Genomic DNA, 40,732 nt, shown 5'->3' with positions numbered 1-40,732 from the left:
CCTGAACCCTGAACCCTGAATCCTGAAATTCTCTTCAAAATTCTATTTGCACTCTGCAATCAATCTGCGTAAAATGTGCGCTCTTTCGACCAAACAAACTTTGTTTTCCTTGCCTTAAACCGACTGGTCGAAACGGTAAAAGGCTAAATTAACCGTAAGGAATACCCATGCGTCATTACGAAATCGTATTCATGGTTCACCCAGATCAAAGTGAGCAAGTTCCTGGTATGATCGAGCGTTATACTGGTTCTATCACTGAAGCTGGTGGTCAAATTCACCGTTTAGAAGACTGGGGTCGTCGTCAACTGGCTTACCCTATCGAAAAGCTTCATAAAGCACACTATGTTCTAATGAACGTTGAAGCACCAACTGAAGTAATCAACGAGCTTGAAACTTCTTTCCGCTACAACGATGCAGTACTACGTAACCTAGTTATGCGTACTAAAAATGCTGTAACTGAAGCTTCTCCTCTTGCTAAAGAAGAGAAGAAAGAAGCTGCAGAAGCTTAATCGTTTTTGAGACTTGTATGACTGATAACCAGTTCGTTTTGTCTGGCACGGTTTGTAAAAAACCTAAATTCAGTCAAAGCCCAGCCGGAATACCACATTGTATTTTTGTGTTAGAACACAAATCTACACAAATGGAAGCAGGACTTAATCGTAGTAGTTATGTTCGCATTCAAGTGGTTGCCAGTGGCGAAGGCTTAAAACAACAAACTCAAGATATTGATATGGGCACGCAACTTACTGTACGCGGTTTTATTAACCGTCACGAAGGCCGAAATGGCGTGAGTCAGTTAGTGTTACATGCTCATCATATTGAAAGAATTACTATTGGAGATTTATCTCATGGCACGTTACTTCAGACGTCGTAAGTTCTGCCGCTTCAAAGCGGAAGGCGTACAACAAATCGATTATAAAGATCTAGCTACTCTTAAAAACTACATCACAGAAAGTGGCAAAATCGTACCTAGCCGTATCACAGGTACTAGCGCTAAATATCAGCGTCAACTAGCTGCAGCTATCAAGCGCGCACGCTACTTAGCCCTTCTTCCATACACTGACTTACATAAGTAAGCAGCGGTTTAACTAGTTTTTAAAAGGTGTAGAGACATGCAAGTTATTCTACTAGATAAAATCGGTAACCTTGGTGCGCTTGGCGACCAAGTTTCTGTAAAAGCAGGTTACGCACGTAACTTCCTTTTCCCTAAAGGCAAAGCAGTTCCAGCAACTAAAGCTAACATTGAATCTTTCGAAGCACGTCGTGCTGAGTTAGAAGCTAAAGTAGCTGAAGAACTAGCAGCATCACAAGCGCGTGCAGAGAAACTAGAAGCGTTAGCTGAAGTTACTCTTGTATCTAAAGCTGGTGACGAAGGTAAGCTATTCGGCTCTATCGGTACTCGCGATATCGCTGACGCTATCACTGCTGTAGGCCTAGAAGTTGCTAAATCAGAAGTTCGTCTACCTAACGGTACTATCCGTGAAACAGGTGAATTTGATGTAGCTATCCAGCTTCATTCAGAAGTAACAACTACTATTAAAGTAATTGTTATTGCTGAAGCTTAATCAAGTTTCTTGATTAGTAAAAACCGAGCTAAGGCTCGGTTTTTTTATGTCTGAAATACGTCCTTTTTACTCACTTCACTACCTCATTTTGCATGGGGTGTTTACTCAGATTTACAAAAACAAATTAACATATAACCGAAAAGTATTGATTTGTATAAACATTGCGCGATAATGACAGCGTTGTCAAAGTTTGTTTCTATTAGGGACTGGAAATTGCGAGTTATTAATATAATAAAAAGAAAAGGGTTTACTCTGATTGAAGTAATGATCACCGTGACCATTATCGGAATTTTATTAGCTGTAGCACTGCCGGCTTATGGTGATTATGTTAAGGATGGTCGTCGTGCCGAAGCGCAGCAATACCTTATGCAGCAAGCTGGTATATTGGAACGAAACTATACGCGCTTGGGTCGATACCCTAATGAACAAAATATTACATTTAAAGCATCAGATTATTATGCCTATAGTTATAAACCTGAAAATGATACCGAATTCTTATTAACCGCCGCACCAAAAGGTGCGCAAGTTGGTGATAAGTGCGGTTCACTCTCAATTAATCAGCAAGGTGTTACATCAGCTGCTTTAACATCATGTTGGCAATAATTATGAGACATCAGCAAGGTTTTACACTTATTGAGGTAATTACAGTGGCTGGAATTGTGGGTATTTTATCAGCTGTTGCTACACCTATTTTTATTCAATATATCAAACAAGATCGCTTAGTGAGCACGGTAAATGAGCTTATGAGTACCTTTAAAATGGCGCGAAGCGAAGCAATTAAGCGTGAAAAAATAGTCACTTTAACAGCTCAAGGCTCTAAGTGGTTAGCCAGTATTGATAATCAAACATTTGTTGTTTTTAATAATGATCAAACTGGAGTCGTGGTATCAGGTGTTACCACGCAAACCATCACTCCGTTGGGCGAGTTTCCTGTTACAAGTATTGATATTAGTGATCGCGATGGTGATACGACAGATCGCTGTTTCCGCGTATATGCTAGTGGACAAAGTAAGATTGAAAAAGGAAATTGTTAATGAGCAAAATACAAAAAAACACAAACCAAGCCGGATTTTCGCTTGTTGAGGTAATGGTAGCACTGGTTGTTTCTAGTTTTGCTTTATTAGGAATGGCTGCTGGACAATTGCAATCACTAAAATATGCCTCTAACTCATTTGACTATACCTTGTCACTTCTTCAAGCAAATAATGCTGTTGAGCAAACCTGGGCGAATTTATGTGATTTACAAAAGGGAAATGTAGCATTTGCTGATGTAACTCCTGAAGCTCAATTTAACAAATATACAATCGATTTTGAGAATAACTTCAACAGCGATTTTTTTCGCGTTGGCGTGACTTGGTCTGACAAGCGAATCAATGATAATAATTTAGCAAATCGCGTCGAAATTGAAGCTAGTTTTCCTGATATTTCTGGGAGCTGCTAGCAATGATCAAATATGTAAAAAATGGATTTACGCTTGTTGAGTTGATGGTAGCTTTAGCGGTAAGTAGCTTTTTGATGGCTGGTATTTCCTATGTATATATTGCTATTAGTGAATCAGTAAACACTTCGAAAGAGCTTGAAAATGCGCAAGAAGTGTTAAGGTATAGTTCGGAAGTATTCACCCGTAGTTTAAAGCAAACCAAAACGATACCCACAATACCTAATGCAAATACCATTGTAGTTGAGCAAGCAACTACAGGTGCGACCGCATGCAATAGTACTAAGCCAGCTGTGCCTTTTAGTGAGACATTTACTTTGGTTGACAGTCAATTACGCTGCCAGGTAAATGCTGCCGACGAGCAAGTCTTATTAACGGGCCTACAAGATATTAGTTATCGCATAAATGGTAATTTGGTAGAGATAACATTGATACCGGAGAACTTAAATGTGGATATGCTCGCAAATGGATTTCGAATAGATATTGCTCTAAGTGGCAAGATACTAGAAGAGGCATTGAATTAATGAATAAGCAAAAAGGTTTTACCTTACTTTCTGTAATGATTTTAACCACAATGACGAGCATTATCGTATTGAGTTCATTGCGTGATAACTTTATTCAAGAACGTTTAACTGGTAACTACCAAAAGAAAATGAATGCCCGCTTAGTGTCTGAGAAAGGTATTTTTGACACCCATAAGCGAGTTTTAGAAGAATTGGCTAGTAACCCTGTTACTACCCTTGAGCAATTGATTAATGACACTTTAGGGGAAAATAATTATATCACAGGGCACGCACAAACAGACGATATGTCCTATGCAACGAGACTTGGTGTAAATAGTGATGGGTTATTGGAATTAAGTAGTGACGGTAAACGCTATGAGGGAGCTAACAATACAGTTGCGTTATTTAGACTAAGGAAGGGCGGGGCGGCATCTACATTTGGCTCAGCGATTATCGGCTGTGAAGGTGTTGGGTTAGGCGCCAGTGGTCGAATTGATAGTTATAACTCAGATGAAGGTGACTATAATGCCAGTACAGCGTCCGCGAACTCAGGCGTAACAACAATTCATCATGATTCTGATATCAACTTAACAGGGGCAGCCGATATTTGGGGTAGCATTGCTGCAACCGGTAGTATTAATTTAGGTGGTAGTGCAAAAATTTATGGTGATGCTCACGCTAACCACAATGTTGTGATTGATGCAGGCCCTGGTTCACCTGATCTACCTGAGGGTTTTGATAGCGATATCACAATTGGAGGTGATGTGCTTGCCATTGGCAATGTAGAGCTTATTCAAAATCAGGTTGGTGGTGTTATCCGTACTATGGGCGACTTGTACTTGGGTAGTGGGTCTTCAACAAAAGTTCGTAACCAAGATAATAATGGCTTAGATGTGATGTACCGAGGTGAGTTAACTTATCGAGGTAGAGAATTGCCATTACAGTACTATCAAAATGATGTGCCCTACACTGATGCGTCATTCAACCTATCGCCAAATGTGCCACGCGTGCCTGAGGTTGACCCAAACAATTTACCCGAAGATCATGATTACCAAGATCCTGCGACAAACTGTGATCCTATTGGAATCAGCAAGGTTATCAATGAATTTAAAGATGCGACTTCAAGTGACTTATTACTGACACGTGGGCAAACAATTTATGAAGTCACTCCACGAGGCGGTCAGCTTGTATCAGGTTGGGAGTCGTGGATGGGAGAAGAGCCCGCTGCTTTATCTACTTATAGCGAAACGTTACCAAGTGGCGAATTAGTCGATATGATAAAAGTGAAAGATTTTACTGTGAATGGTGGTGGCTTTAAAGTATCAGGCGGTGATGTTTATATGCTAGTCGATGGTGATTTTACCATTGGCACCAGCGGAACCACTGTTTTTGAAATTGAAGCAGGCTCAAGTTTAACGATTTATGTGACTGGTAAAACAACTATAAAAAAACCTGTTATATCTGGACAGGGCATATCAGATGGTGGAGTGCCAGTTTTTTCAATTTACTCATCTTACACAGGCAGCGATGGTGTTGTTATAGATGCAACAGGTAGCTTATATGCTGCAATTTATGCTCCAACAACAGATGCAAATATTGAAGCAAGTGGAGGGTTAATGGGATCAATTCGAGCTAAAACAGTGAGTCTGTCAGGTGATACTGGTATTCACTATGATACGCGTTTAGGTGAGGTTGGTAATGTTACCACGTGCTGTGGCACAACATCATTAGAGTTTGTTGGTTGGCGCTATTTGTAAATTAATAATGTAAATATCTGTTTTGAAACGCCCTTTACTAGGGCGTTTTATTTTTTCTCAAAAAAATTTATTTTCATTTAAACCTTTCCAAACCCTTCTTACGTCTAATAAAGTAATCAACAAGATAACAACACAAAGGAAGTTGACGTGTTAATTGATGCAGAGCAGCGTTTTGTTAAAGAACAAGAAGCAAACTTTGATCTGCAGTTAATCGAAAAAGTAAATATGGGTGATAGGCAGGCATTTCATGACTTGTACAACCGTCACTACAAACGCGTTTTTGCTCTTACTTTACGTTTAACAGCAAATGAAAGCCTTGCAGAAGAAGCACTACAAGAAGTGTTTGTTCAGTTATGGCAAAAGCTATCGAGTTTTGATGGTAAGGCAAAGTTTACTACTTGGCTGCACAGTGTTGCTGCCAATATCACAATCAGCTATTTGCGAAAGCAAACTAATTGGTTGCAAAAAGTGGTGAGTTTTGAGCAGGCAGGTATGCCTGAGCAAGAAGTTGAAATGTGTAACGACCTTAACGGGTTAGATAAATACATAGTGCGCTTACCTGAAAAAGCACGTCTGGTTTTTGTGTTGTTTGCGGTTGAAGGGTATCGCCATGAAGAAATTGCTGAGCAATTAAATATGGCGGTGGGGTCATCAAAAGCTCAATACCATAGAGCACGCAGTTTATTAAAAGAGTGGATGAGTAATGAAACAGACTAATTTAGATCAAGTGTTAGATGACGCAGTTGCTCAATTGCCAACTGAAATCAGCCCTAAGAAAGACTTATGGCAAGGTGTTGAAAATGCCATTGCTAAGCAGCCAACACAGATTGAAAAAAAGTCACATGTTTGGCAGCAGGTAACCGCACTTGCAGCGTGTATGTGTTTGGGGTTACTAAGTTATCAAGTGTTCTTTAACCAGCAAAGTAATCAGTATGAAGCCGGTTTGCAGGCGATGACCCAGACCTTTAAGCAAGAAAAACAGGCGTTATTAGTTAAATACAGTGATCAGAAAGCCCTTGCAGACAACTGGCAAGCGCAATTGGCAGAATTAGAAAATGCTGAAAAAGCGATTAAGTTAGCATTAGAAAATGAACCAGAAAACGCCACATTACTTAGAATGTTATCGCAAGTTTACCAGCAGCAACTTGATTTAATTAATAAAGTTCACAAGCCTAGCTGGCAACAAATTTAAGAGGAATCGTTATGAAATTATTAGCCATTGCATGTACAAGCTTACTTTCATTTTCATTACTGGCGGGCGAACTTGTTGATAAAACAATTGATGTGCCTGAAAACAACAAAATTTTTATCGAAAATGATCAAGGCAAAATTACCTTGAAAGGCTGGGATAAACAGCAAATGCAAGTGTCTGGCACCATAGATGAACGTGCTGAGGGATATATCTTCCGCAATAAAAGTGGTGGTCGCACAGAGTTTGTTGTTGAAATGCCACACCGTTATGAGAATAGAAATAGCAAAGGGTCAAACCTGACTATTTATGTACCAAAAAATAATTTGGTTAACATTGAAAGTGTAAATGCCGACATGGATATCGAAGCGCTAAGTTCAGGTATTGTGCTTGATACAGTAAACGGGGATATTGATATTCAAGACGTTGAGGGCCGCATCAGTTTAGACACGGTAAATGGCGATATTAAATCAGCTAATTTAAATGGCCGCATTCATATCGAAACTGTCAATGGTGATGTTAATGACACAAACTCACAAGGTGAAATACGCTTTGAAGCTGTTAACGGTGATTTAAAAAGCGTAACCAAAAGCCAGGATGTGCGCATCGAAACGGTAAATGGTGATGTTGAAATTAATGCTGAGACCATCAAAAATCTCGATATTACAACCGTGGGTGGTGAAGTAGAAGTGAAGATGGAGCAACTCGCAAGCGGCGCCAACATTCAAGCAGAAAGCGTAAATGGCGACATTGTATTAAAGCTACCACAAGGTCTTTCTGCAGAAATTGAAGTGAATGCGCATGCGGGCGGTAAAATTCGCAATAGCCTATCAAACGATAAAGTGAAAAAAGCTAAGTATGGTCCTTCTAGCTCGCTGGAGTTCCAGCTAAAAGACGGCGATGTAGATATTGAAATTGATACTGTCAATGGTCGCATTGAGCTGAAATACAACTAAACATAGCTTATCGACAATAAAGCCCAGCTCAATGCTGGGTTTTTTTATTGGTTCTGGTTAGAATAGTCAGATTCTCTTCGAGTTAAAACGCATCATGGCAAAAGCAGATAAACAGTTAGATACCCTAAAAGTCCCTCCGCATTCTATTGAAGCAGAACAGTCTGTTTTAGGCGGTTTAATGCTTGATAATGAAGCATGGGACCGTGTGGCAGAACGTGTTGTTGCACAAGATTTTTATACCCGCACGCACAAGCTAATTTTCCAAGCAATGGAAAAACTGGTTGAGAGCGGTCAGCCTATCGATTTAATCACCATTTCTGAAACATTAGAAAAAACCAACGAACTTGATGCAATTGGTGGGTTTGCGTATTTAGGTGAAATTGCCAAAAACACTCCAAGTGCTGCCAACATCAATGCATATGCAGAAATTGTACGTGAGCGTGCAGTTGTACGTGAAATGATCCATGTTGCTAACGAAATCGCAGATGCAGGTTATAACCCAGAAGGGCGTGATAGTCATGATTTACTTGATTTGGCGGAGACCAAAGTATTTAAAATTGCTGAGCAACGCACCAAAAGCTCAGATGGTCCGCAAAATATTCATAACATTCTAGAAAAAACCATTGATAAGATTGAAGAGTTATACCAATCACCACAAGATGGTGTGACAGGTGTTAGTACCGGCTATTCCGACCTCGACAAAATGACAGCGGGTATGCAACCTTCAGACTTAATTATTGTTGCAGCTCGTCCGTCAATGGGTAAAACCACTTTTGCCATGAACCTTGCTGAACATGCGGCAATGACCCAAGACAAGCCAGTGCTTATATTCTCGTTAGAGATGCCTTCAGAGCAAATTATGATGAGGATGCTCGCATCACTCGGCCGTATAAACCAAACTAAAGTACGTACCGGTCAGCTTGACGATGATGACTGGGCGCGTCTTTCATCGACTATGGGCTTGCTCATAGAAAAAGGTAAAATGTATGTGGATGATTCATCAGGCCTAACACCAACTGAATTGCGTTCTCGTGCACGTCGCATTGCGCGTGATAATGGTGGTATCAGTATGATTATGGTGGATTACCTTCAACTTATGCGCGTTCCTAGTTTGCAGGACAATCGTACTTTGGAAATTGCAGAAATTTCTCGCTCACTTAAAGCGCTAGCAAAAGAACTAGAATGCCCTGTAATCGCGCTTTCTCAGCTTAACCGTACGCTTGAACAACGTGCTGATAAACGCCCAATTAACTCTGACTTACGTGAATCAGGCTCTATCGAGCAGGATGCCGATTTAATTATGTTTATTTATCGTGACGAAGTGTATAACGAAGACTCTACCGATAAAGGTGTGGCAGAAATCATCATAGGTAAACAACGTAATGGCCCAATTGGTAAAGTGCGCTTAACTTTCCAAGGTCAATTCTCGCGCTTTGATAATTACGCTGGACCTGCAATGGATGATGAATATTAATGCGGTTAGCGTGTGCCGAAATTAATCTCAGTGCGCTAAATCAAAATTTGGCGCGTGTAAGGCAATTAGCACCAAATTCTCGTGTAATGGCGGTTTTAAAAGCTAATGCGTATGGGCATGGTTTAGTAACGATTGCGCAGCATCTCGCAGATGCAGATGCAGATGCATTTGCAGTAGCACGTATTGATGAGGCGTTAGCATTACGTGCGGGCGGTGTAATAAAGCCTATAGTGTTACTCGAAGGCGTATTTCGCTCTGAAGATTTGGCCATTGCTGCGACCAGTAACTTCCATATCGTTGTTCATGATGAAGCACAGCTTTCTATGCTTGAAAAAACAGCGCTTACAAGTCCAATCACCGTGTGGTTAAAACTCGATACGGGAATGCATCGATTAGGCATCGACCCAAGTTTATGTCGTGACTTCTATACTCGTCTTGATGCTTGCAAAAATGTAGCGACAAATATTAAGTTAATGACGCACTTTGCTTGTGCCGATGATATTGAAAATTGTAAAACAAACGAGCAAATGGCGCAATTTTTCCAAAGTATCACTACCTCAGATAATGAGCTTTGCTTAGCTAACTCTGCAGGCATAGTGGGTTGGCCAAATAGCCACTGTGATTGGGTAAGACCAGGGCTTATGCTTTATGGTGTATCTCCAATGCTAGACGCAATCGGTAAAGATCATCAACTTAATGCCGTGATGCGTTTAACATCGAGCATTATTGCAATCCGCAATGTCAAAGCGGGTGAAACTGTGGGTTATGGTAGCGCATGGCGAGCAGCCAGTGATACCCGCATTGGTGTGATAGCAATGGGTTATGGTGATGGTTATCCAAGACATGCACCCAATGGCACGCCAGTAATCATTAATGGAAAGCGCTTTTCAATTGTTGGGCGTGTTTCTATGGATATGATCACGGTTGAGTTAGGTGACGACGATTCTGTTTTACTTGGCGATGAAGTAGAGCTTTGGGGGCCAAATTTGCCCGTTGAAGAAATTGCACAATTTGCGACTACGATTCCTTACGAACTTCTCTGTAATATTACTCCACGCGTAGAATATAAGTATATTCAAGAATAAACGCGCTCGACAAATAGAGGAGAGAGTTATAACAGCTCTCCTTGAAGCGTCGCCACTAAAGTGCGAGCACCACCATAATCTCTGTGTTCGCCAAGGTAAACTCCCTGCCAGGTTCCAACATTTAATCTACCATCGGTAATTGGAATGCTAATACTCGATCCTAGTGTACTTGCCTTGATATGCGCAGGCATATCATCATCACCTTCGTAATCATGCTGATAATAGCTTTGCCTTTCAGGTACAAACTTATTGAAGTGACTTTCCATATCGATTCGCACAGTGGGATCGGCGTTCTCATTAATTGTTAAACTAGCTGAAGTATGTTGAATGAATAAATGAAGAATACCAATGCGGTATTGGCTTATTTCGGGAAGTTGTTTAATTAACTCATTGTCAATCAAATGAAAACCTCGCGAGCGAGGTTTTAACTGAATACGTTTTTGTTGCCACATGATAATTATAGCTTATCGAAACATACCTCAATATGGGCAGCACCAAAATCAGAGGTAAACGGCATGATGAGCTTAGGGCCTTCACATTTGTGAGTAATAGTGTGTTCTTTGCCTGAAACCACAACAGGTGTCGCCATATCAAACTCATACCCTTTATCACCCAGTAGGTTTTTTGCGCCACCGGCAACCATATTTGTAATTTCACCGACCATATCGGTTACTTCTTCATTTATTTTTTCTGGGCGCTCACCAAGCATGCGCTCCATAACAGTCATTGCGAGCTCACCGTCAAAAGTAATTGAAAGAGACCCTTTGGTTTGCGGGCCAACCATGCCAATTAGGCCTGATACATCACCAACAGCTACTTCGGTTTTCTTAATTTTGGGTTTGCCTGGCGTTAAGTCAGTTTGCGCCATCGTAGATAACACATTGAGTAATGAAGAAATAAAAGGGTTGATGAATTCTACATTCATATTTTAGTCCGGTTCCGTATTCAGGCGTTTATCATCTTTAATTCAAGAATGAACTTGCGGTTTTTGCAAACTAATTCTCATATTTATTGGCACTTAGTACAAATTCCACGCGCTTCGATTGTTTGTGAAACGACTTTAAATCCTAATTCGTTTGCTTGATTATTTAACTCATGAGCGATTGCATGCGAGTGAAGCTCTTCCACATGACCGCACTTTTCGCAAATTAGCAGTTGCACAGGGTGAGTGTGTTCAAAATGATGGCACAGCATAAATGCATTGGTGCTTTCAATTTTGTGAATAAACCCCATCTCTGCTAAAAAATCGAGCGCTCTGTAGATTGTGGCTGGCTTTGCATTTGGCTCAGTTTGTTTTAACTGCTCCAACAAGTCATATGCGCCAACTCCAGCTTGAGTTTCAGCTAATAAGCGAAAAACTTTTTCGCGAATTGTGGTAAAGCGAACCCCTTTATCGTTACAAACGACTTTCGCTTTTTCTGTTAATGCTTCAACGGTCATAAAATTGTTCCTCGATATCAAAGTCATCTTACCACAATCAAATTAACTATTTGTAGTTAAGTCTTTATTTGCAAGTTTGTTTATGAATATAAATTGAGCAAAGACAAAAAATCGAGTAGAATCGCGACCCCATATTTACTGAGGTGTAGCGTGAATAGACGTTTTTCTGTAGCCCCAATGCTCGATTGGACTGATCGGCATTGTCGTACTTTTCATCGACAATTAACTAAACATTCAGTGTTATACACTGAAATGATAACGACTGGTGCCATTATTTTTGGTAAAGGTGATTATTTACACTTTGGCCAACATGAACAACCGGTAGCGTTACAGTTAGGTGGCTCAGATCCGAAAGCGTTAGCTGAATGTGCAAAACGTGCAGACCAATATGGTTATCAAGAAATTAACTTGAATGTAGGTTGCCCATCAGATCGCGTTCAAAATGGCCGCTTTGGTGCTTGCCTAATGGCTGAGCCTCAGTTAGTGGCTGAATGTATTGCAGCAATGAAAGCTGAAACAGACGTTCCTGTAACAGTAAAAACACGTATTGGTATTGATGAACAAGACTCTTACGAGTTTCTTACCGCTTTGATTGAATCAAACTATAACGTGGGGTGTCGTGATTTTATTATTCATGCGCGTAAAGCGTGGCTACAAGGATTAAGCCCGAAAGAAAATAGAGAAATCCCGCCGCTTGACTATGATCGCGTTTATCAACTTAAACGTGATTTTTCGGACTGCCATATTTCACTCAATGGCGGGGTGAAAACCATCGAAGAATGTTTAACACACTTACAGCATATTGATGGGGTGATGGTGGGTCGTGAGGCATATGCAAACCCTTATATGTTGGCAGAAGTAGATCGTGCGATTTATGGTGATGAGCAAAGTGTCATACTTTCTCGCCATCAGGTAGTGCGTAATATGTTTGATTATATCGAATCAGAAATGACACAGGGTGCTAACTTTTGGCATGTTGTAAGGCATATGCTAGGTATTTTCCAAGGTCAGCCAGGCGCTCGTTCATATCGTAGGCATTTATCTGAAAATGGTCACAAAAAAGATGCGCAAATTTCGCTATTAGAAGAAGCGCTGGCATTTGTTCCTGAATAACACTATCCCGAAATAGGGAAAAGCAAATTCCGCTTTCGGGAAAAGAGAAGGCTAAATAGTGGTGGATTTAACCATTATTTAGCCTTTTTTTATATTTGAACAAAAGGTTTTAAAGCTATTTCTATATAAATCAAGCTGTTAACTATTTGGCACGCTCTTTGTTATGTATTAGGCAAGATATGAATTTTCGAAGCAGACGTTATGTTAGCCAAAATAGTTACTACAGCGTTGTTACTTATTAATTTACTGCTGCAAAGCCTTATCGCGACGCAAGCGGAAAAACAAACGCATATTGAACAAATATGTGAGCAAGTACCAAGTGTAGCGAGTATTTTGCATTTAACGTGTGAACAAGGAGCTTAAAATGTTGGACCTATTTGATTTATTTAGCTTATTTTTATTACCTGTTATTAGCTTACTTATCACTGTAGGTGTATGGCATGGCTTAATGGGACAGCGCAGCTTGTTGCTATCAAAATAGTAACGAATGCGCTTTGATTTCTTCCTGCCTTTTGGCTTAGTGCCATACAAAAACTAAGTTTAACTAGTATACCTCTATTAAAAACTCCCATTCTTTGTTGTGACCTATTTTAACTATTTGTTTAAAACTCGTACTGGGATTTAAACTCGCTTCACACCTTTATTAAACTTGCCATTATTTCGTTCGCTGTCTCCTTTAATTAATTCAAAAAATGGTAAAGCTATCGCTTTTAACTCTTGGATTAAAATTTTAGTTAAAAACGCTAACTAGTTGGTTAAATTGACCAGTGTGAAATAAGTTGAAGAAATTTCCTTTAGTTAAGCATTTGATATTTAATGTTTAATTGTTTTTGGCACAATGATTGGAATAGAAAGTTGTCAGAGAAAAATATCAGTCATTAACAGGAGAGAGTTATGGGCATTTTTACTCGTTTAACAGATATTATCCAAGCAAACGTATCAGCGGCGTTAGATCGTGCTGAAGACCCTGAAAAATTAGTGCGTCTTATGGTGCAAGAAATGGAAGAAGCGCTTGTAGAGCTTCGTTCAACTTCAGCAAGCCTTATTGCGGAGAAGAAAACTTTGCAACGTAAATTAGCTAAACAACAAGCATCAGCAGATTACTGGCATGCACAAGCTGAAAAAGCGCTGCAAAAAGAGCGTGAAGATTTAGCAAAAGCGGCATTAATTGAAAAGCAAAAAGCGCATAAAGAGATTGATGCTATTGCGCCAGAAATTGCGCGCATTGACGAAGTGCTTGGCAAAGTCTCTGCAGATAGTCATTCACTGCATGAAAAGTTATCGCAGGCAAAAGCAAAATTAAAAGAGTATCAAATTCGCTCTCAATCAGCTGAAGTACGCGTGAAAGCTAAATCACAGCTACACAGTGAGCAGATTGACAGAGCACTAGAGCGCTTTGCTGAAATTGAACATAAAGTGGACCGTATTGAAGCACAAATAGAGTCGTACGAGGTGACACAAAGTTCAAGCCTAAAGCAGCAATTTGATGATCTAGAAAAGAATGATGCGTTAGATGCTGAATTGGCAAGTTTAAAAGAGCAAGTTGCTAAAAAAGCGGCTTAGGAGGCGATGATGAGTTATCAAGTTAATAGTGGTAGTTTTTATAAAGACCGATTAAACAAAAAGGTATCAGGGGTGTGCGCTGGTTTAGCGCTTGGTAATAATTTGCCAATATGGAGCGTGAGACTTGGAGCGCTGGCTGCATTATTCGTTTTTCCGGTTGCAACACTGCTTGCTTACTTTGTTGCCGCGATGGTGCTTCCAGCAAGATATTATTAATGTTTTTATTGTGGGGGCAAAGTCAATTAGCCCCTAACAATTTACAATAATTAATAATTTTCAGGTACTTTTTGCATCTTCCTCTGTAGTATACTGAGTTAAAACATAGAGGGATTAACATGTTAAAACGCTACCTATTTTTAGTTATTTCATTTTTTTCTTTTTCATTAGCAGCCAATCAGGTTGTGGTCTCTGATTTTACTGTGCGTGAATTTATTCCTGGGGCACCTTCAAGCGTAGGGTATTTTCAACTCGCTAATCATTCGGATAAAAACTTAGTGCTAAGTTCTGTGTCAATTGAACAGCTTGGCCGCGTTGAAATTCATAATCATATTCAAAAAAATGGCATGATGAGTATGGTGAAGCTAGATAAATTGGCAATTGATGCGCACTCGACCAAGGTGTTTCAGTCAGGTGGTTTGCATTTAATGCTTTTTTCACCTGAAGCTAAATTAATCAAAGGTGAAACGCTAAACGCACAATTTAATTTTGTTTCTGGCCTTACTATTAATGCTAAAGCAACTATTGTTGGCATTAATGAAAGTATTGAGAATGAACATCAGCATCACCACCATTAGGAGGGGATATGCAACACAAAGGTAAAATAGCAGCTGCGGTTGCGTTTGTTTTTTTATTTTTTTATTTAATTTCGGTTTATTGGAGCATTGAACCAGACGTATTTAATGTTCAACAACGTGCAGAGCAAGTTGCACAAGAGCAACAGCAACAAGTCGTAACAGGCTTTGTTACAACAACGGCTGTGATTGAAGTTGCCAGCACATTACTCGATAAGCCTGGTGGTTACTTAACGAATGATGTTATGCCTCCGTCTGTGCTTATGGATAATATGCCTTCATGGGAATTTGGTGTACTTGAAATGACCCGTGATATTACTCTGGCAATGCGCAAAGACTTTAGCCGTTCACAGTCTCAATCAACTGAACATCCAGAACTTAAAATGGCCCAGCCTCAGTTTAATATCAATTCAACCGCATGGGCATTACCAAGCGCAGAAGATGAATATCAAAAGGGTATCGACGCACTCATTCGCTACCGCAAAGATATCGCGAATCCTGTAGATTCGAGCGCACAATTTTATGCTCGCGCTGATAACTTACGTGCTTACTTAAAAGAAGTGGAAAAACGCTTAGGTAGCTTAAGTATGCGTTTAAGCAGTAGTGTAGGCCAAGATAAAATAAATACTGATCTTGCTGGGGATTCAGCTGCACAAAGAGCGAGCTATGCACCAGCGCAACAACTGGTAAAAACCCCTTGGCTTGAAATTGATAATGTATTTTATGAAGCGCGTGGCGCAAGTTGGGCGTTACTGCATTTCTTTGCGGCCATTGAAAAGGACTTTGCTGATGTGCTAGAAAAGAAAAATGCACGAGTGAGTGTGCAACAAATTATGCGTGAACTTGAAGCGACACAAGAAAGCGTTTGGAGCCCAATGGTATTAAACGGCAGTGGCTTTGGTTTTGTTGCAAATCACTCATTAGTAATGGCGAACTATTTATCGCGCGCTAATGCGGCAATAATCGAATTATCAGAATTACTCTCTCAGGGATAACTTAATGAAAAAAATAATGTTAGGTGCAGCGCTAATAGCTGCAACGATGGCACCACAAGTAAAAGCCGACACGCTACTGGGTTTATATGTAGGTGGCGATTATTGGGCTGCGCAATCATCAGGTGGTTTAGGTACATCAAGTGACCTGCAAAACTTCAATTTTGAAGATAAAGAATACGGTAGCTATTACGCTGCACTTGAGCATCCAATCCCGTTAGTGCCAAATGTAAAGCTAAAGTACACTCAGCTAGAGTTAAATGCTGACGCGAATTTAAATACCTCATTTGGCTTTGGTGACAGAGTATTTAAAGTGAACTCAACAGTCACTGGTGACAGTGACTTAAGCCATGTCGATTACGTGCTTTATTATGAAATTTTTGACAATGATTTAGTCTCGATTGACTTAGGTTTATCTGCAAAGCAGTTTGACGGTTACGTAGCTGTGAAAGGTGATGACCAAAGCCTTGGTATGAGCGAAGAATCTGTCGATTTTAACGGTTTTATTCCGATGGCTTATGGTGCAGTGCAATTTGGCTTACCATTTACGGGCTTAAGTGCATTTGCTGAAGGTCAACTATTAGCTATTGGTGATAGTAAAATTCAGGATTACCAAATCGGTGTAGCTTGGGAGTTCATCGATAATATGGCGGTGGATGTAGCGATTAAAGCGGGTTATCGTTCAATGTTGTTAGAGCTTGATGATGTTGATGATATCTACACAGATATTGAAGTTGATGGTTTATTTGCTGGTTTGCAAGTTCACTTTTAATTCAATATCGTGACAATTTTGCCAACATTATTTGTTGGCAAAATTGACTTCAAAGCTCTTCTCTAACGCCTTTCTTAAACATTCCAAATACTGATTACTTAGTTTATTGTTTGTTAAGCGTGCTAACGAAAAACCTGTTTGCGTAAATTTGTAGTAAGTTAAAATACACCCTTTACGTTTGGCGGTAAGTGTTAAGGTGCCATTGGCAAAACTTAAGATTTGGCTTTCCCCACTTTCAAACGCTTTTGATTCAATTTCTTGCTGATAAATTAATTCAATATCGATTAACGTTAGAATGTCTGGGTAATTAAGGCCAGCACTGCTGAGATTAACGTAGCTCTTTTTATTTGGGCTTAAAAAATTAAGCAAGCTTGGTGTAAGGTAGCTACCAGTAATTATTTGGTGAAATCCATCATTTGCTGATTTACCTGCACAACTTGTTGCGATTTGTAAAACATCTGCTTCTTTTGGGGTGATGTGTTTTAGGGTAATTAAGCTTTTATATGAAAAGGAGCCTGGATTAATCACTTCACCAGCTAGTACTTTTGCCCACAATTTTTGAATATTACTGTTACTGGTATCTTCGGCTAATTCTAAAAAACGCTCAATCCAATCAGGATCAGGTTCACCTTGAGAAGTTACTGGAGGGCAATAATGCTGTGCTAAGCCCAAGATTGATTCAATATTGCTTTGCTTTCTTACCAAAGCGAGTTTACGGCGTTTTTGAGCACGCTGCAGTGTACTTTCAGTGCTATTGTAATGTGGGGTAGGGTTTACTGTTTTTGATACGGTATCCTGCGCTAAGCGTTTGGTATTTGCTTCAGTGTCTGATTGAGTGTGTTCAACACCCACTTTATTTTTAATAATTTGCGCTAAATGCTGTTGTGCAGTTACGGGTTTAATCGCCATGTTATTTGTCCAGCCTTTGACTTTTACACAGGGAATTTAAATTTCGTAATCCCAAATCAATCGCATCCTGCGTCTTATATTTATAATATTGCGTCAAAATGCTGCCAATTATGGGGGCATTAATACCCCCTTCAATTGACCAAGTAACCTGTAATTGCTCAGCAAACGGTAAGGCCTCAATATGTCCTATATTGGTGTGTTGCTCAATTACGCTGGTATAAGACATCCGTTGATGGCTCATGGCAGTTACTGTCATTTCGCCAATATTATCGCCGCTTTGCCACTTAAGATAGGCACCAATTTTATTACTGTTGGCGAGTTCTAATTCTTGCCATGTCTTTTCATAGGTTGCAAAGGGGGTCCAAAAGTGCCAATTAGCTAAGTCCAACACCCAGTTCTCAAACTGCGCTTGTGTGCAATGACTGGTTACAGTTTTTGCAATGGTATAACGGTTTGGCAAAAGTGCGCTGGTAATGCCTATAAGCAACACTAAACTAAACAATGTGCGAATTAAGTACCGCATTTCACTCCGTTATTTTATAAAATACTAATCTAACCATAGTATTTTTAAAGATTTTAATTAATAGTCTATACTAGGAAAGTGGCTGATGCTAACGTTGCTTTAGTACCGAGATTTACGGTCTACCGTATGGCGAGTATTTAACCAATAAGAAAAAATAATTGTGACCAGAGAAAAAGTTCAAAGGTCTTGTGACGACGTAGAGGTTTCATGACACAACCTGCCGAAGAACAGTTTTTATTCTTGAATGAAGATGATGACGATACCCCTGAACAGTACTCTGGATTTTGGGATGTTTTGATTGTAGATGATGAGCCTGAGGTACACTCTGTTACTCAGCTTGCATTGTCAGGGCTTTCTTTTTGGAACAAACAGCTAAGGTTTCATCATGCTTACAGTGGTGAAGAAGCTGTTAATAAGCTAGCTGAGATCCCCAATATTTCTGTGGTGTTACTGGATGTGGTAATGGAAACGGATGATGCGGGGTTGGTGGCTGTTAAGCGCATTCGTGAAGAGCTTAATAATTCACAATTAAGAATTATTTTACGTACCGGGCAGCCGGGTTATGCCCCTGAAGAAAACATTATTCGCGAATACGATATCAATGATTATAAAACTAAAACTGAGCTCACACGGGCAAAATTAGTTACCTCACTTGTTACTGCTCTACGTTCTTACCAGCAATTATGTGAATTATCTGAACATAACACTGGTCTTGAAAAAGTACTTGATGCTGCAAAATCGATCAATGGTTTGGAGGATCTAAGTGCCTTTGCTTCACAAGTTATAGAGCAAATAGCAAAGCTACTTGATGGCACTGGCGATGGTGTGATTGTTACAGCTGAAAGTGGGCGTTCCGCTGTACTTGGTGGCAGTGAAGAGTATAAAAGCACGGTTTGGCAAGGTATTGAACAAATTGACAATAGCCGTGCACTTGGCGTTTTACAGCAAACGTTACTAAATAAAACACATCAAATTTCAGATCATGACAGTTGCTTTTTTGTTGAGGACGATAAATCACAATTTGCCATTTATCTTGAAACTAAAGAAATGGTTCACGACCAACAAATTAAGCTAATTGAAATATTTTTACAAAACGTTTCAGTAGCGTTTAAAAATGTGCGTATGCTAAGTGAGTTACGCGATGCAGCATACAGAGATAAACTCACCAAGCTACCAAACCGTAATGACTTTATAAATCAAGTAGAGCGCTTTTACTCAGAGAGTGCAAACCAGTTTACACTTTACTTTATTGATATTGCTGATTTTTCATCGATAAATAACGGTCTAGGTCAAGATGTTGGTGACTTGTTATTAAAAGCTGTTGCTACGCGTATTCAAGAAGATATTGTAGGTATTAAGTATTTTGCACGCATTGGTGCGGATGTATTTGCAGCTTTAGTTGAATCAGAAAAAGTCACACCAGACTCGCTAAACCATGTTTTATCTTTACCTTTCCTTGCAGGTGAGCACTTATTGCCAGTCAATTTCCATTTAGGTGTTTGTGAACAGCAATATTTTTATAAAGACGGAAAAGATACACTTAAGTCATGCTATATCGCGCTAAATTTGGGTAAAAAGCATCTAAGGTTTAATTACGAATATTATCTTCCTGAAATGGAAGAAAAAATGGCATGGCAACTTGGCGTTTTAAAAGAACTTCGTCATGATTTTAGTGAGCATAAGCTAGAAGTCTGGTATCAACCTCAAATCTGTTTAAATACACGAAAAGTGATTGGCTGCGAAGCGTTGCTAAGATGGCCAAATGAACAGGGGAGTTTCATTTCTCCAGTGATTTTTGTGCCTTTAGCAGAACAATCTGGGTTGATTTTACCGATAGGTCAGTGGGTGTTAGAGCAAGCCTGTAAAACTCAAAAAGAGTTACAAAATTTGGGGTTTGATATGCGAGTGGCTGTAAATGTTTCTGTACCGCAATTTAGAGATCCGCAATTTGTGACCAAGGTCAAAGAAACACTCGCAGAATACAATATAACACCGCATAAAATCGAATTAGAAGTAACCGAAAGCATTGTGATGGATGAGCCTGAAATTGTTGTAGAAGCACTCACAGAGCTAAAAGAGCACGGGTTAGAGATTGCAATTGATGATTTTGGTACAGGGTTTTCGTCATTGTCGTATCTGAAAAAACTGCCGCTCAATCGTATTAAAATAGACCGCGCCTTTGTTAAAGATATTCCTGAAGATAGTGGTGCTATTGCTGAACTAATTGTATCACTAGGTAAAAAGCTTGGTTTAAACACAATAGCAGAAGGAATAGAAAGCGAAGAACAAGCCAGTTGTTTGCAGCTTATGGGCTGTGAAGAAGCGCAGGGCTTTATGTTTGCAAAGCCAATGCCGTATGAAGAACTCAAACAATTTTTGCTGGCTAAAAAATAAACACTAGAGGCGGGCGGTAAACTCAGCTATAATTTGCGGCCATTTTATTCTAGGGGCATTTTATGACTGCTTTATCAGCAGAGCGTAGTCTTTTTTCATATCCAAAATATTGGGCTGAGTGTTTTGGCCCAGCACCTTTTTTACCAACCAGCAGAGAAGAAATGGATGCCCTTGGTTGGGATTCTTGTGACATTATTATTGTAACGGGCGATGCCTATGTTGATCACCCAAGTTTTGGCATGGCTGTAATTGGCCGAGTACTTGAAGCGCAAGGCTTTCGCGTTGGTATTATTGCTCAGCCAGATTGGTCATCGAAAGATGCCTTTATGTCGCTTGGTAAACCAAATTTATTTTACGGTGTAACTGCGGGTAATATGGACTCGATGATCAACCGCTATACCGCAGAAAAGCGTTTACGCCATGACGATGCTTATACGGCTGGTAATGTTGGTGGTAAACGCCCTGATCGTGCTGTGATTGTATATAGCCAGCGTTGTAAAGAGGCCTACAAAGATGTGCCAGTGGTTATTGGCGGTATTGAAGCAAGCTTACGCCGTATTGCTCATTTTGATTATTGGTCTGAAAAAGTACGTCGCAGTGTTATTTTTGACGCCAAAGCCGATATTCTAATTTATGGTAATGCTGAAAGGCCGCTAGTTGAAGTTGCACACGGTATTGCTGCGGGTAAAACCATGGACGAAATGCATGATATCCGTGGTACAGCGGTTATTCGTAAAGAGCCATTAACTGGTTGGCGTGGATCAGATTCAACAGCCATTGATAAAATAGGCAAGATAGATCCAATTCCAAATCCTTATGGTGCAGATGACGTAGGCTGTAGCAAATCAGAATTTAAGCAAGCGGGTATTGATCTTGACGCTGAAGCTAAGCCTATTACCATTCAGCCACCGCGCTTAAAACCGTGGGAAAAAGTCTATGTAAAGCTGCCAGCTTATGAGCAGGTAAGTGTAAATAAACCTCTGTATGCACATGCGTCACGTATTTTACACCAAGAAACTAATCCAGGCTGTGCCCGTGCACTTTTCCAACGCCATGGTGACCGTTCGGTTTGGGTAAACCCTCCAGCATTTCCACTTGAAACTCAAGAGATGGATGATGTATTTGGTTTACCGTATCAACGAGTTCCTCACCCAAGCTATGGTGATGAAAAAATTCCTGCCTACGATATGATTAAAACCTCGGTCAATATTATGCGTGGGTGTTTTGGTGGCTGTTCGTTCTGTTCAATTACAGAGCATGAAGGGCGAATTATTCAAAGTCGTTCTGAACAATCGATTATTGACGAAATTGAACAAATTCGTGACAAAGTACCGGGCTTTACTGGTGTCATTTCTGATCTTGGTGGCCCAACAGCCAATATGTATAAACTGCGCTGTAAGAGCAAAAAGGCTGAGAGCACTTGCCGTCGTTTATCCTGTGTTTACCCTGATATTTGTAAGCATATGGATACAGACCAAACGCCAACGGTAAACTTGTATCGTAAGGCGCGTGAAGTGAAAGGCATTAAAAAAGTGCTTATTGCATCAGGTGTACGTTATGACTTGGCCATTGAAGATCCTAACTATGTCAAAGAGTTAGTGACACACCATGTTGGCGGCTACTTAAAAATTGCCCCAGAACATACAGAAAATGGCCCATTATCTAAAATGATGAAACCGGGCATGGGCACGTATGATCGCTTTAAAGAACTTTTTGAAAAGTATTCAAAAGAAGCGGGTAAAAAACAGTATTTAATACCGTATTTTATCTCGGCTCACCCAGGTACAACTGATTTGGATATGGTCAATATGGCATTATGGCTGAAACGCCATGATTTCAAATTAGATCAAGTTCAGAACTTTTATCCGTCGCCGATGGCAAATGCCACTACCATTTACCATACCGAAATGAACTCGCTTAAGAACATAAAGAACAACAAGGAAGTTGTTAGTGTACCTAAAGGGGCGCGTCAACGTCGCTTGCATAAAGCGATTTTGCGCTATCACGACCCTGCCGGTTGGCCAATGATCCGTGAGGCATTAAAGAAAATGGGCAAGGCGAAACTTATTGGTAACGGTCCTAACTGTTTAGTACCTGCAGAATCAAGAGATGAGCAACGAAAGTCTGGTCAGAGTAAAGGTGGTAGGCCTGCACTTTCTCGCCATACGGGATTTGGCCAGTTTAATAAAGCGAATACAAAACCTAAGGTGGGTGGCAATAAGTCGCGTGGTGGTAAATCAGGTAACTTTAGTAAAAGCAGAAAAAAAGCCAGCTCATAAGAGTTGGCTTTTGAATGTTACTTTACTCAATCGGAATTCCCTTCCTGAAACTAACTATACGGTTTTAAGCTTAAGCTAAACTGAATGAGTGAGCGAAAAAATGGCGAGTTACAAACTCGCCATTTTAGTATTTGAATCTGATTACTCTTTCTCAAATGGCACGCCATTTTGCATCCATTTTGGTGCTGGCTTACCTTTAAGGTGGTGATCAAAGTATTCCATCATACGAATCGAGAAATCCACTTGATTCGGAAACTTCTTCAAGTGGTGTGGCTCACCTTCGTATTGTAAGAAAATCACATCTTTACCTGCACGGCGAAGCGCAAGGTAATATTGAATCCCTTCCTGCCAAGGCACAGCGCCATCTTTATCACCAAACATAATCATAATTGGTGTATTAACTTTATCTGCAAAAAATACCGGTGAGTTTTCAATATAGAGATCTAAGCCTTCAAACAAGTTTTTGCCAATACGGCTTTGTCCTGTTTCGTACTGGAATTGACGTGCAAGACCTGACTTTAAACGAATACCGCTGTAAGCGCTGGTCATGTTTGATACTGGTGCTCCCGATACAACCGCTTTAAACATATCAGTTTGCGTAACCATAAAGGCACTTTGGTAACCAGCCCATGAGTGACCTTGTAAACCAATTTTGTCTTTGTCAGCCACACCCATATCAATTAGTTTTTGTGCTGCGTTAATCATAGTCTGAGTAGATGATTTACCTGGGTGACCAATTTCAAAACGGATATCAGGTAAGAAGATAGCGTAACCATTTGAAGTAAACATTGGGAAGTTTGGTCTGTGGTTTAACTCCATTTTCGGGAAGTCATACATACGTTGGCTCATATAGCGGTAGAAATATATGACCACAGGCACTTTATCGCCTTTTTTATAGCCAGCAGGTTTAATTAACACACCTTGTAAATCTTCACCGTTATAGCCTTTGTACTTTACAAGTTCTGGTTTACTTGCCCATGCAAAACTCTCTTTTTGTGGGTTCAGGTTAGTTAATTTTGTAGAGGTAGAAAGCGACGTGTCGCTTAACCAAAAATCAGGAAATTCATGGTAGCTCTGGCGTGTATAAATTAGCGTATCGGCATTTTTAGCTTTCTTTACTAGGTCAAAACGCGCTTCGCCAGCCAAAACCTGTTCTAGCTGATTGTTTGCTAGATTAAGTTTTGCAATGCCCGTTTGTTTGTTCTCTAGGTTAAAGCTTGAAAGTAATAACGTGTCGTTTAAATCAAAAGATAGTTTGTTTTTATCTAAGTTTTTAACGCGATAACGTGTTTCGCTCTTATAACCATGAGTTAAACGCGCGCCTTGCTGTGTGTTTACATCAAATGCCCAAATGTCATATTTGTCATATACATAAAGGGTATTACTATCGCTGCTCCAGCCTGCAAAACCATAGCCAGGTTGCTCGCTTGGATAATCGTGTTGGTCGTCGCCAAACGTTGCTCGAATGCCTTTGGTGATAGCATTTAGCTTGGCGTCTTTAAGTGATTTAAGTTGAATTTGGCCTTTATCAAAGTATGCGGCAAATTGTCCATTAGGTGAAAGCGTCGGACGTGCGCGGGTATTTTCGCTAATCTTAACGCTGTTACCTGTTTTAGTATCTACTGCGTAGTAATCTGCAAAGAAACCGTCATACATAATTTTGTGAAGATGCGGTTTATTGCTGTAGCCAAGTAAAAATTGCTTTTCAGTATGCAGGCTTACATCCCTTACAAGCTCAGTTTCGAGTTGTACGGCTTTATCGCTGTTTAAATGAAATACCGCTTGGTAATGGCGGTTTTTGTTCTTTTCATTCCATTGCTGAATTTCGCGCGGCTTTATTTCGGCATCTTTGTGATGCCATACTTTTAGCCCTTTTTGATCACGAATAACATCGTAATCATACAGATCGCTCTGTTCTTTATATTTCTTTTGCTCAACTTTAGCCGAAAGCATTGGGCGCGTCTCAAAATAAAGGCGCTCGCCAGTTTCAGACCATTTTAATTTAGCCGTTTTACCGATAAACCAATTCTCGATAGGGGTGTCGATTTGTTTTAATTGGTTGTTTTCACTGTGCCATAAGTAAAGTGAATGCTCACGACGACGCTTATCATCATTAACGTAATTACCTACCGAAAGCGCTAGAACATCATTAACTGGGTGCCATACGAGTTTGTTAGCTACAACGCCAGGCTCAGTAAATAAGCTGCTCATTTCAAAATTTGGCAGAGCGATATGGCTAATGGCGTTTTTATCGTCTTCTTTGCTTACTTGGCTTACAACAAGCTGTGTGCTAGTTGGTGCAATGGCGTAAGTAAGCACGTTTTCAATTGAATGCTGTTGCTCATTTGCTAAGTTCACAATATTAAGGGTAAAAACTTTATCTTTTTTATCCGCTTTTAATTTTGCATCTTTATCGTCTTTGTCTTTTGATGTTTTATCTGCTTTTTTATCACTTTCTGTTTCGTCTTTTTTCTTAACTTCGGTGCGGTAAGCCAGCCAGTTTCCATCATTTGAAATGGCAAAGTCTTCAACACGTTCAAAAGTGATAATCTCACCTGAACTGGTATTTACTAACGATAAATCATTTTTTAGTTTTTTCTTTTTATCTTTTGATGCACTTTCACTGGCTAGTAAGTCAGGTTTAACGGTAAACGCGACCCATTTCTCATTTTTATTAATAACCGGTGATGTACCTCGCTCAACGCTTGCAAGTAGCGCCTTGTTATTTAGCGTGTAAACCTGTCCTTCGCTGTTACCGCGATAAGGGCTTGCGCTAAATGCGAGTAAATTTCCCTGCTCTGAAAGTTGGGCAGATTTTGCGTATTTAAAATCAAACACGTCTTTAAATTGAAGAGATTCGCTGGCGCTTAATGCAAAACTGGTTGCTAACGCTAAGCTTGAAAGTGTAAACGCGAGTTTCATTAATGATTACCTAGTGCTAATTATTAGCTCTAGTGTAAACAGAAACCAAAAAGAAGAAAGAGAATGCGATAAGTCGCAAAATAGCGCGTTGAAGTAAAACGTTTACTTCAACGCGAGAAGTTTAGTGCCAAGCTAAGGTGAAAAGTGACCACTGAGCATCAAATTGCGCGGTTGGTTTTGCTTTAAAATCAGAGCGCACAAATTGGTTCATTTTACCTTCTACGTAAGCAAGTAAAAGGTTAGCAAGTTGCTCTTCAGCAAGGGTAAAGGTTTTACCTTCACGTAGCTTACGTTCACGTAATACTTGCTTTAGTTGCGTTTCTAACTTTTCAAATAAGCCTTGAATACGTTCACGTAAACGCTCTTGCTCACCTTGTAATGCATCACCGGTAAGAATACGTGTAATGCCTGGGTTTTTCTCAGCAAAGCTAAGAAGTAGCAATAAAATATTATGAATACGGCTATGAGTGTCTTTTTCTTTTTCTAAGATAATATTGATATTTGAAAGCAGTGCATTTTCAATAAACTCGATTAAGCCTTCAAACATACGTGCTTTGCTAGGAAAATGGCGGTAAAGCGCCGCTTCTGAAACACCTACCTCAGATGCTAGTTTTGCCGTGGTGATACGCTGTCCTGGACTGGTTTCAAGCATTTGCGCAAGTGCTTGTAAGATTTCTTCCTTGCGATTACTACGTTTTGTGGCAGGCATTTTTATCCCTTACTTCTTATCATTATTATCAACCTCAAGAGGCGCTTATCTTAATTACTTCTGATTTTAGATGCCAGTTTTTTTACTTTTTAGCTGCGAGTTTTGACGCGATTTCTTTCAATATTAAATGACTAATTTGTTGTTTTGATTGCAGTGATAAATGGCGTTCACCTTCCGGCCAAAAGAGTGTCATCGCATTGTTTTCACTATTAAAACCAATGCTAGAATCGGACACATCATTAGCACAAATCATATCGAGATTTTTATTTTTTAATTTGCCTTTGGCATAGTTTGCAACATCGTTAGTTTCGGCGGCAAAACCCACTGTAAACGGACGATTTTCTTCAAGCGCTGCAACTGAGGCAATAATGTCAGGGTTTTTGCTGAGCTCAATAGTCATGGTATCGCCCTGCTTTTTAATTTTATTATTTGCAGTTGTCGTTGCCTTGTAATCGGCTACAGCAGCGCAGCCAATAAATACATCTGAATTTACTGCTAACTCCATGGCAGCATCATGCATTTGCTGTGCGCTTTCTACATCAAAACGATTTACTTCACTCGGTGTGGTTAAATTCACTGGGCCACTAATTAGGTTTACATTAGCTCCTAGCGCTTTTGCAGCACGGGCCAATGAAAATCCCATTTTCCCTGAGCTGTGATTAGAGATAAAACGCACAGGGTCAAGCGCTTCACGGGTTGGACCGGCTGTAATAGTAACGGTTTTACCTGCAAGCAGTGGGCTATCTTCGCGCATTAAACACAACTCAACTAGCTCGTTTGGCTCTAACATGCGGCCTTTTCCTACATCGCCACAGGCTTGCTCGCCACTGGCAGGTCCCCAAATAGAAACGCCATATTCACTTAATTTTTGCAAGTTTTGCTGGGTTGCAGGGTGAGCGTACATTTGCTGATTCATCGCCGGTGCAATCGCTACTTTAGCCGGTGTTGCGAGTACCAAGGTGGTTAATAGATCGTCGGCCATACCATGCGCCATTTTGGCGATGGTATTAGCGCTGGCTGGTGCAATTAAAATAAGATCAGCCCATTTAGCAAATTCAATATGGCCCATTGCAGCTTCTGCCGCTGGGTCAAGTAAGGATGTCGAAACTGGGTTTCCTGATACGGCTTGCATGGTAAGCGGGGTTATAAACTGTTGCGCAGAGTCTGTCATTACCACCTTAACTTGCGCACCATTTTCGGTTAAACGCCTTGTTAATTCAGCACATTTATAAGCAGCAATACCGCCCGTAATTCCCAATACTATTTTCTTCGACATAATAATTAATGACATTTTTTAACCGCCCGTAATTCCCAATACTATTTTCTTCGACATAATAATTAATGACATTTTTTAAATTAGCTAAACCATACCATTTTCCATAATTTTTGGCGAGGCTGGCTATACTATTAAATGAACACAAATAGCTTAACAAGGATTGTTAAATGCAAATAAATCAAATGCCCATCGAGGCAAGACCAAGAGAAAAGTTATTAAATAAAGGTGCATCAAGTTTAACTGATGCCGAGCTACTGGCGATTTTTTTACGTACCGGTATTAAAGGGCTTAACGCCATTGAACTTGCTGATACATTACTCAAACAACAAGGCTCAATTGGTCAGCTCTTTTCATTGGAATGTGATTCATTCTGCCAGCAATTGGGATTGGGGCCTGCTAAATATGTACAGTTGCAAGCTGTGCTTGAATTGAGTAAACGGTTTTTTGCTGAGCAACTTAAGCGAGAAGCCGTATTTGATTCGCCTTATTCGGTAATCAATTATTTAAAGTGCGAACTACAAAAAGAGCACAAAGAATGTTTTTACTTGTTGCTGCTTGATAGCCAAAACCGGCTAATTAAATCGATTAATTTATTTCAAGGTACTATCAATGCGGCATCGGTTTACCCAAGAGAGGTTGTTACCACAGTGCTTAAATACAATGCGGCTAATGTGATTTTGGCCCATAACCATCCAAGTGGTATTGCTGAGCCTTCAGAGGCGGATAAATTAATTACAAAGCGGCTATCAGACGCGCTTGGTTTGATTGATGTGAGTATTTTAGATCACATCATAATTGCTGCTGGTAATACTCATTCCTTTGCAGAGCATGGACAAATTTGAAGGAAAAAAAGAAGGTTAACTAATGCTTTTTTGTAAATAGCTGTTTTTACAGTTATTAATATTATTGAAAATTATTCTCAATAGCATTAAAATTTGTGATGTAATTAATTTTGAAAGCACTCACTTATTATGTACGTTTGTATTTGTCATGCAGTTACTGAAAAACAGATTAAACAGGCCGTAACCGATGGTATGGATTCGATGCGAGATGTGCGTGGTTGCTTAGGTGTAGGCAGTCAATGTGGTAAATGTGTGTGTCATGCAAAAGATGTAATCACACAATCACAGCAAGAATTAGCTATTAAAGTAAGTGTTGATTACACCAGCTGCCAAAAAGTAGCTTGATTCAGAGTATAAAATTTCTAGAGCGTGTTGACCTTTGCAGTCTATTTCTGCAGCAGTTTGTTTGGTATTTAGACCAGGCAGAGCGATTGTGGTGTAGTTACTCTACATAAATGAGCGATAACACAGTATAAATGCCAAACAAGCGCTGCCTAACAGGTTCAACCCAAAGCGTTTTGTTCTTTGTTGTTGCTTCTTGACTTAGCCCGCTAGGCCTACAAAGCAACGCCGCGATCAAAAAGCTTTGGATTTGAACAGAATTTAGACCGCAAAGGTCAACACGCTCTAAATAAAAACCGCGTAAATCGCGGTTTTTTTATTACTCAAGATAAAGATTGCTTACTTGTGATAATCCAAGCAAATCTCTACTTCATTTTTTGAACCCATGGTAACAGCAACGCGCTGGTGAATTTCTTGCGGTTCAATATCTAAAATACGGTCAAGTCCTGCATATGCAACACCGCCAGCTTGCTCTACTAGCATTGCCATTGGGTTTGCTTCATAAAGTAAGCGCAGCTTGAATGGTTTTTCTGGGTTTTTTGTGTCTTCAGGGTAAGTAAACAAACCACCGCGACATAATAAACGGTGAACATCACCTACCATGCAGGCAATCCAACGCATATTGAAGTTTTTCTTGCGTGGGCCTTCTTCGCCAGCAAGGCAATCAGCAATATAGTTTTGCATTGGTGTTAACCAATGGCGCTGATTTGATGCATTAATTGCGAATTCTTTAGTATCTTCAGGAATAGCTACTTTATCTTCAGTAAGTAAGAAACTGCCGTGTGTTCTGTCTAAAGTGAATAAACGCGTACCTTTACCAATAGTTAGCGCCAACATAGTAGATGGGCCATACAGTACATAACCTGCTGCGACTTGGTGCTTGCCCGCCTGCATGAAAATGCTTTGATCATCAGCGGCTTTGTCTTTTGGCGCTTTCATAATTGAAAAGATAGTACCAACTAACGAGTTAATATCGGTATTTGATGAACCATCAAGTGGGTCGAATGCAACGATATATTCAGCATCTGGGTTGCCAGCAACAGTATAATCTTCTTCTTCAGACGCGATGGCTTTTACGTAGCCAGACTCAAGTAGAATATCTTTAAGTAACTGGTTCGATAAAACATCAAGCTTCTTTTGAGTTTCACCTTGAATATTTTCATCTAAGGTTGAACCTAAAACACCTGATAATTCACCTTGGCTTACACGGAATGAAATTTCCTTACAAGCAGCAAGAATCGTTCTGATCAATGATAAAAGATCACGAGGACAGCCGTCTTCGATCAATACTGGTGGAAGTCTACGCATTATATAATCCTGACTATTAGCTTATTGCCACATAAAGTGAGAGGGTGGCAACAGGCAACCTTTCGGTAGCGCTCAGTTAAATTTGTATACAATTGTACATCAGCTTGTGTATCATTTAAGCACCATGCACCATTGATAATGAAATAACAAAGAAGATGCAAAGATTAGTACAACCATTTCTGCTGATCTGTGCTTTGTTACTGTTAAGTATACCAAAAGCGCAGGCAACCCTGAAACCCATTGATGCATTTACTAGCGAAATGAATCGTTACCCGGGCTATTTTACCTTTTATTATGACAATACTTCGGGCAAGGTTTATTTAGAAGTAGATAAATTAAGCCATGAATTTTTACTACAACTAAGTATGCCTTACGGCTTAGGGTCGAATGATATTGGCCTTGATCGCGGTCAGCTGGGCGATACAAAAATTGTGCATTTTGAAAGACATGGCAATAAGCTTTTATTAAAACAAAATAATACTTACTACCGAGCAAACAGCAGCAATAAAGCTGAACTACAAAGTATTCGAGAAGCATTTGCTTCTAGCGTATTGCACGGTTTTGAAATTAAAGCAGCAAATAGTGATAGTGTGTTAATTGATTACACGCCTTATTTATTATCGGATGTTCACGGTGTTAGCCGCACACTTGCGAGTCAGCAACAAGGTAGTTTTAGCCTTGATAAAAGTAAAAGTGCTGTTTATATGCCGCGCTCTAAGTCGTTTGCTAAAAATACCGAGTTAGAAGCGATTGTTAGCTTTAATGGCACAAAGCCGGGTAAATACATCAAACAAATCGCACCAGATCCTCACGCTATTTCAGTACATTTACACCACTCGTTTATTGAATTACCGGATGATGGTTTTAAACCACGTAAATTCCATCCGCAATCGGGTTTTTGGAGCGAAGAATACAAAGACTATGCAGCGCCATTATCTGAGTCTATGTATGTACGTTATATTCCAAAGCATCGTTTAGCGAAAAAAGATCCAACAGCTGAAATCTCCGAAGCCGTTAAACCGATTGTTTACTACCTCGATCCAGGTGTGCCCGATCCGGTAAAAACAGCTTTACTTGATGGTGCAAAATGGTGGCAGTCAGCCTTTGAAGCGGCAGGTTATAAAAATGCGTACCAAGTAAAAATGCTACCTGAAAATGCCGACCCAATGGATATTCGCTATAACGTGATCCAATGGGTGCACCGTGCAACTCGTGGTTGGTCATATGGTTCAAGTGTCATCGACCCACGCACAGGCGAAATTATTAAAGGTCATGTAACTCTTGGTTCACTGCGTGTGCGTCAAGATATTCTGATTGCAGAAGCACTTGCTGCACCTTATCTAAAAGGCGATGAAACGGTAGAAAAATTACATGCGATGGCGCTTGACCGTATTCGTCAATTAAGTGCTCATGAAGTAGGTCATACCTTAGGTATTGCGCATAACTTTTCTGCGTCAGTAAAAGACCGCGCATCGGTAATGGATTACCCCCATCCTTTAGTGAGTTTTAATGAGGATGGTAGCCTTAACACTGAAAATGGCTATGGCAAAGGCTTAGGTGTGTGGGATATTCAAGTTGTGAAATATGGTTACTCTGATTTTCCGATTTTGAATGAAGCAAAAGAACTTGAAAAAATCTTAGCGGAAAACAAACGCCTTGGCCTTGAGTTTATTTCCGATAGCGATGCACGCGCTAAAGGCGGCGCACACCCAACTGCACATTTGTGGGATAACGGCGAAAACCCAAGCCAAGAGCTACACCGAGTGCTTTCTATTCGCGAAAAAGCGATGGCGAAGTTTGGCCTTCACAATATTAAAAACGGTACGGCGCTATCACAGCTAGAAGAAGTGTTTATTCCACTTTATTTATTCCATCGTTACCAAACGGAAGCTGCGGTTAAATTGATTGCAGGCATTGATTACGATTATGAATTACGTAGTGGTGATACGTTTAAAGGTAACAAGCTTGTTGATGTTGCTAAGCAAAAAGAAGCACTAAATGCGTTATTAACAACGCTTGAAGCGGACCAATTAGTAGTGCCTGAACACGTGCTTGATGTTATTACACCAAAAGCCTACGGAGAATACAAAACCCGTGAGAGTCTAACTGGCCGTACTGGTTTAACACTTGATCCGTTAGCATTACCGGAAGTTTCTGCAAATCATTCACTCTCACTATTGCTAAATTCACAGCGTCTAAATCGTCTTCATTTCCAAGCGATGCGAGATAGCAAACAGCTAAGTGCGCGTAATGTGTTATTTCAACTTAGTGAGCAGGTATTTTTTGATAGCCAAAAACAAGGTATGGCACACCAAGTATCTCAACGAATTCAAATGGTGGCGGCATATCATTTAGTAAATGCAGCGCTTAGTGATAAAACCGACCCAGAGGTACAAGCTGAGTTAGTTGGTCAAATTACCTTTATTGCTAGTAAGTATGAACGTACTAACGATAACTTCAAAAAACACATTGCTAGTGTATTAACCAAGTCACTCGAAAATGGAAGCTGGCAGGGTAACTTCAAACCATTACCTATGCCACCAGGCTCACCTATTTAACACCTAGTTGGTAAGTTATGGCATACTAAGCCCATTAGCGAAATCTAATGGGCTTTTTTATTGAACTGTTAATCTATTTAAAGCTCATATCGAATTTATACGACAAGAATCAACAACAATGCATATTCATATTTTAGGTATTTGCGGCACCTTTATGGGGGGCATCGCAGCCATTGCAAAATCCTTGGGCCATAAAGTTACTGGCTCAGATCAAAACGTTTACCCACCAATGAGTACTCAACTTGAGTCGTTAGGCATTGAACTCATTCAAGGTTACGATGTTGCACAGTTAAAGCCACAACCAGATATTGTAGTGATTGGTAATGCTATGAGCCGTGGTAATCCATGTGTTGAATATGTGCTTGAAAATCGTATTCCATATACTTCCGGCCCTGAGTGGTTAAAACATAATGTATTGCAAGATGCATGGGTGCTAGCAGTTTCAGGTACTCATGGTAAAACCACCACAGCCAGTATGCTTGCATGGGTATTAGAATACGCAGGTCTTGATCCAAGTTTTTTAATTGGTGGCGTTGTACAAAATTTTGGCCTGTCGGCGCGCATTGGCAAAACACCGTTTTTTGTTATTGAAGCAGATGAATATGACACCGCATTTTTTGATAAGCGCAGTAAGTTTGTGCACTATTTGCCGCGCACTTTAATTCTTAATAATCTAGAGTTCGACCACGCTGATATTTTTGAAAATTTAGCGGCAATTCAAAAGCAGTTCCATCACTTATTACGCATTGTACCTGGGCAAGGTAAAGTGATTTGGCCAAGCGATGATGTGAATATTCAGCAAGTTATCGAAAAAGGTTGTTGGAGTGAGCAAGAGCAACTTGGCAATGACTGGGATTATCAACTTATTAACGCCGATGGCAGTGAGTTTGATGTACTGCTTGGTGGCGATATCGTTGGACGCGTGAGTTGGCAAGCAATTGGCGAGCACAACGTTAAAAACGCTTTAATGACGATTGCTGCAGCACGTCATGTGGGTATTCCTGTTGAAACATCAATTGCGGCGTTGGCTGAGTTTATTTCGCCAAAACGCCGTATGGAATTAAAAGGCGAAGTTTCGGGCATTAAGTTGTATGATGATTTCGCCCATCATCCAACTGCTATTAAAACGACTTTAGCAGGTCTTAGAGCAAAAGTGGGCCAAGCGCGTATTTTTGCCGTATTAGAACCTCGTTCCAATACAATGAAAATGGGCGTGCATCAAAATACGTTATTAGCATCACTTGAAGGTGCCGACGATGTGATTTTATTTGAGCCAGAGAACTTAAGCTGGTCACTAAAAGACGCTGCCAATAAGGCTGGCGCTCTATGTTTTAACAGCACAGACGAGATCATTCAAACGCTACTTGAAAAAGCAACTGCCGGAGACCATATATTGGTAATGAGTAACGGTGGCTTTGAAAATATTCATAATCGTATTTTAGATGCGCTCGCCAACAAATAGGCTTTTTATGACGCAAAACCATGACTTTAATGAAACCATTACCGTTGCACTTAGCGGTGCTTCAGGCATGCCGTATGGTTTAAAACTAATTGAAACACTGATTTCGTTAAATCACCAAGTATTCGTTTTGGTATCAAGCGCTGCCCGTGTGGTGCTTGATACGGAATCAGATGTAAAACTATCGGGCAATGAAGAAAAGGCAACCGAGCAACTGACAAGCCTATTCAATGCAAAACCAAACCAGCTTAAAGTATTTGGTAAAGATAACTGGTTTAGCCCTGTGGCATCGGGTAGTGCAGCACCTAAAAAGATGATTGTGTGCCCGTGTAGTGCAGGCACGGTATCGGCGATCAGTCATGGCGCATCTGACAACTTATTAGAGCGTGCAGCAGATGTAGTGATTAAAGAAAAAGGCCAATTAATGCTGGTGGTGCGCGAAACACCGCTGAGCGCAATTCACCTTGAAAATATGCATAAGCTAGCGCAACTAGGTGTAACAATTATGCCTGCAGCACCTGGGTTTTATCATAATCCAAGCTCAATTGATGACTTGGTTAACTTTATGGTGGCGCGCATTTTAGATCATTTATCTATTGAGCATACGCTAGCTAAACGTTGGGGCTACGGCTGCTAATTAATCCATCCAAAATTGGAACGCAAAACACAATGACAAAAGCTCTCGAAATTGTTGGTTTAGAAAAAACCTACAGTAACGGTGTTCAAGCTGTTAAAGGAATTGATTTAACGGTCGAAAAAGGTGACTTTTTTGCGCTGTTAGGTGCTAATGGTGCTGGCAAATCGACCACAATTGGCGTGATTTCTTCGCTTGTAAATAAAACCAAAGGTACGGTAAAAGTATTTGGTCATGATATTGATACCGACCTTGGTAAGGCTAAAACTAATTTAGGGTTGGTACCGCAGGAATTTAACTTTAGTCAGTTTGAAACACTTAACCAAATCTTAGTGAACCAAGCGGGTTACTATGGCGTGCCACGCGCAGAGGCGCACAAGCGTGCTGATGAATTACTGGCACAACTTGGCCTTGCCGATAAAAAAGATAAGCAAGCACGTACCTTATCAGGTGGTATGAAACGCCGTTTAATGATTGCACGTGCGTTAATGCACAAACCGCAGCTGCTGATTTTAGATGAACCTACCGCCGGTGTAGATATTGAACTGCGTCGCTCTATGTGGGAATTCTTAAAAGAGATAAACCAGCAAGGCGTTACCATTATTCTCACTACTCATTACCTTGAAGAAGCGGAAATGTTGTGTAAAAACATTGCGATTATCGATAAAGGTCAGATTATTGAAAACACCAATATGAAGTCACTGTTGGCAAAGCTTGATAAAGAAACCTTTATTCTAGATCTCAAGCAGCCAACATCGGCATTTTCTCTTGATGATTACACAACTCGTGTAATTGACGACCATACAATCGAAGTAGATGTGGAAAAATCACAAGGGTTAAATGGTGTATTTGATGCATTAAGTGCGTCAGGCAATACGGTGCTAAGTATGCGTAATAAGGCGAATCGATTAGAAGAGCTGTTTGTTGCGATTGTGGAAAAGGGGCGCGAGCAATAATGAGTAATCAATTTACCGCATTAAAAACCATTTGGATTAAAGAGTGTATTCGTTTTACTCGTATTTGGGTGCAAACGTTAGTGCCGCCAGCAATTACCATGTCACTGTACTTTGTTATTTTTGGTAATTTAATAGGTTCACGTATTGGCGATATGGGTGGCTTTAACTATATGGAGTTTATTGTACCGGGTCTGATTATGATGTCGGTGATTACTAACTCTTATTCCAATGTGGCATCGAGTTTTTACTCAACAAAATTCCAAAAAAGCATCGAAGAGTTACTCGTTTCGCCTGTGCCAACTTACATTATTGTCTTAGGCTATATGGGCGGCGGTATGGCGCGCGGCTTATGTGTTGGCATTATAGTTACTATTTTGTCGCTGTTTTTTGTGGATATTCAAATTCATAATGTGGCGGTTATTTTTGCGACTGTTTTACTTACCGCTGCGGTATTCGCTTTAGGTGGATTAATTAATGCGGTATACGCTAATAGTTTTGATGATATTAGTATTATCCCCACCTTTGTTTTAACGCCGCTAACCTATTTAGGTGGCGTGTTTTATTCAATCACCTTGTTACCTGATTTTTGGCAAGGAGTTTCACAATTTAATCCGATTATCTACATGGTAAATGCATTTAGATACGGCTTTTTAGGTGTTTCGGATGTGGATATCACAACGGCATTTGCAGTGATTATTGGGTTTATTAGCGCTTTATTTGCTGTGGCATACCGTTTAATTGATAAAGGGGTTGGCATTCGCCACTGATAGAAATATGTCTGACGCAAATTCAAGAAGTATTAGTTCGAATCAACAAGGACTAAACGAAAAGTTAGAAGAAGTGGTGCGCAAGCATCTAAGTACTGAATTTAAAAAGCCGATTGCTGCACATACGCAAGCTGCTTTTGATGAAGTAAACGAAAAGGTAAAAAGCTTTAACGGGCCAATTATTCTCGATTCGTGCTGTGGGGTTGGTGAGAGCACAGCCAATCTTGCACGACAGCACCCTGAGTCATTAGTAATTGGTATTGATAAGTCGGCACATCGCTTGGAAAAGCACGATGTTGAATACAAGCAGACTGAAAATGGTCAATACTTGCTAGTGCGCGCTGATTTAAATGACTTTTGGCGTTTAGTAGTGGAGCATCAATGGAACGTTACTCATCATTATTTGCTGTATCCAAACCCGTGGCCTAAAGCTAAACATTTAGGGCGCCGCTGGCATGGCGCACCCGTATTTCCGTATATTGTGAAAATTGGTGGCCAACTTGAAGTGAGAAGTAATTGGCAAACCTATGTTGATGAGTTTGCCTTTGCTCTTGGTTTAGCTGGCGTGGATGTCTCTGTTGCACCTTACAGTGCTGACACTGCAATTACGCCATTTGAGCGTAAATATTGGGCCAGTGGCCAACAAAGCCACCGATTGCAAATTGACCTTAACTCGCTTTAGCTGATAACTCTTGTTCTACTTGAGCCAGCGTTTGAGCTGGCTCAGCAAAATAATAGCCCTGCACATAATTTATGCCTGCTTGGGCTAACTTATCTACTACTAATTTGTTTTCGACGCCTTCAGCAATCAGTGTTAAACCTACTTTTTTAGCAAAGCTAGCAATGTGTTGTATAAACAAAAACACTTCTTCGTCTTTCACTATTTGCGATACCAATGAACTATCGATTTTGACGCCATCAATTTCCAGTTTAAGAATATTCGAAATATTTGAGTAGCCTGTTCCAAAGTCGTCGATAAATACTTTGGCACCGTGGCGTTTAACCATAGTGATAAAGCTTTTAACTTCATTAAAGTTAGCTACAGCTTCGGTTTCTACTAGCTCAAACGTGATGTTCTGCGGTGTTGGGTAGCGTTTTAACTCATCATCAAAAAAGGCTGCAAGGCTTGGGTCTAGCATATCTTGGGCGGTAAGATTCATACTCCAACATAAATCGGTTTTGCGAAAACGCATGACACAGTCGAGGAAAATAATGCGAGTAAGTTGTCCATCCATGCGGCTGCGATTTACTACAGAAAGAAAATAGTCTGGCTCATAGAGAGTGTTATTCATTTTTATGCGGGCAAGCCCTTCATACATAAGTATTTCATTCCCATCTGTTGATACGATAGGTTGAAAGTAGGCGTGAACCTGAGAAGTATTAAATGCTTCACGTACATCTTTAGCAATTTTTATATTATGCTGATATTGATGTTTGATGGTATTCATCGCATCGGAATAAAACACAACCAGCTCTCGAGAGCGCTTGGCTTGCTCTACGGCGATGCGTGCATTTTCAATTAAGAGTGTTTTATTGCCTGATGCAATGCCCGCGCACAGTGTAATGTAAATAAATGGGTCACATAAAAGCGGCGTGTTTTTATTTAAGTTTTCAATTTGTTTAACGCATTCGGTGTTGTTGATATGAGTTGTTAAGAGTGCAATTTTATTACTTGATAAACGATACAATGAACATTCACTGCTTTTAAGTTTATCTAATCGCGAAAGTAATTTATGCATTACTGTATCGCCAATGTGCGAGCCATAAAAACTGATAATTTCTTCTAAATCACTGACCAATATAATCGCTAGTTGCATATGCAGTTGTGGCGTTTGGTGAATTTTGCGTTCCAACGCGATATGGTTTGCAAAGCCTGTTGTTGGGTCTCTTGTTAAATTTTGTTTTAACAGGTAAATGTAAAACGCACCTACTAAGGTTGCGATAAAAAAGAAAAAGCAGGCTGTGATAATCGCTTGCGTCACACTGGCAGCAAGTTGCTCATTTAAATCAGTGATGGTTATATCTGCACCAGTTAAGTAGGTGCGGCCATCTGCTGATTGGAATGGCAAAAAAATGCTACGGAAATGTCCCCATTGATCTTCACTGTGTTCAAAAACAGGTCCTGTTGAGTAAAACGCTTTTATATTTGACTCAGTTGCCTCAGGGTATAAGTCGTAAAAATAGGTTAATTTATTGTTTTTAATATCGTCGTTGGTATAACTCGACGCTGAAAAATAAACTTGATCCTCTTCGAGTATCATGGCGTAAACGTATTCTAGCTCTAACTGCATTGCAAACTCAGATAGCTGCTTACTTTTGAGTAAATAGTTTTTGTGGTCGATATGCCCAGGGCCAGTGATGTTATTATGATAGTCTTCGCCAAGGATAAATTTAACGCTTTGCGCTGCGTTTAAAAGCCTCGCATCGACATCTTTCATAATGTCATTGTAGGTGTGGGAATAAATGTAATAGACATAGCCACAAAGGCTGGCTAAAAAAAGAAAACTGGCAAATATTATCCAGCGGATTCCTTTATTCGAGTAGTACATGCAAATCCTTGCCTTAACTAAATTTTGCCGCAACTGAAAAATACTGCTTTACTGTATAGCGAGCAAAGGGTTATGTTCTTTTTAGTACCCAATATTAGTAAATATAGCTGATTTTTTACAGTAGAAGTTGGAGATATTGTGCAAATTACGAGACTTTTTCTTGTAATTGAAGTAGAGTTGACAACCTTTTTTTATGAATATGTTTGAACACTTTTTGGGTAAAGTGAGTAGTATGGTTGATGAAACACGTCAAGCAGTGCGCCCAGCAATAGCGTCTGAAGAAAGCTTAATGCGAATTTTTACGGTGCCAGAGGCGCCGGGCTCGACTTTGGCTAAAATTGAGCAAGAGATCTCGAGTAATCTAGCAGGTTTTCTTAACGAAAATATTGCAGCGGTAGAAAAACCATTGCACGAAATCGAAAAAGATTTCCAGTCAGCCATTATTCCTGAAGAGCCAAGGTTCGTTTCTGAACATGCTCAAGAATTGATGGAAAAGTTGGTTGCTCATTCAGTTCACACGTCTGCTCCGAGCTTTATTGGTCATATGACCTCAGCATTACCGCATTTTGTTTTACCTCTGTCTAAGTTGATGGTGGGGTTAAACCAAAATCTGGTAAAGATCGAAACATCAAAAGCTTTTACACCGCTTGAACGTCAAGTATTGGGCATGATGCACCATATGGTTTATGGCAAAGATGATGCCTTCTACCGCAAGTGGATGCACAATGCGAAAAATGCACTAGGTGCATTTTGTTCAGGTGGTACCGTAGCCAATATTTCAGCTCTTTGGGTCGCACGAAATAAATTATTGAAATCTGATGGCGATTTTAATGGCATCAATAGCGATGGGTTAGTTGCGGCTATGATGCACTATGGCTTCAAAGGATTAGCTATTTTAGTGTCAGAGCGTGGGCATTACTCGTTAGGCAAAGCTGCTGATGTGCTCGGTATTGGCCGCAGCAATATAGTCTCAATAGAAACTGACCATAATAACCGTGTTGATGTTGCTAAAATGCGTGAAAAAGCTAAGGAATTAGCTGAAAAAGACATTAAGGTAATGGCAATTGTTGGTGTTGCTGGCACAACTGAAACAGGCAATATTGACCCGCTGCATGAAATGGCTGATTTAGCTGAAGAAATTAATTGTCATTTCCATATCGATGCCGCTTGGGGTGGTGCAACATTATTATCAAATAATGCCCGTACTTTACTTGCTGGCTGTGAGCGAGCCGATTCAATTACCATTGATGCTCATAAGCAAATGTATGTGCCAATGGGGGCTGGTATTGTGCTTTTCAAAGAGCCTGACACTGTTAATGTAGTTGAACATCACGCCGAATATATCCTACGTAAAGGTTCAAAAGATCTTGGTTCGCATACGCTTGAAGGCAGTCGCCCTGGTATGGCTATGTTAGTACACGCATGTTTATCAATCATTGGTCGTAAAGGCTACGAAATGTTAATTGATAAAAGCCTGGAAAAAGCTCGTTATTTTGCAGAACTTATTAAGCAAACAGATGATTTTGAACTGGTTACCGAACCAGAACTTTGCTTATTAACCTATCGTTATGTGCCTGAAAAGATTAAAGAGGTACTAAAAACAGCGGATGAGCAAACGAAACTAGATATATACGCCGCATTGAACCGCTTTACGGCAAGTATGCAAA

42 protein-coding genes are annotated in these 40,732 nt (G+C 40.1%); 32 read left to right on the top strand and 10 right to left on the bottom strand.

Translation table 11 applies throughout. From position 1 onward, the window contains the following. The first annotated feature begins 167 nt into the window (after window positions 1-167). The 14 genes from rpsF (at window position 168) to alr (ending at window position 9,967) form a co-directional block, all read left to right on the top strand. Entirely contained in the window at window positions 168-509 is a 342-nt protein-coding gene (gene rpsF, locus ON073_RS11625; RefSeq protein ID WP_010561955.1) for a 30S ribosomal protein S6, read from the top strand. Between the two features lie 17 nt (window positions 510-526). Then, complete coding sequence (priB, locus tag ON073_RS11620; protein WP_038637364.1) at window positions 527-874, top strand: primosomal replication protein N; 348 nt, start codon at window positions 527-529, stop codon at window positions 872-874. Further along, window positions 849-1,076 carry a 30S ribosomal protein S18 gene (gene rpsR / locus ON073_RS11615; protein WP_010561953.1) on the top strand — a complete coding sequence of 76 codons (228 nt, stop codon included), beginning with the start codon at window positions 849-851 and terminating at the stop codon, window positions 1,074-1,076. The genes priB and rpsR overlap by 26 nt, the downstream gene beginning before the upstream one ends. 36 nt (window positions 1,077-1,112) lie before the next feature. Beyond that, on the top strand, window positions 1,113-1,565 hold the full coding sequence (gene rplI / locus ON073_RS11610; protein WP_010561952.1) for a 50S ribosomal protein L9: 453 nt from the start codon (window positions 1,113-1,115) through the stop codon (window positions 1,563-1,565). 180 nt (window positions 1,566-1,745) lie between these two features. Next, complete coding sequence (locus tag ON073_RS11605; protein ID WP_446728529.1) at window positions 1,746-2,168, top strand: type IV pilin protein; 423 nt, start codon at window positions 1,746-1,748, stop codon at window positions 2,166-2,168. 2 nt (window positions 2,169-2,170) lie between these two features. Continuing rightward, entirely contained in the window at window positions 2,171-2,599 is a 429-nt protein-coding gene (locus tag ON073_RS11600; protein ID WP_274762045.1) for a GspH/FimT family pseudopilin, read from the top strand. Then, on the top strand, window positions 2,599-3,006 hold the full coding sequence (locus ON073_RS11595) for a type IV pilus modification PilV family protein (protein ID WP_274762044.1): 408 nt from the start codon (window positions 2,599-2,601) through the stop codon (window positions 3,004-3,006). Before ON073_RS11600 ends, ON073_RS11595 begins: the two co-directional genes overlap by 1 nt. 2 nt (window positions 3,007-3,008) lie before the next feature. Continuing rightward, window positions 3,009-3,527, top strand: a complete 519-nt coding sequence (locus ON073_RS11590) for a PilW family protein (RefSeq protein WP_274762043.1) — start codon at window positions 3,009-3,011, stop codon at window positions 3,525-3,527. Further along, on the top strand, window positions 3,527-5,263 hold the full coding sequence (locus tag ON073_RS11585) for a pilus assembly PilX N-terminal domain-containing protein (RefSeq protein ID WP_274762042.1): 1,737 nt from the start codon (window positions 3,527-3,529) through the stop codon (window positions 5,261-5,263). The genes ON073_RS11590 and ON073_RS11585 overlap by 1 nt, the downstream gene beginning before the upstream one ends. Window positions 5,264-5,410: 147 nt before the next feature. After that, on the top strand, window positions 5,411-5,980 hold the full coding sequence (locus ON073_RS11580) for an RNA polymerase sigma factor (RefSeq protein WP_274762041.1): 570 nt from the start codon (window positions 5,411-5,413) through the stop codon (window positions 5,978-5,980). Further along, the gene (locus tag ON073_RS11575) at window positions 5,967-6,455 is read left to right on the top strand and encodes a hypothetical protein (RefSeq protein WP_274762040.1); all 489 of its coding nucleotides are present in this window, start codon (window positions 5,967-5,969) and stop codon (window positions 6,453-6,455) included. Before ON073_RS11580 ends, ON073_RS11575 begins: the two co-directional genes overlap by 14 nt. Before the next feature lie 11 nt (window positions 6,456-6,466). After that, the gene (locus tag ON073_RS11570) at window positions 6,467-7,408 is read left to right on the top strand and encodes a DUF4097 family beta strand repeat-containing protein (protein WP_274762039.1); all 942 of its coding nucleotides are present in this window, start codon (window positions 6,467-6,469) and stop codon (window positions 7,406-7,408) included. Window positions 7,409-7,502: 94 nt separating this feature from the next. Beyond that, the gene (gene dnaB, locus ON073_RS11565) at window positions 7,503-8,882 is read left to right on the top strand and encodes a replicative DNA helicase (protein WP_038637337.1); all 1,380 of its coding nucleotides are present in this window, start codon (window positions 7,503-7,505) and stop codon (window positions 8,880-8,882) included. Then, window positions 8,882-9,967, top strand: a complete 1,086-nt coding sequence (alr, locus tag ON073_RS11560; RefSeq protein ID WP_274762038.1) for an alanine racemase — start codon at window positions 8,882-8,884, stop codon at window positions 9,965-9,967. The genes dnaB and alr overlap by 1 nt, the downstream gene beginning before the upstream one ends. 26 nt (window positions 9,968-9,993) lie before the next feature. Here the strand turns inward: alr and ON073_RS11555 are convergent, their stop codons facing one another. From ON073_RS11555 to ON073_RS11545, 3 genes are all read right to left on the bottom strand, one after another. Beyond that, window positions 9,994-10,422 (bottom strand): secondary thiamine-phosphate synthase enzyme YjbQ, encoded by a 429-nt coding sequence (locus ON073_RS11555; RefSeq protein ID WP_274762048.1) that lies wholly within the window; start codon window positions 10,420-10,422, stop codon window positions 9,994-9,996. Window positions 10,423-10,424: 2 nt separating this feature from the next. Further along, window positions 10,425-10,892, bottom strand: coding sequence for a chemotaxis protein CheX (locus tag ON073_RS11550; protein WP_274762037.1), 468 nt, complete (start codon window positions 10,890-10,892; stop codon window positions 10,425-10,427). An 83-nt stretch (window positions 10,893-10,975) separates the two neighbouring features. After that, window positions 10,976-11,407: a transcriptional repressor gene (locus ON073_RS11545; RefSeq protein WP_274762036.1), complete on the bottom strand. Its 432-nt coding sequence runs from the start codon at window positions 11,405-11,407 to the stop codon at window positions 10,976-10,978. Between the two features lie 150 nt (window positions 11,408-11,557). Here ON073_RS11545 and dusA point away from each other — a divergent pair, with 150 nt between their 5' ends. The 7 genes from dusA (at window position 11,558) to ON073_RS11510 (ending at window position 16,638) form a co-directional block, all read left to right on the top strand. Continuing rightward, a complete protein-coding gene (gene dusA, locus ON073_RS11540) occupies window positions 11,558-12,520 on the top strand; it encodes a tRNA dihydrouridine(20/20a) synthase DusA (RefSeq protein ID WP_274762035.1) in 963 nt (320 codons plus the stop codon). 201 nt (window positions 12,521-12,721) lie between these two features. After that, window positions 12,722-12,883 (top strand): hypothetical protein, encoded by a 162-nt coding sequence (locus tag ON073_RS11535; RefSeq protein ID WP_274762034.1) that lies wholly within the window; start codon window positions 12,722-12,724, stop codon window positions 12,881-12,883. Between the two features lie 531 nt (window positions 12,884-13,414). Then, window positions 13,415-14,083 carry a phage shock protein PspA gene (gene pspA / locus ON073_RS11530; RefSeq protein WP_274762033.1) on the top strand — a complete coding sequence of 223 codons (669 nt, stop codon included), beginning with the start codon at window positions 13,415-13,417 and terminating at the stop codon, window positions 14,081-14,083. 9 nt (window positions 14,084-14,092) lie between these two features. Further along, the gene (locus tag ON073_RS11525) at window positions 14,093-14,299 is read left to right on the top strand and encodes a PspC domain-containing protein (RefSeq protein WP_274762032.1); all 207 of its coding nucleotides are present in this window, start codon (window positions 14,093-14,095) and stop codon (window positions 14,297-14,299) included. A gap of 119 nt (window positions 14,300-14,418) precedes the next feature. Beyond that, window positions 14,419-14,877, top strand: a complete 459-nt coding sequence (locus ON073_RS11520; protein ID WP_274762031.1) for a copper chaperone PCu(A)C — start codon at window positions 14,419-14,421, stop codon at window positions 14,875-14,877. An 8-nt stretch (window positions 14,878-14,885) separates the two neighbouring features. Beyond that, the gene (locus tag ON073_RS11515; RefSeq protein ID WP_274762030.1) at window positions 14,886-15,869 is read left to right on the top strand and encodes a DUF2333 family protein; all 984 of its coding nucleotides are present in this window, start codon (window positions 14,886-14,888) and stop codon (window positions 15,867-15,869) included. Window positions 15,870-15,873: 4 nt separating this feature from the next. Further along, window positions 15,874-16,638, top strand: a complete 765-nt coding sequence (locus ON073_RS11510; protein WP_274762029.1) for a TIGR04219 family outer membrane beta-barrel protein — start codon at window positions 15,874-15,876, stop codon at window positions 16,636-16,638. Between the two features lie 27 nt (window positions 16,639-16,665). On the opposite strand, the gene ON073_RS11505 is transcribed toward ON073_RS11510, so the two are convergent. Then, complete coding sequence (locus tag ON073_RS11505) at window positions 16,666-17,547, bottom strand: TIGR03899 family protein (protein WP_274762028.1); 882 nt, start codon at window positions 17,545-17,547, stop codon at window positions 16,666-16,668. Between the two features lies 1 nt (window position 17,548). Beyond that, complete coding sequence (locus ON073_RS11500; RefSeq protein WP_274762027.1) at window positions 17,549-18,070, bottom strand: hypothetical protein; 522 nt, start codon at window positions 18,068-18,070, stop codon at window positions 17,549-17,551. A gap of 207 nt (window positions 18,071-18,277) precedes the next feature. Between ON073_RS11500 and ON073_RS11495 the strand changes: the two genes are divergently transcribed. Next, a complete protein-coding gene (locus ON073_RS11495) occupies window positions 18,278-20,464 on the top strand; it encodes a bifunctional diguanylate cyclase/phosphodiesterase (RefSeq protein ID WP_274762026.1) in 2,187 nt (728 codons plus the stop codon). 62 nt (window positions 20,465-20,526) lie between these two features. After that, on the top strand, window positions 20,527-22,743 hold the full coding sequence (locus tag ON073_RS11490; protein ID WP_274762025.1) for a YgiQ family radical SAM protein: 2,217 nt from the start codon (window positions 20,527-20,529) through the stop codon (window positions 22,741-22,743). A gap of 141 nt (window positions 22,744-22,884) precedes the next feature. On the opposite strand, the gene ON073_RS11485 is transcribed toward ON073_RS11490, so the two are convergent. The 3 genes from ON073_RS11485 to coaBC form a co-directional block, all read right to left on the bottom strand. Continuing rightward, window positions 22,885-25,665 carry a S9 family peptidase gene (locus ON073_RS11485; RefSeq protein ID WP_274762024.1) on the bottom strand — a complete coding sequence of 927 codons (2,781 nt, stop codon included), beginning with the start codon at window positions 25,663-25,665 and terminating at the stop codon, window positions 22,885-22,887. 121 nt (window positions 25,666-25,786) lie between these two features. Further along, entirely contained in the window at window positions 25,787-26,374 is a 588-nt protein-coding gene (gene slmA, locus ON073_RS11480; RefSeq protein WP_038637297.1) for a nucleoid occlusion factor SlmA, read from the bottom strand. Between the two features lie 82 nt (window positions 26,375-26,456). After that, a complete protein-coding gene (coaBC, locus tag ON073_RS11475; RefSeq protein WP_274762023.1) occupies window positions 26,457-27,665 on the bottom strand; it encodes a bifunctional phosphopantothenoylcysteine decarboxylase/phosphopantothenate--cysteine ligase CoaBC in 1,209 nt (402 codons plus the stop codon). 152 nt (window positions 27,666-27,817) lie between these two features. Between coaBC and radC the strand changes: the two genes are divergently transcribed. Continuing rightward, the gene (radC, locus tag ON073_RS11470) at window positions 27,818-28,492 is read left to right on the top strand and encodes a RadC family protein (RefSeq protein ID WP_274762022.1); all 675 of its coding nucleotides are present in this window, start codon (window positions 27,818-27,820) and stop codon (window positions 28,490-28,492) included. A gap of 129 nt (window positions 28,493-28,621) precedes the next feature. Then, a complete protein-coding gene (locus ON073_RS11465; RefSeq protein WP_010561924.1) occupies window positions 28,622-28,837 on the top strand; it encodes a bacterioferritin-associated ferredoxin in 216 nt (71 codons plus the stop codon). A gap of 336 nt (window positions 28,838-29,173) precedes the next feature. On the opposite strand, the gene ON073_RS11460 is transcribed toward ON073_RS11465, so the two are convergent. Then, the gene (locus tag ON073_RS11460) at window positions 29,174-30,142 is read right to left on the bottom strand and encodes a class 1 fructose-bisphosphatase (protein ID WP_010561923.1); all 969 of its coding nucleotides are present in this window, start codon (window positions 30,140-30,142) and stop codon (window positions 29,174-29,176) included. A 155-nt stretch (window positions 30,143-30,297) separates the two neighbouring features. On the opposite strand from ON073_RS11460, the gene ON073_RS11455 reads away from it, so the two are divergent. From ON073_RS11455 to trmB, 6 genes are all read left to right on the top strand, one after another. Beyond that, a complete protein-coding gene (locus tag ON073_RS11455; protein WP_274762021.1) occupies window positions 30,298-32,700 on the top strand; it encodes a zinc-dependent metalloprotease in 2,403 nt (800 codons plus the stop codon). Between the two features lie 118 nt (window positions 32,701-32,818). Then, window positions 32,819-34,162: a UDP-N-acetylmuramate:L-alanyl-gamma-D-glutamyl-meso-diaminopimelate ligase gene (mpl, locus tag ON073_RS11450; protein ID WP_274762020.1), complete on the top strand. Its 1,344-nt coding sequence runs from the start codon at window positions 32,819-32,821 to the stop codon at window positions 34,160-34,162. 7 nt (window positions 34,163-34,169) lie between these two features. Next, window positions 34,170-34,796 (top strand): flavin prenyltransferase UbiX, encoded by a 627-nt coding sequence (locus ON073_RS11445; protein WP_274762019.1) that lies wholly within the window; start codon window positions 34,170-34,172, stop codon window positions 34,794-34,796. Between the two features lie 32 nt (window positions 34,797-34,828). After that, window positions 34,829-35,749 (top strand): ABC transporter ATP-binding protein, encoded by a 921-nt coding sequence (locus ON073_RS11440; protein WP_274762018.1) that lies wholly within the window; start codon window positions 34,829-34,831, stop codon window positions 35,747-35,749. Further along, window positions 35,749-36,516, top strand: coding sequence for an ABC transporter permease (locus ON073_RS11435; protein ID WP_274762017.1), 768 nt, complete (start codon window positions 35,749-35,751; stop codon window positions 36,514-36,516). Before ON073_RS11440 ends, ON073_RS11435 begins: the two co-directional genes overlap by 1 nt. Window positions 36,517-36,523: 7 nt before the next feature. Beyond that, window positions 36,524-37,198: a tRNA (guanine(46)-N(7))-methyltransferase TrmB gene (trmB, locus tag ON073_RS11430; protein WP_274762016.1), complete on the top strand. Its 675-nt coding sequence runs from the start codon at window positions 36,524-36,526 to the stop codon at window positions 37,196-37,198. On the opposite strand, the gene ON073_RS11425 is transcribed toward trmB, so the two are convergent. Beyond that, window positions 37,185-39,065 (bottom strand): EAL domain-containing protein, encoded by a 1,881-nt coding sequence (locus tag ON073_RS11425; protein WP_274762015.1) that lies wholly within the window; start codon window positions 39,063-39,065, stop codon window positions 37,185-37,187. The two genes, trmB and ON073_RS11425, sit on opposite strands and share 14 nt — an antisense overlap. A gap of 199 nt (window positions 39,066-39,264) precedes the next feature. Here ON073_RS11425 and panP point away from each other — a divergent pair. Next, a partial coding sequence (gene panP / locus ON073_RS11420; RefSeq protein ID WP_446728528.1) for a pyridoxal-dependent aspartate 1-decarboxylase PanP occupies window positions 39,265-40,732 on the top strand: 1,468 nt, incomplete at its 3' end.

The organism is Pseudoalteromonas sp. G4 (genome assembly GCF_028875915.1).
GTDB lineage: Bacteria > Pseudomonadota > Gammaproteobacteria > Enterobacterales > Alteromonadaceae > Pseudoalteromonas.
This window is presented reverse-complemented; position numbering and strand designations above follow the sequence as displayed.

Excerpts from the sequence above, each read along its gene's own strand:
- ON073_RS11550 (WP_274762037.1), bottom strand. The coding sequence starts at position 10,892 with ATGAATGTAGAATTCATCAACCCTTTTATTTCTTCATTACTCAATGTG.
- ON073_RS11425 (WP_274762015.1), bottom strand. The coding sequence starts at position 39,065 with ATGTACTACTCGAATAAAGGAATCCGCTGGATAATATTTGCCAGTTTT.
- mpl (WP_274762020.1), top strand. The coding sequence starts at position 32,819 with ATGCATATTCATATTTTAGGTATTTGCGGCACCTTTATGGGGGGCATC.
- ON073_RS11460 (WP_010561923.1), bottom strand. The coding sequence starts at position 30,142 with ATGCGTAGACTTCCACCAGTATTGATCGAAGACGGCTGTCCTCGTGAT.
- ON073_RS11520 (WP_274762031.1), top strand. The coding sequence starts at position 14,419 with ATGTTAAAACGCTACCTATTTTTAGTTATTTCATTTTTTTCTTTTTCA.
- ON073_RS11495 (WP_274762026.1), top strand. The coding sequence starts at position 18,278 with ATGACACAACCTGCCGAAGAACAGTTTTTATTCTTGAATGAAGATGAT.
- ON073_RS11600 (WP_274762045.1), top strand. The coding sequence starts at position 2,171 with ATGAGACATCAGCAAGGTTTTACACTTATTGAGGTAATTACAGTGGCT.
- ON073_RS11500 (WP_274762027.1), bottom strand. The coding sequence starts at position 18,070 with ATGCGGTACTTAATTCGCACATTGTTTAGTTTAGTGTTGCTTATAGGC.
- ON073_RS11490 (WP_274762025.1), top strand. The coding sequence starts at position 20,527 with ATGACTGCTTTATCAGCAGAGCGTAGTCTTTTTTCATATCCAAAATAT.
- ON073_RS11575 (WP_274762040.1), top strand. The coding sequence starts at position 5,967 with ATGAAACAGACTAATTTAGATCAAGTGTTAGATGACGCAGTTGCTCAA.
- ON073_RS11465 (WP_010561924.1), top strand. The coding sequence starts at position 28,622 with ATGTACGTTTGTATTTGTCATGCAGTTACTGAAAAACAGATTAAACAG.
- ON073_RS11595 (WP_274762044.1), top strand. The coding sequence starts at position 2,599 with ATGAGCAAAATACAAAAAAACACAAACCAAGCCGGATTTTCGCTTGTT.
- rplI (WP_010561952.1), top strand. The coding sequence starts at position 1,113 with ATGCAAGTTATTCTACTAGATAAAATCGGTAACCTTGGTGCGCTTGGC.
- ON073_RS11435 (WP_274762017.1), top strand. The coding sequence starts at position 35,749 with ATGAGTAATCAATTTACCGCATTAAAAACCATTTGGATTAAAGAGTGT.
- alr (WP_274762038.1), top strand. The coding sequence starts at position 8,882 with ATGCGGTTAGCGTGTGCCGAAATTAATCTCAGTGCGCTAAATCAAAAT.
- ON073_RS11590 (WP_274762043.1), top strand. The coding sequence starts at position 3,009 with ATGATCAAATATGTAAAAAATGGATTTACGCTTGTTGAGTTGATGGTA.
- priB (WP_038637364.1), top strand. The coding sequence starts at position 527 with ATGACTGATAACCAGTTCGTTTTGTCTGGCACGGTTTGTAAAAAACCT.
- ON073_RS11525 (WP_274762032.1), top strand. The coding sequence starts at position 14,093 with ATGAGTTATCAAGTTAATAGTGGTAGTTTTTATAAAGACCGATTAAAC.
- pspA (WP_274762033.1), top strand. The coding sequence starts at position 13,415 with ATGGGCATTTTTACTCGTTTAACAGATATTATCCAAGCAAACGTATCA.
- ON073_RS11440 (WP_274762018.1), top strand. The coding sequence starts at position 34,829 with ATGACAAAAGCTCTCGAAATTGTTGGTTTAGAAAAAACCTACAGTAAC.
- rpsF (WP_010561955.1), top strand. The coding sequence starts at position 168 with ATGCGTCATTACGAAATCGTATTCATGGTTCACCCAGATCAAAGTGAG.
- rpsR (WP_010561953.1), top strand. The coding sequence starts at position 849 with ATGGCACGTTACTTCAGACGTCGTAAGTTCTGCCGCTTCAAAGCGGAA.
- dnaB (WP_038637337.1), top strand. The coding sequence starts at position 7,503 with ATGGCAAAAGCAGATAAACAGTTAGATACCCTAAAAGTCCCTCCGCAT.
- ON073_RS11510 (WP_274762029.1), top strand. The coding sequence starts at position 15,874 with ATGAAAAAAATAATGTTAGGTGCAGCGCTAATAGCTGCAACGATGGCA.
- ON073_RS11585 (WP_274762042.1), top strand. The coding sequence starts at position 3,527 with ATGAATAAGCAAAAAGGTTTTACCTTACTTTCTGTAATGATTTTAACC.
- ON073_RS11485 (WP_274762024.1), bottom strand. The coding sequence starts at position 25,665 with ATGAAACTCGCGTTTACACTTTCAAGCTTAGCGTTAGCAACCAGTTTT.
- coaBC (WP_274762023.1), bottom strand. The coding sequence starts at position 27,665 with ATGTCATTAATTATTATGTCGAAGAAAATAGTATTGGGAATTACGGGC.
- ON073_RS11445 (WP_274762019.1), top strand. The coding sequence starts at position 34,170 with ATGACGCAAAACCATGACTTTAATGAAACCATTACCGTTGCACTTAGC.
- ON073_RS11535 (WP_274762034.1), top strand. The coding sequence starts at position 12,722 with ATGTTAGCCAAAATAGTTACTACAGCGTTGTTACTTATTAATTTACTG.
- ON073_RS11545 (WP_274762036.1), bottom strand. The coding sequence starts at position 11,407 with ATGACCGTTGAAGCATTAACAGAAAAAGCGAAAGTCGTTTGTAACGAT.
- ON073_RS11455 (WP_274762021.1), top strand. The coding sequence starts at position 30,298 with ATGCAAAGATTAGTACAACCATTTCTGCTGATCTGTGCTTTGTTACTG.
- ON073_RS11570 (WP_274762039.1), top strand. The coding sequence starts at position 6,467 with ATGAAATTATTAGCCATTGCATGTACAAGCTTACTTTCATTTTCATTA.
- ON073_RS11515 (WP_274762030.1), top strand. The coding sequence starts at position 14,886 with ATGCAACACAAAGGTAAAATAGCAGCTGCGGTTGCGTTTGTTTTTTTA.
- ON073_RS11505 (WP_274762028.1), bottom strand. The coding sequence starts at position 17,547 with ATGGCGATTAAACCCGTAACTGCACAACAGCATTTAGCGCAAATTATT.
- trmB (WP_274762016.1), top strand. The coding sequence starts at position 36,524 with ATGTCTGACGCAAATTCAAGAAGTATTAGTTCGAATCAACAAGGACTA.
- radC (WP_274762022.1), top strand. The coding sequence starts at position 27,818 with ATGCAAATAAATCAAATGCCCATCGAGGCAAGACCAAGAGAAAAGTTA.
- slmA (WP_038637297.1), bottom strand. The coding sequence starts at position 26,374 with ATGCCTGCCACAAAACGTAGTAATCGCAAGGAAGAAATCTTACAAGCA.